The organism is Rothia sp. HMSC076D04 (assembly GCF_001814645.1).
Lineage (GTDB): Bacteria > Actinomycetota > Actinomycetes > Actinomycetales > Micrococcaceae > Rothia > Rothia mucilaginosa.
The window spans coordinates 264,731-306,882 of the sequence record NZ_KV817369.1; the positions used below are offsets into that span (position 1 = coordinate 264,731).

Genomic DNA, 42,152 nt, shown 5'->3' on the forward strand with positions numbered 1-42,152 from the left:
GAGGTACCGAAATTACGGTACCTCCCCGCCTCGCGTTATTCACCATCGGTGCTTAGAAGGATCCGCGTCTCCGCGCAGGCTGAGCGTTGCGCAACAAGCGACGACGAATCGCGGATGCATCGCCTACTCGGCGGCTTCCTCCACCACGAGCACCACATCGCGAACCTCCAGCTCGCCCTCAGCTGCCACCAGGGAGAGCTCGCGTGCGTTACCGGCGGCCTTCAGGTCGCCCAGGCCGGCCTCGATGCGGTCCAGCTGTGCCTGCGGAGCCGCGATGGTAGCGGACTCAACCTCGGTGCGCTGCTTGACCTTCGCGTCGCTCTTAGCCTTGCGCAGGCCGCCCAGGGCCTCGGCAACATCCGGCAGGATCTGCTTGAGCGAGTCAATCTGAGCCGGGTTGGCATCAGCCAGGACCCACTGGGCCGAAATGCCGGCGGTCGGGTTCTGAGCGGAGTACTCAGCCAGCAGGGTGCCCTCCAGGACGGGCAGCGCCTGCGGCCACTCGGCGCGGTGCACGCTACCCGCACGCCACCAGGACCAAATCTCTTCGGTCACGAAGGGCAGGAAGGGCGCGAACAGGCGTAGCAGAGCGTCCAGGGTGGTGGCCAGAGCGGCCAGAACCGAAGCCTGCTCCTCCTCGCCGCGAGCACCGTAGGCACGGTCCTTAATCAGCTCGACGAAGTCGTCGGTGAAGGACCAGAAGAAGCTCTCGCAAATCTGCAGGGCACGAGCGTACTCGTACTTCTCGAAGGCGGCGGTTGCCTCTTCAATCAGGTACGCCAGGCGAGCCAGCAGGGAGCGATCCAGGGCGTTGATGAGCACGCGACCCTGAGCCTGCGAGGTGATGACGGACTTCTCGGTTGCACCCAGGTTCAGCACGAACTTGGAGGCGTTGAGCAGCTTGATGGCCAGGCGGCGGCCAATCTTCATCTGACCCTCGTCGTAGGCGGTGTCGGCACCCAGGCGAGCGGAAGCCGCCCAGTAGCGCACAGCATCCGAACCGTACTTCTCCAGAACCTCGTTCGGAACCACGACGTTGCCCTTGGACTTAGACATCTTCTTGCGGTCCGGGTCGAGAATCCAACCGGAAAGCGCGGTGTTGTACCACGGTACGGAGGAGGCCAGAGTCTCGGAACGCACGGCGGTGGAGAACAGCCAGGTGCGGATGATGTCGTGACCCTGCGGGCGCAGATCCATGGGGAAGGTCTTTGCGTGCAGGTCCGGGTTCACGCCCCAACCGGTTGCAATCTGCGGGGTCAGGGAGGAGGTGGCCCAGGTGTCCAGAACATCCGGGTCGGCCACGAAGCCGCCGGCCACGCCGCGCTGATCCTCGGTGTAACCGGGAGCGGTCTGCGAGGCGGGGTCCACCGGGAGCATATCCTCGGTGGGCAGAATCGGGTTCTCGTAGTCGGGCTCGCCCTCGGCGTCCAGCGGGTACCAGACGGGGAAGGGAACACCGAAGAAGCGCTGGCGAGAAATCAGCCAGTCGCCGTTCAGACCCTCAACCCAGTTCTCGTAGCGGCTACGCATGAAGGAGGGGTGCCAGTTGATCTCGCGGCCGCGCTCGATGAGCTTCTCGCGGCGGTCGGCGTCGCGGCCACCGTTGCGGATGTACCACTGGCGCGATGCGACGATCTCGAGGGGTTTGTCGCCCTTTTCGTAGAACTTCACCGGGTGGGTAATCGGCTTGGGATCGCCGTCCATTTCGCCGGCCTCAACCAGCATCTCCACGACGGTCTTCTGCGCGGTGAAGACGGTGGTACCTGCCATGCGCTCGTAGCGCTCGCGGCCCTCGGCGGAGGTAATCCACTCGGGAACCTCGCGGGAGAAGCGGCCGTCGCGGCCGATGAGCGCGCGGGTATCCAGCTGCAGCTCGCGCCACCAGGTGACGTCGGTGGTGTCACCGAAGGTACAAATCATGGCGATACCGGCGCCCTTGTCGGGCTGTGCCAGCGGGTGAGCCTTGATTTCGACCTCAACGCCGAACAGCGGGGAGGTGACGGTGGTGCCGAAGAGCGACTGGTAGCGCTCGTCGTCGGGGTGCGCCACGAGGGCCACGCAGGAGGGCAGCAGCTCGGGGCGGGTGGTCTCGATCCAGACCTTCTCGCCGTTGGGGCGGTGGAAGCTGATGCGGTGGTACGCGCCGGGGCGTTCCTTATCTTCTAGCTCGGCCTGGGCGACCGCGGTGCGGAAGGTGACGTCCCACATGGTGGGGGCCTCTGCCATGTAGGCGTTGCCTGCTTCCAGGTCCTTCAGGAAGGCGAGCTGGGAAACCTTGCGGGAGTGTGCGTCGATGGTGCGGTAGGTACGCGACCAGTCCACGGACAGACCCAGGGTGGTGAAGAGGTTCTCGAAGACCTTCTCATCCTCAACCGCGAGTTCTTCGCAGAGCTCGATGAAGTTGTTGCGGGAGATGCGCGGCCACTTTGCCTGGCTGCGGTCAGGCTTGGGGGTGCCGTCTGCCTTCCAGGTGATCAGGTCACGGAAGGAATCGTTGTCGGGCACGGAGGGGTCGCAGAGAACGCCGTAGTAGTTCTGAACGCGGCGTTCGGTGGGCAGACCGTTGTCGTCCCAGCCGAGGGGATAGAACACGTTCTTGCCGGTCATGCGCTGGTAGCGTGCAATGACGTCGGTCTGGGTGTAGGAGAACATGTGACCCACGTGCAGGGAGCCGGATGCGGTCGGCGGCGGGGTATCGATGGAGTAGACCTGCTCGCGAGTGGTGTTCTCGTCGAATGCGTAGGTCTTCTCATCGGCCCAGCGCTTCGAAAGCTTCTCTTCGAGGCCTTCGAGGGCGGGGCGGTCGGGAACGTTAATCTGTACGGGCGAGTCTGAGCCCAAAATGTTTTCAGCCATAAGGGCTATTTTCTCATATTCACGGCATTCTCTCAGCTCCAGGGGAATTCTGCGCTGTGCTTGCCTGTTCGTACTGCTTGATTGCGGCTTCTAGACGTGCCAGGAGGGGCTTGTATTGGCGCACAAATTGTGCCCTGCGTACTGCGGCGCGTACCCCTCTGGAGGCGGTGATTTCCTGCCAGCTGGCGGGGTCGAGGTAGCTCTGCCCGAGCAGCAGATGCACCTCAGAACTATAGGGGGTTCCGGTGGCGGCACGGATAGTGCGCGCCCGCTGCTGGAGTGCTTGGCGCTGCTCTTTAAGAGAGGTGATGCGCTGGTGCGGTATTGCTGTCATGTGGAGGTTCCCAATATGAGGAGTAATCGGCGATTCAGTGACAAACTCGGTGGAAACGGTAATGGGGGAGAGACCCCCTAATATTGCTGCCCCTGATTACCTGCAGTGTATGCGCGAAAATCTGCAGTATCAATGCCCACGAATCCTTCTCAGCAGAGCGGGCGCGGCGTAGACTGAAGATACACGACCTTTGAGGAGTTGCCAATGAGTTCTCTGAGTATTTTTGGTTTGGGCACGTCTGAAACCGTTCTGCTGATACTGCACCTGGTGCTGGTTGCGTTGTGCGTCTGGCATTTGACGGTGCGTAGCGGTTACGGTGAGGCGCGTATGCGTTTCGTACTGCCTCTGATTGCGTTCATGCCCGGTGCCGCGATTCTTTATCTGATGTCGGCGCGTGAAGGCACGGTCCCTCCGGACACCATCAAGACCGGTAGTAGCTCGCCCGTGTATTTTGAGCACCGCCTCGGGTTCCGTGACGGCGGCAGGAGTCGTTGGGGTTTGCCTCGTCGCCGCAAGTAGTAGGTGTGACAGCGTCTGTACCGTTCGTCCTGAATGGTGGCATTGTCGGCATCTATCTCGCTATCGAAAATTTCAAAATACATGCCCGCGGGTCTGCTCGAACAGAGCACCCGCGGGCATCACTCTACTAGGATTAAAGTATGACTGAGAACACCCACATTCCTGCATCTCCTTTCCTGCCCCATACCGGCGACGGCAAAGTTGCCGTGGTGACCGGCGCCTCCAGCGGTATTGGCCGAGCCACCGTGCAGCAGCTAGTAGCAAGCGGCTGGACCGTCTATGCTCTGGCTCGTCGCACCGACCGCCTCTACACTCTCTACGCGGAAACCGGCGCTCACCCGGTGACCTGCGACGTGACCGACGAGCATTCCGTCCGCTTTGTTGCCGAGCAGATCCTGGAGGAGCAAGGCACCATTGACGCCCTGGTCAATATTGCCGGTGGTGCTATTGGCGTGGATAAGGTTGCCGACGGCAAGCCTACCGATTATTTGAAGATGTACCAGATGAATGTTCTCGGTATTCTGCACATGGTGCGTGCCTTCGCGGAGGCGTTGCGCCTGAACGGTCACGGCACGATCCTGAACCTGACCTCCACTGCAGCCGAGCACGGTTACGAGGGCGGTGCCGGATACAATGCGGCGAAGTTCGGCGCTCGCGGCCTGACGGAGGCGCTCCGCCTGGAAGAAGCGGAATATAACGTTCGCGTGATTGAGATTTGCCCGGGCATGGTGCACACCGAGGAGTTCTCCCTAAATCGTCTGGGTTCCAAGGAAGCCGCCGAGCGCGTCTATGCGGGTGTTGAGAAGCCGCTGACCGCCGAGGATGTGGCGCAGACCGTGACCTTTGCGCTGAACGTTCCGCACCACGTGAACCTTGACCGCATTACGATTCGCCCGGTGGCGCAGCCCAGCCAGTTCAAGGTGATTCGCAAGGAGAGCTAAGCTTTGTGCTCTTGCGTCCGCTGATGCGGGGTTTTGTGTTTGCCTCGCCTGCATTCCTGATTCTTGGGATGCGGGCGAGGCTTTTTTTGTTGGTGCGCCCGGTAGGTCTGTGGCTTGTGTGGAGCTTTGGTCCGGGTGCCATGCGGGGTGGGAATAGGTGGGGGAGAGGTATCAAGGAGTACTTGATGGAACTATAAAGTGGTACGTGAGACTTTAAGGTTTACTATGGTGAAATAGTTGGGGTGAAATTATCCATGGAAAGTATCATATTTTCTTCAAATGCAATCAAAATGTAGGGTTGCCGGCGTTCATATGTCAGTACATGACCACAAAACACCATAATTGGTCTGTATTAACTCTCAACTTTAGGGGTGGTTTTATAACGATTTCATTACAGTTACTTAAAGCGGGCATTAAGAAGGCAGAAGACTCAGAGTTGGGTGTTAGCCTTTTAGCAGTCACACCCATGTGTGAATCTGCGCGCCCCTCAAAGACGGAGGCACACCGCGTAGGTTCACCACCGATAATTCAGAGATCGAGGAAAAATGTCGAAGACTACCCGTCGCGTTTACAAGATCGCAGCAGCGGCAGCCTTTACTGCTGGTTCCGTGGCAGCAATCCCGGCAACTTTCGCGGCAGAAGCACCCGCTGATCAGCAGCAGCAGGTTGTCGACCAGAAGGCAACTGCTCAGACTTCTTCCCTGCCCGGCGGCAACGCAACCGAGACCCCCAAGGCTGAAGCTCCTAAGACTGAAGCACCTAAGGCTGAGGCAACCGAGGCTCCCAAGGCAGAGACTCCTAAGACTGAGGCTACCGAGGCTCCCAAGGCAGAGACTCCTAAGGCAGAGACTCCCAAGGCTGAAGCAACCGAGGCTCCTAAGGCTGAAGCTCCTAAGGCTGAAGCTCCTAAGGCTGAGGCAACCGAAGCACCTAAGGCTGAGACTCCTAAGGCTGAGACTCCTAAGGCTGAAACCCCCAAGGCTGAGACTCCTAAGGCTGAGACCCCTGCTCCCGCAACCCCCGAGCCCACCACTCCCTCCACCCCGGCTCCCGAGGCGAAGCAGGCTAACCCCTTCGTCTCCATCGAGAACGCACGCTTCTCCGGTGATGCGCAGTTTAACACCGTGAGCGTTGTTGGTACCGGCTTCTACGGCGAGAAGGTCGGCCCCGGCGTTCAGGTCAGCATCTACGCGCTGGATGAGAACCAGCAGATTACCGGTGACGCCATCACCACCGTGTCCGTGTCTGCGGACCAGATTCAGGATGGCTCCTTCAAGACTTCCTTCACTGTCGAGGCAAGCAAGCTGCCCGCCGGCGCTTCCTACGCTCTGGTTGCTGTGAGCAACCCTCAGGCTGCTCAGGCTGACCAGAAGCTCGTGGCTCTCTCCTCCTTCAAGGTCACCGAGTCCACCTCTCCCGAGGCACCCAAGAACAAAGAGACCCCCGCTCCCGTGACCCCGGCACCGGAGACCCCCAAGGCTGACGAGACTCCCGCTCCCGTGACCCCGGCACCGGAGACCCCGAAGGCTGACGAGACCCCGGCACCCGAGGCTCCCAAGACTGAAGCACCCAAGGAAGAAACTCCTGCTCCGGAAGCACCTAAGACTGAGACCCCCAAGGCTGACGAGACCCCCGCTCCGGAGGCTCCCGCAGCACCCGAGAACGCAACCCTCACCACCGAGGACGCTTCCCTGAACCCGAACGATCAGTACAACGTCCTGACCTTCAACGGCTCCGGCTTCACCCACGAGTCCGTCGCTAACGGTGTGCAGATCGCTATCTTCCGCCTGGATGCAAACGGCAACATCACCGGCGACGCTCTGGCAACCCACGACGTACCCGCTTCTGAAATCGTGAACGGCACCTTCCGCGTCAAGGTCAGCGTTCTTGCTGAACTGCTGCAGCCCGGTTACGCCTACGCAATGGTGGCAACCAGCGACCCCAACGGCCCGGTACACCAGGTTGCAGTCACCACCGCCACCGTGAGCGATGCGAACAACCCCGCACCGACCCTGCCGGCAGCTACCGAGGACGAGAGCACCACCGTTCGCGATAACGGCGACGGCACCACCAGCGTCTTCACCGCTGAAATGCGCGAAGACGGTTCGGTTGTCGTAACCGAGACCCGCATGCCCTCTTCTCAGGCACCCAAGGCTAAGGTTGGTAACGCATCCGCTGCTACCTCCTCTAGCTCCAAGGGCCACACTGTAGGCGTCTCCGGCACCAAGGGCTCGGCTCAGGCTTCCTCCTCCTCGAAGCAGCAGCTGGCACACACCGGTGCTGAGGGTGTTGCAGGTATCGCAGGCGTTGGCGCCGCAGCTCTGATTGCTGGTGCCGCACTGATGCTCCTGCGCCGCCGCAGCCTCTAATAGCTCAGCCTCTATAGGCTAGGCTCTGAATATCTGATACTCGCCGCAAGGTGAGTGATTCAAGTGCCGCCAATACTCTGAAAGGGTATTGGCGGCACTTTTGCATGCCAGCAGTTTTTTGCGTGCCAGCAGTTTTTGTTGAGCTGTTCTTTGGATCTGGGGGGGGCTGGCAAGGTGTGTGCGGCAAGCGGGGTGAGAGGAGTGGCTCTTCCGTATTGGGGGTGCAGACTGGCGTAACGGAATGATTTTGTCGACTTATTTTGTGCGTGGTTATTGGTATGCACGCTTGTAATCAATGCGCATGTAAAAGTGGTGTGACCTGCGATTTTTTCACTTAGAAGAAATAAATTAAATGCATGAATGTGCAGAATATTTTTATCTCAAATCCATTAAAACTGCATATGCATGCAATAAAACCTTGAGTTTCAAGGGAGAGTTGAAAAATTTTGCCTAGTCCATGCAATTTGAGTGCTCTTGGTGATGTTATAGAGAGTAAAAAATATGCTGTGTGGGTTATTGCACAGGAAAATAGTTGGGACGTAAAGCGTCTTTACAGCAATAACAAGAAAAGTATTGTTAGTGTGGAATTACCGATAAATAGAGCGATTCCCTTCGCGGTAACTTCCACCATTACATGAACGTTATGACTAGTCCGTACGTTATAGCGGTCAATCCCGAAGAGACACCCGTCCAGCTTCGATCCGTGGCACCCTCCGGAGGGTATCGTTCACACTCACAGAAAAGGTGTGTTCCATGCCCGAACCCGCTCACTCAAAAACCCGTGCAACAGCCGCTATTGCTGCATCCGTCCTGTCCGTTACCGGTGTTGGTGCTGCGCACGCAGATGTGCAGGTGCAAAATAATGGCGGAATTGCTTCATCGACTGCGGTAGAACCCGACAATCCCCCCTCCGCAACAAACGCAACCCCCATCGAAAACGTTGCCACCCAAACCTCCCCGCAGGTGTACGTCGAGCAGGGTGTCGTCATTAACCCGGCACGTTCCCAGAGCATCACCGTCACCGGTGAAGGCTTCACCGGCGGTGCCGTTGAACGTTACGGTGTGGCGGTGTACGTGAGCGAATACCGCCAGTACCCCCTCTACGCACTGGGTCGCGGCTCCGCAGTGACGATGACCCTCGTGCCCGAACTCGATGTGGACGGTGGCCGCTTCAGTACCCAGGTGACCCTGCCCGCAGGTACCCTCGACCCCAACCAGCAGTACGTCGTCGCAACTGCCGTGGTCGACCCCGGTAAGGGTTATGCAACCGAGGACCCCTCCTACAACTCCTCCGCACCGCTGGAGCTGCTGCCCGCAAATACTCAGGATGAGCCGCTCAATGCTCAGATTCTTTCGGGGCAGCTGGAAATCCCGCAGGATAAGAACCTTGTCGTCTACAAGGTCACCGGTCTGGGTGAGGCGCAGGCTTTTGAAGTCATGACCTACACCTACGCCCTGGATAGCCAGGGTAACCGCATCCTGCTCGCTGCCTCTCCCGCGCGTGCCGACGTTATGAACGGCACCCTCCTGGACGGCATTGAAGTGCCCGGATCCAGGCTGGAAGAAGTGCAGGCTGTTCACGAAGACCTGCGCTACGTGCTGAGCATTGAGGTTGCGCCCTCTGCCGCTAATGGTTACACCGCCCAGGAAGTTGAGGTTCCCTTCATGAATGGTTGGAATGCACAGAATGGCTCCGCTCCGGTTGCTACCGCTGAGCGTGCAATGGCGGAGCAGGCACAGTTCGAGAAGAAGCAGCCTGCAGAGGAAGCGCAGCCCGCGCAGAACGCCCAGGCTGATTCTGAGCAGGTAGTTGCCGTGAGCCTCGCCGAGAAGTTCGACCACGTATTGCCCGAGGATGACCTGCGCCGCCACTACAGCCTGCCGCGCAATACCGTCTTTGACCGCGTCCACGACACCACTAAAGAACAGAACAACACCTCTAACCCCGTGATGACCGCCCGCCTGCACGTAGAAGAAACCGTAGTTCCTGAAAACGACTCAGCTAAGACCCTGACCCTGCGTGGCGAGGGCTTCACCGGTGTCGGCTCGGTACACCTGATGGTTAGTGCTGTCGACGAATACGGTGTGGCAATCGGCGGCGTGATTGCTTCGGCTGATGTCTCTGAGATTGATGCCTCCGGTGCTTTCACTGCCCAGGTGCAGATTCCTGGCTCGGCACTCAAGCCCGGCACTACCTACCGTGTGAGCGCTGTGGCGGAGGATGAGCAGGGTACTGTGCGCATGGTCAATGGCGGCTTTACTGTCGAACGCGATGGCGTGGATAGCCAGCCCCCAGCCCCCCTGCCCACTACCCCTGAGCAGGATGCGCCCACTGTCGAGGCTCCCGCAGCCGACACTCCCGCGGTCGATGCTTCGGTGCCTACTGAGCCTGCGGCTGATCAGGCTTCTGCTACCGAGCAGAAGGCGGGGGAGAGCGGTGCTGAGCAGAAGAAGGACGCTCCGGCTGGTGTTCAGGGTGCTCCCGCGCAGAATGTTTCTGCACAGAACGCCTCTGCACAGAAGGCTGAGGCGCAGAAGGGCAACGCGCAGAAGGTCGAAGCACAGGCATCTGGCTCCCAGAAGGTTGCCTCCGATGCCCAGCAGAAGCGCGAGCAGCTGGCGGCTACCGGCGCCTCCAATATGTTGGTCATTAGTGCCGCTGGATCGCTATCGCTGCTTGCCGGTATGCGTTTGAGCCGCCGTCGCCGTAGTGAGATGCAGCTCAGTTCTCGCCGCTAAAACGGGGTAATTATTGCCCCACTAGGCAAAACATGCACATAGATGTAGGGACGTCCGAAATGCAAGATTCGGGCGTCCCTACATCTTTAACTTTTTCTAAGGTTATACCTATAATTTAGAGTGCTGTCATAGACGGTACTATCACTCTTTACCACCTCGTTCACCCGAGGTGAGGAGTCGCTGTGAAGCGCCTCCGGTCACCGATATCAGAGAACCGTTATTCTGCGCCTACTTCCGACCTTTGGGCGCAGGAGTCACACGACGATTCATCACACTCACTCACGAAAATAGGTGACCATGTTTTCCACGCAGCGAACTGCTCGCGGCGCGGCGCTAGTAGCGTCTGCCGCCCTCGGTTTGGGTGGCTCCGTCGCGCCTGCAACTCTGGCCCCCGCCACCTTTGCCTCTGCCGCTCACGCGCAGACTCAGCAGACCCCGAAGCCTGAACTTCCCATCGCCGTTGCCGCCGATATGGTTAGCCACGACATTACCCTGGACCTGGTTGCTCAGAGCAATGACTACACCCTGCTGTCGTTGACCGGTGTAACCTCTTTGGAGAATCTGAGGGTTCGCCTGTCCGCCATCTCCGTTGAAGATGGCGTTGTGGCGACCATGACCGTACCCGCAGCCCAGATGACTGCCTCAAAGAATGAAGAAGGCAATATTGAGCTGAGCATCCACCAGCGCCTCAACGTTGAGCAGCCGTACATGGTGGAAATTGAGAATCTGAGCAACGGCGAGACTGTCTCCGTTGAGTTTATGCCCGAGTACGGTGTAACAGTCGACGAGATTATGGCTAGCAGCCAGAACATTTTCTTCCCGGACACCCCCGGTGTTCCCCGTGCTAACCGCGTGGAGGCGAATCCTGCCCCCGAGGTGTCCCTGAGCCCCAGCGCATCCCCGAGTGCCGCGAAGGATAGCCCGCGCCCGACGGTCGCCCCGGTACCTTCTGAAGCGCCGTCTGCATCGCAGAAAGTTTCGGCTCGTCCTTCTGCGAGTGCATCTGCTAGCGCCTCGGTGAGTGCGTCTGCCAGTGCTTCTGCTTCGGTGAGTTCTTCTACCAATGATGCGGCACCCGCTGAGGTGACCGAGGATCGTCTGTTGGTGCACTCCCGCTCCGATCGGGCTCCTGCGGAGACCCGTGAGGCGACCCTGGAAATTTCTACCGCAGAGCTGCGCGGATCGGATGAGCTGCAGCCGATTAGCGTGCGCGCTAGGAACGTTGCGGAGAGCGGCCTGGGCTATGACGTGATGGTCTTTGAAATGCCTGCTGACGGCGGTGCCGTGGGTTCACCGCTGGCGACCACGCATGTGAGCCCTCAGCAGGTGACTGATGCTTCTTTCTCTGCTGATTTGAAGGTTCCCGGTACCTCTTTGAATGCGGGTAAGCGCTACCGTGTGGTTGTGGTGGGTGGTAACTCCACTGAGGAGCTGCAGCTCATGGCGACCAGTGCTTTTGGTGTGAGCGTGATTCAGCGTGCGGTTCCTGTTGATCCGGCTCCGAAGCCTACGAATACTGTTGTTCACCCGCAGGTCCCGATGATTTCTGATGCGAATCAGCGTGTGAGCCCTTCGGCCCCTTCGGGTCGCGTGAGCACTGTGGATTCTTCAGGGGCCTCTGCGGATGCTCAAGATTTGGTGACTGATTCTGTTGCTAAGATTCCCTCGGTGGATAGCGCTCTGGGCTATATTGTGCAGGCGCAGCAGTCGGCGCGTGCGATTACCGCGCAGGCTCGTAGTTCTGTGGCTGAGACTGCGGTGGTTCCTTCGACGATGGTGATGTCTGGTTATGCGGTGATGTTGCCGGGGCGTACCGTGGTGAACCTGTTGGGTTACCAGTCTGCTGAGGGGGAGACGGTGACTGTTGCTTCGCCTCAGGAGAATGTGGGTGCTGCAGGTTCGGGTAGTTTCTATACGCGTAGCTCGAAGTCGCGCGGTGATTCTGCCGGTTCGAAGCTGGAGGCGAGCGCTCAGGATAATGGCCCGCTACCGGAGGGTACTTTGCCGCTGAGTATTGCCCTGCTGGGTTCGGTTGCCTTTGTGGGTACTGCTGTTGCGGTTAATGTGTATCGTCGCCGCCTTGAGGGCACTGAGGAGCTGGGTGCTGAGTAGTTCAGCTATTTGTTGCTTAGCGCTGTGAGGCATGGCTCTCTGTAGGGGAGTTTGTTGAGTGGGAGGCGCTCTGTCGGGTGCGTGCTGAGTGGGTGCGTGTTTGGTGTGGCGCCTTCTGTGTGCCCGGATGTTTGACTCTATTGCGCGGTGGTCTGGTGCGCTTTGGGGTGGTGTAAAAATCTCTTTTTGGTGCACTCTGGGGAATATTTTATGGCATTCGAATTTTGCGTTATTTATATCTCAGTAAAGTATTTAATTCCCTTTTATTTCGGTAATTATTGCGACATAAAGTTTTAGCACATGAATGCAATACAACATTTAGTGCAATATCCGTGTTAGGCTAGGGTGTAACCGACGTACTGGTGCGCAAATACTTGGATAGAAACACCGGGCTTGTGGTGAGCCGTCCCTAGTCCACGCTTTGCGCATACATCGATCGAAATGGCACACATGACTATCACTCGACTTCCGAAACGCATTCATGCTTTTTCGCTTGTTGCCGCTCTAGGCGCAAGCGCTTTTGTGCTTCCTGGCGCCTCCGCAGTAGAGGCTGAAGCAATTAACGTGAATGATTGCCTGACGGCTCTGGTTAATAGCGAATTTGATTCAAACTGCCCCTACGAAGACCTCGAACTTGAAATCGACACCATCGAGATTCGCGTGCAGTCCATTAAGGACGGTCAGGCAACCATTAAGCTCGCGCCCCTCTATGAGGGTGGCTACGTGGGCGACGCCTCCAAGGTGTACCTGGTAGTGCAGTACTACGGCACCACCGGCACGGTGCTCGGATCTGACACCTACGAGCCGTCCGCACTGCAGGTTGAGCGTGCTGACGACGGCTCGATGCTGGTCACCTTTGAGATGCCCCAGATGCCCCAGGAAGGCTACTACTCCATGAGCGCCATGGACCTGGTGACCTCCGATGCTGGCTACGGCGAATTCATGATCTCTGAGGGCTCCCTCGTGCCGCACACTATCCCGGTAGAGGACGACTCTGACGAGGTAATGGTGGATAAGAAGGAAGCTGCCCACCAGGTGCCCACCATTGACGAGCTGAAGACGCTGGATAAGCTCCGCGAAGAGGAGCAGAAGAACCAGCAGTCTGCAGATCAGAAGGGCAGCAAGGACAAGGTTAAGACCGAGGTTCCCTCTGAGTCCACTGAAAACCCGAACCTCGACATCCACACCCAGAAGCTGGAGCAGGTCCCCGGCGGCTCCACCTCTTCGCGTGATACCCAGACTCTGAGTGCTACGGAACTGAAGGTTGCGTATGCTGAGGTTCGCTCCGATAAGGAAACCAAGCCGGTCACTATCAGCGCTGCGCGCGTGCCCGCGAACGCGGCTGGCTACGACCTGATCGTGGTTGAAACCGATATGAGCGGCAACCACAAGGGTGATGCGCTGTCCATTACCCACATCAGTTCTGACCGCATCGTGAATGGTTCCTTCAAGGAAGAGATCGGCATGCCCGGCTCTCTGCTGAAGACCGGCTCCGTGTACACCGCCTACCTGGTGCGTGCCGACGATACTGAGTATGCAGAAGAAGTTGTTTCGGTGCGTTTCAAGGTCAGTGGCGAGGCGACCGGCGAAGCAACCTCCTCGAAGAAGGATGAGCTGTCCCGCCAGGATGCAAGCGCATCGCTCACGCCCAGCACTACCGCGGCTGAGTCAACCGGCGGCACTCAGGGTGGCCCCTCCGCCGCTACTAGCGTCGTCTCCAGTAGCGCCGTCTCGACTCGTTCTGACGCAACCCAGTCGGGCTCGGGTCAGTCTGCCGCGAGCGCGCCCCGCTCCACCCTGGATGCGGTGAGCGCCATGTCCAAGGCTAAGGAAGCGAAGGCTGAGCGTCAGCGTCAGGCTCTGCAGACTTTGGCTCAGGCGCGCACGATGAGCCCGCGTTCGGCTTTTGAACCGACCCGCACTAACCAGGTTTCGGCGTATAGCTCGGGTTCTGACCCGGCGTCTATTGCTGTTGCGGCGAACCTGGACGCTCTGACCGATGAAGAAAAGGTGGCTTCGTCGAAATCCGGTAATGGTAATAAGGGTTTTACTCCCGTCATTCACTCGGAGCCTAACACTCGTTCCGCTGCGGTGCACTCGAACACCACCCAGGTGTACTCGAACGCTGACCGTCAGGACGGCGTGAAGGCCGCGGTTTCCACTGCGGCTCCTGCGAGTGAAGAGGTTGCTCAGCACGGTGTTGCCTTCTGGGCTCTTGGTGGCGTTGGTTTGACGCTCGTGGTTGGTGCCGCCTGGATGGCGCACCGCCGCGGTTTCTTGGGCGGCTAATGCGCTAGTCAGGCGTTTTCTGCCGGCCGTGTACAGTATGTTTTTCGTTTCATGAGGAATGCTCGCCCCCGCTATCTGTAGGTGCAGATAGCGGGGGCGAGTCGCGTGTTCAGGGTGCTTGTTCAGGGTGTTCAAAAAAACTCTACCCTCGCGTGAATAAACCTTAAGGTTCGTGATAGGGTTGAAATAACCGATAAATAGATGCGAGCTATTGTCAGGTCTTCACCACCTGAAATACGAAGCGGAGCATGGTACGACAAATCCGGGTGCATGACGCGCCCGAAGGGCTCCGCGCGGCACGTGAAGAACGAGCAATAGTACGCATATTTCCACCACGAAAAGACGCATTGCATGAGTATTTATTCAGCGAAGCACCGTATTGTCACCGCAACCATTTTGGTTGCGGGGCTTCAGTGCGGGCTTGTTGTACCCTCCGTCGCGGCGGAGGCACCCGTCACGACACACTCTGCTGTGCAAAAAACCGCCACCCTGACCGCAACCCCGAACCAGGCTGAAGACAACCAGCAGGTGCAGGGTGCAGCCTCCACAATCACCATGAAGGCGCAGCTCAAGGACGGCGGCTACCTCCTGCGCTGGACAGGCTTCCCTGAGGGCCTGGAGGCTTCCAGCGTGCTGGTTGACGTGAACTTCTACACCCCTTCCGGTGAGTACGGTGGCTCCGTCCTGGAGAGCCCGACTCTAACTGAGGGAACCAAGGAGGGGGAGTTCCGCCTCCTGATGAGCCCGGCGACGGACTCGAACGTCGTGTACGTGATCGTTCTGGAGGACACCGCGCACGGTGTCTCCTACGAATTCTTTGTGACCGAGCAGGGCAACCGCCTGGTCCAGACCGCTGATCCACGCAACGGCAAGGCAAAGCCCACCGAACCGCCGGTCGACATTGAGCGTGAAGAAGCAGAAACCGGCGAGGTGACCACTCAGCCGACCCCCGTAGCGGTGAACCTGCCGTCGCCCACCGCTACGTCATCCACCGATACGAGTGATGGCACGGTTCGCCGTACCGTAGATAACCCGCAGAACCATGATTCTGGGCAGTACGTTATCTCCGAAGACAACAGCGTGTACGATCCGATGAACCAGAGGGATGGCAAAGCACACCTGTCCATTCAGGACTCGCAGGGCGACTCTCAGGATGACACGAAGCCCGTCACGGTCCGTGCCACGAACTTCCCCCAGAACGATAAGGGCTACGACCTGATCGTCATGGAAATCGACTCCAACGGCAACACTGTGGGTGACGCGCTCGCCATTGTGCACGTTGGCCCGGAATCCATTTCTGCGGGCGCTTTCGAGGCTGTGATTGGCGTGCCCGGTGCGTCCCTGCAGATTGGTAGGACCTACTTGGTAGCGGCTTTTGACGCTTCCGGTGACGGTAACCTTCAGCTCAATACGGTGCGTTTTACGGTGACCCAGGCGTCTGTCGAGAATGGTGGCTCAGCGTCCGGTTCGTCGGCTTCGAATGGGGAGAAGCCGGTTGCGGCGCCTTCCGCGTCTTCTTCGGCTCCCGCTGAGGCGGCGGACGCATCCGGCGCGAAGGCACCCGCCGCGGGTTCCAAGTCTAAGACCCGCGGAATTCAGGCCGACAGTGCTATGGCTCCGGGCACGAACGATGCCACGATTTCTATTCCGCGCCCCTCGGGTGGTTCTGCTACCGAGTCTTCCTCGGCTCTGGGGTACCGCACTGAGGAGGCGCAGCCTGTTCAGGTCGCGACTCCCGACTCTAACCTACCTTCGGGTACCGATTCGGCGGCGCAGTCTCGCCGTGCCGCGATTCTGAATGGCTCCTCCTCGCAGGTGCGTACCGATCCCGGATCGCCGAATGGTGTGAAGGCCTCGGAGGCGCAGATTACCCGCAATATGGATAAGAGCTCGCCCCTTCTGCCGATTTTGGTGACCCTGGGTGGCGGGTTGATTCTTGGTGCCCTGGGCATGTCACGTATGCACACCTCGAAGAAGGATTAGCGGCGGTAGGGCCGGGGGAGTAGCGGCCTTCCGTTGACTGCTGAGGTGTGCTGGCGTGGGGTGGGTGTATTGCCCTGTCAGTGTGCTGTGGGGTGCTTTGTCATAAAACGGTTCACTTGGTGTGTATCTTGAGAAATACTCACTCTATCGATATAGTAAGCCTGTCCTAACAATGTCGATAGTATGGATGCACACCAATGAAGTTTTTCACATCTGGCACCCGCCTCTCCAAGGGAGCCTGCGCCCTCGCTGTTGCTGGCGCTGTCGCCCTGCCCCTGGCACCCGTTCTCGCCGAGAACATTAATATCGCCGCCCAGAACGTTGCCGCACAGAACGTCGCTGCAGGCGACCAGGTAAGCGCCGGCGCATCCTTCGGTTGGGGCGTGCGCGCCTCCTTCCTGTCCTACAACGGTATGCCCCGCGAAATGACCGACGGCGCAGCTTGGGACGCAACCGCAAAGCAGTTCACCTTCACCCCGACCTCCACCACCGTCTCTGAAGACGGCAAGCAGGTCACCCTGCAGGCTGCCGGCCGCCTCTGGTTCACCGGCCACTGCGCCGAAGGTCAGGACCCCGAAACTGGTTGCGCCCTGAACCTCACCTTCTCCAACCCCCGCGTGGAACTGAACCTCGCTGACGGCACCGGCTCTCTCTACATGACCGTGCGCACCAAGAACTACGCCTCCGGCAAGTTCGAGGGCCCCATGGAAGTCAAGATGGCGACCCTGAGCACCGGCACCGCCAAGCAGAGCGAGAAGGACGGCGTGGTCAGCATCAGCGGCATCTCCGCGAACCTGACCGCCGACGGTAACCACGCCTTCTCCGACTTCTACAACGAAGGCGCCAGCCTCGACCCGCTGAGCATCTCCTACAACGGTAGCGCAGCCAACACCCCCAAGAGCGCCTACAGCGTCGCCGAGTCCTACAACACCGGCGCGGGTGTGAGCCTGCCCCAGAACACCGCACGTCTGGGCCAGAACCACATCGTGCACGTGGCACCCCCGAGCTTCGGTGGCGACACCACCTACACCGTGCTGACCAGCTCCAACCTGAAGATGACCGATACCGGCGTCCTGAAGGCAATCAAGGGCGTTTTCGCGGTGGACGCTGACGGCAACCGCATGCTCGTCATCGGCAGCGAGACCAACAAGCCCGAGCTGTACACCGTGACGGCTGAGGGTAAGCTCGTCTCCTCCGGTACCTACTCCGATGCAGAGCTCGGCGCCAACACCGTCAAGGCAATCGGCTACAACCCCGCCAACAACACCTGGGGCATCGTCAGCGTTGACGGCCAGGGTGGCGGCAAGCTGACCATCATTGACGCATCCGGCAAGGCAACCTCGCAGGCTCTGCCGAAGCCCGACTCTATCGACCCGCAGGTTGTGAACGCATACTCGCTCGACGAGTACTACGGCGACTCGTTCTCCAACAACACCGTGACCCTCGCACCGCTGCCCGACGGCAGCTTCGTGTACGCGCCGTCGACTTCCATCTACGATGCGGCCGGCGAAAAGGTGGTTCAGAAGGGTCACCTGCTGCACATGAGCAGCAACGGCGTGTCCCTGGTGCCGAACTCTTCACCCGCAGGCTACGACACCGCCCTGCCCTCGACCCTGGTCAGCCCCAAGGGCTACATTTACCGTTGGAACAACTGGTACGGCGGTAAGGTGCAGATCCTCAAGTACGAGAACGGCACTTTCAGCGTGGTCCGCGAGTCCGCAACTCTTGAGGGCTTCGAGAAGACCGAGGTTGCCACCATGTTCCTGACCCGTGCGGGCAACGTGGTTGTGGTGGATGCCTCCGGCTCCCGCCTGGTGTTCATGGATGACACCCTGAACAAGGTGAACGAGATTGTGCTCTCCTCGATGCGCAAGACCGACAAGAGCGGCGGCTACAACGCCCTCGAGCTGCCCAACGGCGATATTATCTACCCGACCAGCTTCGAGAACCCGAATACCTACGAGGATCAGCTGTGGCTGAACCGCCTGGCAGCAAACTCGGCACCGGAACAGACCCCGGCACCCGAGCCCACTAAGTCTGCTGAGCCGACTGTTGCTCCCACCGTGGCACCGACTGCTGAGCCGACTAAGGCACCCGAGCCGACCGTTGCTCCTACCGCTGAGCCGACTAAGCCTGCTGAGCCGACTGTCGCGCCCACCGAGGCACCCTCTGCTGAGCCTACCGTCGCGCCGACTGTTGCTCCCACCGCTGAGCCGACTGTTGCACCGACCGTCACGCCTTCTGCTGAGCCCTCGGCAACCGCAGAACCCACTAAGACTGCAGAACCCACTGTGGAGCCTTCGGTAACGGCTGAGCCCACTGCAACCGCAGAACCGACTGCTGAGCCCACCAAGACTGCAGAACCCACCGCAGTTCCTTCGGAGGAGCCCACCTCGCCGTCTCTGCCGACCGCGTCCGTGGCGCCTTCTGTTGCCCCGAGTGCTTCTGCAACTCCGAGCGCATCGGTGAGCGCTTCCCCGACCGCGGTTCCGAGCGTTCCCGCCGTGACCCCCTCGGTGAGCGCCTCTGCATCGGCGTCCGCTAGCGCGTCTGCTTCTTCGAGCGCTTCTGCGAGCGCATCGAGCTCCGCAAGTAGCTCCAGCAGCGCATCGGTGACCGCATCGGCTAGCGAGTCTGCATCTGCGAGTGCATCCGCGTCCGCGAGCGCTTCCGCAAGTGAGTCTGCATCCGCGAGCGCTTCCGCTTCTGAGAGCAGCACCGCTGACCAGAACGCAGCCGGCCACAAGGGTGGCTCCAACGGCGGTTCTGATGCTGGTTCCGGTGCCTCCGACAACTTGGGTGTGAGCGGCTCCAATGGCGGTTCCTCTAACGGTGGTTCTTCCGCAGGTGGTTCCTCGACCTCCGGTAGCTCCTCCTCCAAGCTGGCACAGACCGGCGCATCCGGCGCTATGTTCGCCGCAGCAGCTGGTGCTATCACCCTGGCTGCGGGTACCGCACTGGTCGTGGCTCGCCGCCGCAAGAGCTAAAATTTAGCCTTCGTGCAACACCCCGCTTCGCCACTCGTGTTCATGAGTGGGGGAGCGGGGTGTTCCTTTCATACAATGGAAATATGACTATTCTGAATGTAATCGCAACTTCGCACGGCACTGACTCGGTCGCCGGTCGCGAGGCTATTACGCTGATTCGTGAGCAGATCAAGTTCCTGCTCGCGCAGCGTAACGACGGCGTGGAGTACCGTATCCACGCCGCATATGTGGATGTGGAATCTCCCAGCGTTGATGATGCCGCAGCCTCTCTGCCCAATGATGAGCCCTGCGTGATCGTGCCGATTCTGCTGTCGACCGGTTTCCACACTCAGGTGGATTTGCGCCGTGCCGCACGCAATAGCGGTATTGAGCGTATTAGTATTGGCGAGTCTCTGGGCCCGGATGCGCGCCTTGCCGCACTGACCCGCGCCCGCTTGGAAGAGGCTGGTTGGACTCCCGGCGACGGCCCTGTTGTGCAGGGTGCTGCGGGTTCTTCTCGTGCTGATGGTCGCGCGGACATGAGCCGTGCCGCTGAGCTGCTGGCTGAGGAACTGAACACCCCGGTGCATCACGGCTTCGTTGCCGCTATCGATCCGAAGTTCCACGAGGTGGTTGCTGAGCATCAGCCTAAGTTTGCTGCAACCTACCTTCTAGCGGAGGGTTTCTTCGCCGGTAAGATGCGCCGTGATGCTGAGTCGACCGGTGTGCCGGTGAAGGTTGCCTCGCCGCTGGTGAACGCGCAGGGTGGTGCTTCTGCTGCCGTGGTGGCGGAGTGCTTTATTGACCGCATGGATGCCGCTATTGCCCAGCTGGATGCCGCCTAGATGACTTAAAATCAGGCTAGTGCGCTCGCTGTTCACTCACCTGATTCGGGGCTTCTGAAAATCCATACAAAAAACCTCGGGACGTTATGTTCCCGAGGTTTTTTGTGTTGCTGTGTTTGAGTTGTGAAGTGTGAGTGTTTAGGCGGTCTTGAGGTAGACGTCGCCGTCGCGGACCTCTACGGGGTAGACCTTGATGGAGTAGGAGGGGTCGGAGAGGCACTCGCCGGTGGTCAGATCGTAGACCTCCTTGTAGAGGGGGGAGGTGATGGTGGGGTTGCCGTTCTTCTCGCCGACGATGCCGCGTGCGAGGACCAGCGCCTGGCTGTGCGGGTCGAGGTGGTCGCTGGCGAAGATGCCGTGCTTGGTCTTGTAGATGGCGTACTGGTAGCCGTCGACCAGGGCGACTTCACCCCAGTTTTCTTCGAGGTCAGATTCGGCGCAGATGCGTACCCAATTCTCAGCCATGAGGGTTTCCTTTCGAAGTGGTGGTCTGCGCCGCGCGGGGTGCAGGACACAATAGCGGTTCGTGTGTTCTTTGTTTGGAGTTTACCTTATGAAACCCACATTTGGAAATGGGGCACGCGGAGGGTGCTAAAGGTTATTTTTACCCTAAAAAGACGACCTTGAATTTTGTAGATTAGCCTTACCTAATTTAATTTCAGGTAAGGTAAGAATACCCTATTTCAGCCCGATATTCCGCGGATTTTTTAGAAAATTTTCCCAAAAAATGCGGATTTTCGATGCCTCGACCCCGCGCTAGAGTGTACGATAAAAGTCGTAGTTTAAAACGCCTTTTGACTGCCTGAAGAAAACAACATAATCCCACACAAAAATGTTTCGTAATTTTCAGATGCATTCTAAAGAAGCGGGTGCTTCAACTACTCGGTACGCATCAGGTACGAGCCCAACGGTACGGAAACTAGGAGTTCCAATGCTGGGCACGATCCAGTCGCACACTGAGGGTAGATAAGTGCCATGAACTACCTGCATTACAACTAGGAAGGAAAATCCATGTCGCACACTCCCCGCAACATTCTCGTTGTCGGCGCAGGCCCCGCTGCGTGGCGTTTTGTACGCGCGTACCACGAAGGCGCTGAAGCTGCCGGTCGCGCAGCGGACACCATCACCGTCCTCAACGACGAGCCCTACATCCCCTACGACCGCGTTGCTATCGAGAAGATTTTCAAGGACACCGAGAAGGACCTGACCCTCGGTGATCCCGAACTGTGGAATGCAGAGAACATCAACCTGGTCAACAACTGCCACGCAGAGAAGCTTGACCGCACCCGCCGCGTTGTTACCGACACCGAGGGCAACGAGTACCCCTATGACGTGCTGGTCTTCGCAACCGGTTCCCGCGCGGTTCGTATCCCCATTCTTAACTCGGACGCCGCACACGTCTTCCGCACCATTGACGACGTGAAGAACATGGTCTCCGAGGTCAAGCGCCTGCAGTCCACCCTCGGCCGCGCACCCCGCGGTGTCGTCGTCGGTGGCGGTCTGCTCGGCCTCGAAGCAGCTGAGGGTCTGAAGGACCTGGGCGCAGAGCCCACCATCCTGGACGTGGCACCCTGGCTGCTCTCCGTTGAGGTTGACCAGGGCGGCGGTTACGCCGTGAACGCCCAGATTAAGGCAACCGGCATTGACATTGAGACCGGCGTGTACATCTCCGGTATCAACAAGGACGCTGACGGCAACGTCGTCTCCGTCTCCATCGCAGATTCTCCTTCTGAGGATGCAGAAATCCGCACCCTGCCCGCCGACATGGTGGTCTTCGGTGCTGGTATTCGCCCCAACGACGAGCTGGCACGCGACGCTGACCTGGCACTGGGTGAGCGCGGCGGTATTCTCGTCAACGACGCATGCCACTCCTCCGACGAGCACATTTGGGCTATCGGTGAGGTTGCCTGCGTGCTGGGCCGCACCTGGGGCCTGGTCGCACCGGCTAACGCTATGGCTGACGCTGTGGCAGCTAACCTGCTCAACGACAACGAAGAAGCTCAGGTTGAAGAGTTCGACATCGCAACCAAGCTGAAGTTCTCCGGCGTTCAGGTTGCCGGCTTCGGTGATCGCCGAGGTACCACCGAGGGTTGCCTCGAGGTTCTGTTCGCAGACCCCGCACGCGGCATGTACCAGAAGATCGTGACCAGCGGCGACGCAAAGACCCTGCTCGGTGGCGTGTTCGTCGGTGACACCGCTCCCTTCGACTCCCTGAAGCCCCTGCTCGGTCGCGAACTGCCCGCTGAGCCGAACGTCTACCTGACCGCAGCTGGCGGCGGCGACGGCATCCCCGACACCGAACTGCCCGACGACGCAATCCTGTGTTCCTGCAACAACATCAGCTTCGGCGCTGTCCGCGAGGCTATCGTTGACGGCAACCACGATGTTGCATCGCTGAAGTCCTGCACCACCGCGGGTACCCAGTGTGGTTCCTGTGTCCCGATGCTGCAGAAGACTCTGGAACAGCAGATGAAGAAGATGGGTCTGACCGTCTCCAAGGCACTGTGTGAGCACTTCGACTTCTCCCGTGCAGAGCTGGCTGAGGCTGTGCGCCTGACCAGCCTGGACGACTTCGACTCCGTGCTGGCACGCTTCGGCCGCGGTGGCGACGGCTGTGCTATCTGTAAGCCGACCGTTGCATCGATTCTCTCCTCCTTCCGCAACTCCTACGTCCTGGACGCAGGCCGCGGTGGTATTCAGGAGACCAACGACCGCGCACTGGCGAACATGCAGAAGAACGGTACCTACTCCGTCGTTCCGCGTATTCCTGCAGGTGAGATTCCCGCTAAGAAGCTGGGTGTTATTGCAGAGGTCGCTGACGAGTTCGGCCTGTACGTGAAGATCACCGGTGCACAGCGTATCGGTATGTTCGGTGCTCGCCTGGAGCAGCTGCCCTACATTTGGGAGCGCCTGGTGGATGCCGGCTTCGAGTCCGGTCAGGCATACGGTAAGTCCCTGCGTAACGTGAAGTCCTGCATGGGTTCGACCTGGTGCCGCTTCGGTGTTCAGGACTCTACCGGCATGGCAGTCCAGCTCGAGAACCGTTACCGCGGCCTGCGTTCCCCGCACAAGTTCAAGTTCGGTGTTTCCGGCTGTAACCGTGAATGTGCTGAGGCACAGGGCAAGGACGTTGGTCTGATTGCAACCACCAACGGCTGGAACCTGTACCTGGGCGGTAACGGTGGTGCAAACCCCGCTCACGGTCGCCTCTTCGTCAAGGACGCTTCCAGCGAGGACATCATCCGCTACATCGACCGTTACCTGATGTACTACATCCGTACCGCAGACAAGCTGCAGCGTACCGCTCGCTGGCTTGAGGACCTGGATGAGGAGCACGGCGACGGTCTGGCACACCTGCAGTCCGTCCTCATTGAGGACTCCCTGGGCGTGTGCGAGGACCTGGAGCGCGACATGCAGCGTCACGTCGACTCCTACGAGGACGAGTGGGCAGCAACCCTGCGCGACGAGCGTCGCCTGCGCCGCTTCCGCGCCTTCATCAACGAGCCCAACGGCAGCGACGAAGGTTCGCACCTGTACGTGCTGGAGCGCGAGCAGATTCGCCCCGCAACCCCCGAGGAGATTGCGGCGGCAGAAGCTGGCGAGTCCGACACCGTCCTGCTGACCGGTGCCAAGATTCCCGTGGGTAAGCCCAGTGACCTCAACCCGGTCCCGGCAGCGTAGTATGTGCCCGAAGATTCCTCCGTTCCCGCCCCGCGAGTTCGCCACTATTGACGAGGTGCTCGCGGGCGGGGCGCCCGGGCGCAGCCTGGACGATAGCGTGACGGAACGCGGCATTCTTCTGCCCGGCGAGCCTGCTGAGAACCCCGGCAAGGTCTACATTGTGGGTGGCGGCCCCGGTGCCGCTGACCTGCTGACCCTGCGTGCGGCGCGTGCCCTGAGCGAGGCGGACGTGGTCCTTCTGGATCACCTCGCCCCGCAGGAGTACGGCGAGTACGCGCCGAACGCCCTCATCGTTGATGTGGGCAAGGTTCCCGGTAAGCACGCTGTTCCGCAGTCCCGCATTCAGCAGCTCATGATTGATTACGCGCTTTCGGGTAAGACCGTGGTGCGTTTGAAGGGTGGCGACCCGTACGTGTACGGTCGCGGCGCTGAAGAGCTGGATGCGTGCATCGCCGCAGGCCTGGAGGCTGAGGTTATCCCCGGCATTACCAGCGCCATTGCGGTTCCTGCGCGTGCGGCGATTCCGGTGACCCTGCGTAAGGTGTCCTCGATTTTCACCGTCATTTCTGGTCACTCCGGCCTGTCGGAGACCGAAGTTTCGGCGGTTGAGGCGACCCTGCGTGCACAGGGCACTGTGGTGCTGCTGATGGGCGTTCGCACTCTGCCCGATACGGTGGCGTCTCTGCTCTCTCGTGGGATTGAGGCTGACACGCCGCTGGCAACCATCGAGAACGGTTTCTCGGAGAAGGAGCGTGTGACTGTCACGACCCTTGAGAACGCTCAGGTGGATTGCGCATCGGTTAAGGCACCGGCTATTACCGTCATCGGTGAGGTCGTGCATTATGCTCGCGATAATCAGAACCGCTTTGTGAGCGAGGTTCACGAGCGTCTGCGTGAGCGTTCCACCTCCTAGAAGGCGGCGCGCCAGGTAGCTATGCGCTAGATAGTCCAGCTACGCGCCAGATAGTATTGCACAGCCCCGCATCCTTGGTTTTCCTAGTTGCCAAGGAGCGGGGCTGTTGCTGTGCCTGCTGGTATTGCTGTGCTGTAGTTGCCACCTGCCGGGCGCTGAGGCGCTCGCTGGCGCAGTAGCGGGGGAGCGCTGCGGTACAGAAGCACAGGAACATACGAAAGCGGGGCGGGTATCAGTTGATACCCGCCCCGCTTTCATCAGGGGCGCTGCGCTCAAATCCTAATCTTGGAGCTTAGAATCTCAGAGCCTAGACCTTGAAATCGCTGCTGCTACCGGAGCTAGAGCCACCGGAGCTGCCGGAGCCGCCACCGCTAGACTTGCTTGCAGAAGCAGAGGGACCCTCAAAGACCTTGCGGAATTGGTCGCTGTACTCCGACACGAAGTACTCGCGGCTGGTCACGCGCCACTTGCCCTCGGCGTACACCACGTAGATCACGACATCCAGGGTGCTTGCCTTCTGAACCTCACCCGTGCCCTTCTGGTAGATGGTGTATTCCTTGACGACATCCCGGCAGGGGAACGCCACAACAGCCAAATCGGAAGAGGCAAGAGCCTTCGCATCGAGATCGTCACGGATGCTCAGCTTACTCTCGTAGTCCTTAGTCCAACCACCCGCAGCGTAGAGCTTAGCAATAGCCTTCAGATTGTTGACCAGACCGCTGTCAGCGCCGTGGACCAGACCCTTGAGGTACTGCAGGTCGCCGTTGTACATCGCAGCAATGTACGCGCTCTGGTAAGCAGCCAGGGTCTTGTAGGCGCCCTCGAGACTGACGGTACGCTGAGCCACCGTATCAATGACCGGGATCGGGACGTTCTTCGCGGGGGAGGTGTCGGTCGGCTCAACATAGTGCGCAATGGCGGGCTTGTACTCGTACTTGACGTCGCCAATGTACTTCTTATAGTCCTTCAAGAACTCGTCGGACGGAATAATCTTCGCGCTACTACGGCTTGACGAGGACGAAGACGAAGCGGAGGCCGAAGCCGAGGCAGACTCAGAAGGCGAAGCCGACACAGACGCCGAGGGGGAGGCGGAGGCGCTCGGGGAGCCGGAGAAAGTGTCGCCGCTACCGGTGGGGCGAATATCCTTGTTGAAGGCGCATCCTGCTAGAGCCAAAGCACCGGCGGTCAGACCGCCAAAAAGAACGGTGCGGCGGGTCAATCCGTTTCGGTCGTTAGCAGAGAAGCTGGTGTGTGCACTCGGCCGGAAGGACATGGTATCTCCTGAAAGTGGTTGATCGAGGTAGCTCGCTTCACAACGCTGTGATGCGTACGAAAGGATCCGCCTCATCGTTTTTGTATTGTGTGCGGTACAGGGGGGGGTACCGGGATACGGGTGTGCCGGAGCGTGAACTGCGGCGGTATGAAGTATCCACTTCTTACTATAGAAGACTGGTTTTAAAACTTCGTCAAAAAACCCTGAACATTGTCTTTAAGACGCAATAACCCAAAGTCGGTGAGGTGCAGGGGAGTGCGCCTCCTCGACTTTGGGCTAGTGCATATGGAATTGATGAGACGGGCTGCTCTCGACTAGGGTATTAGACCCCTGCGGATTTAGACCTTAGTGGAGCCGCGACCCGAGGACGAAGAACCGCTAGAACCTGCGGAACTGGAACCAGCGGAACCAGCGGAACTAGAAGAGTCGGAAGAGCCCTTGCCGCCATTCAGACGCTCGTTCAGATAATCGTTGCCGATTCGCCACCACTTACCCTCGGTGTAGAGCATCACGTGCGGAATGGCTACCTGAGTAATCGCCGGTATCTTGCGCTCGGTGCCGTCCGGCTGATGGATGGCGGTGGCAGAATACTTGGCGTCCATCATGATTTCTACGTAGCCGTCACCGTTCTTCAGGGCGGTTCGAGGCTCCGTATTCCGCATGGAAATGCTGCACGTGAAGTCCATGTACCAGCCGTTCTGCTCATACAGTTCCTTGATTGCTTTAACCTCGTCGATAGCACTCTTGTCTGCCGGGTAGGTCAGCTCAATCGCCTGATCTGCGTAGCGACCATCCTTGAGCGCGGTGATCTGTGCGCTGTAGTACGCGCGCAGAGTCTCGTAGGCGCCCTGGAACGTCGGTTCTTCACGGTGCGGAACGGTCTTGAGGGGCTTAGGTACGTTCTTCGCAGGGGAAGAATCCGTTGCGGGCTGGTACTCGCCCATGTATTCGCCGGTCAGCTTCAGGGGGCCGGGGTACTTTTCCCAACCCTCAACGAGTGCATCCTTAGATACGGGTACGCGTGCCGCGCTGGACGAGCTGCTCTTAGCACTTGCTGATGCGGTCGCCGAAGCAGACGGTGAACTAGACGCAGAAGCGGAAGCGCTCGCGGAAGGGGTGGGGGAGCCGACCTTAGCTTTTGCCTCTTCGCTCAGCGGGCGAATATCGGAGGCGCAACCGGCCATGAGGGAAACCGCGCCACCGAGCAGCAGGGTACGGCGGCTCATAAGGCGGGAAACGGCGGAACGGGTGTTTGAAGAGCGGTCGGGCGAGAGCATCGGTGAACTCCTTGAATTATGCCGAGGCGGGCTCGGGGCACCCGGCGGCGGGCGCGTGGTTGTATGGCGTGTTGGGTGAGGCTGCATAGAGGGGTGAAACCTTGCGTTGTCTGCCGTGGTTTCAGGCCCTATCAGGTTTATTTCCTGTCCGGAAGGAGCCTCGGGTGCGTACATGCTGCTGGTGGAGCGAACGGATACGCGGTGAACTCATCTTTGAGACTGCTGTGTTCACGCCCCGGTGAGAGGGCAGATGCTATCGAATCATTATTGATGTGTTGCACGATTCATTTTAGACTATTTTGAGTTCAAAATGCACGAAAATACACCTTAGTAATCCCTGAGAGTCTATGGAGCACTCAAAATATCAATCACTGTAAAGTATTGCGGCTACACCCTGTTAGTGGGGAGCTATTTGATGGAGGCAACTGTTCCGTGAGAGGGTTGCGTGCATGTTGAGCTAAGTGATTTCAATCATATTTATGACTTGAAAAATAAAAGAGCTGCGCCTCAGCGTTTCCAAAGGGTAGGGGAGAGGAGAGCGGTTGGCTCAACCTTCTGGTCGTAAGAAAGTCTTCAAAAGCCCAGAAGAAATACCCGATTCAACAAGGGAAACCCGCTCGATAGTCCCCAAATATGCACTCTATTCACCCGCTATGCATTGCTGGATCATTCAGAAAAACCGGTTCCCACACGGAATATTGAGGGGGTGAAAACGTGCAGGGGTGAATATCTAGTGGAATTACATCGGTGTTCACCCCATATCTTGTGGTTGCACTGTCTGTAGTCCCAAGGGGTCCCTCGAAAAAATTGAAACCCACTTAAAGCAACACTGGGGGAATGTAAAAACATACATCCTTAAACACGCCCGAGTGCGGGGTGAGGTAAGACCCCTTAAACCCCCTACTCGCTCTAAATATCGCCGAACGAAGAACCATTCTGTTTTGTACCCCCAGCGTCGGCGCATCTGAAAAGTACTGTTCAAACCCACACCCCGCGGGGTTGCATACAGACACAAAAGCCACATAAACTATTAGTGTTTGCAACGACCCGGCCATCACCGGCGAGCAATTCGGAAGAACGGACCGCACCTGCGGACACCCGCCAATCGCTGCGGCGAGGGTGTCTTAGCGGAAGAGATGTAGTCCCAGTAGAACCGGACGGTTAAGCCCGATATAGCTGTAATAAGCGACTGATACCCGCCCAACGCGCCGCTCTTCCGGTGGCTAGGTATCGCGGACACGCGACGCCACGTAGCCCCGGGAGGGTTCGGTGCGTTGAGCTGTTAAATCAGTAAGCAAGGTGGTACCGCGCCGCATCCCGACCCCCGGCACATCCCGGGCAAGTCAGCGATGCCCAGGCGTCCTTGCACCCGTCATGTCAATCCTCACCCGCTGAAACGGTGGGACGACGAGTGCTACGTACCCTGTCGCCCCAACCTCTCAGCGTTGAGAACAACAGATAAGGGCGCACAAACACATGTCCCATGTTTACCCCAAGGCGAGCGCCTTCGAAGCCGCAGGAAGCGGCGTCACCGCATCGCCCAAGTTCCCCGCACTCGAAGAGGCAGTCCTCGACTACTGGAAGAAGGACAACACCTTCTCCGCATCCGTTGAGAACCGCCCCGCAGGCGAAAACGGCGAAAACGAATTCGTCTTCTACGACGGCCCTCCCTTCGCTAACGGCCTGCCCCACTACGGCCACCTGCTCACCGGCTACGCCAAGGACCTCGTCGCACGCTACCAGACCCAGCGCGGCCACAAGGTAGAACGCCGCTTCGGCTGGGACACCCACGGCCTGCCCGCAGAACTCGAGGCAATGAAGCAGCTCGGCATGACCGACAAGCGCGAAATCCTCGAAATGGGCATCGACAACTTCAACGACGCTGCCCGCGCATCCGTGCTCAAGTACACCAACGAGTGGGAAAAGTACGTCACCCGCCAGGCACGCTGGGTCGACTTCGAAAACGACTACAAGACCCTGAACGTCGAGTACATGGAGTCCGTCATCTGGGCGTTCAAGCGCCTCTACGACAAGGGCCTGACCTACCAGGGCTTCCGCGTGCTGCCCTACTGCTGGAAGGACGAGACCCCCCTCTCCAACCACGAGCTGCGCATGGACGACGACGTGTACAAGGACCGCCAGGACCAGACCGTCACCGTCGCATTCCGCCTCACCGCAGACACCGCCCTCGGCGCTGACGAGAAGGTCGCCGCAGAACTCGACGGCGTCGAAGCACTCGCATGGACCACCACCCCCTGGACCCTGCCCACCAACCAGGCGCTCGCCGTTGGACCCGAGATTGAATACTCCGTCGTACCCGGCGCAGGCAAGTTCGAGGGCCGCTCCTTCCTGATCGCCTCCGAGCTGCTCGGCTCCTACGCCAAGGACCTCGGCTACGAAGGCGACCAGCCCGAAAAGGACGCAGACGCAGCCGTCACCGCACGCTACACCGGCTCCCAGCTCGAGCACGTGCGCTACACCCCGCTCTGGGACTACTTCGCAGACGCCGAAAAATGGGGCACCGAAACCTCCTGGCAGATCCTCGTCGCCGACTACGTCACCACCGGTGACGGTACCGGCATCGTCCACCAGGCACCCGCCTACGGTGAAGACGACCAGAAGGTCTGTGAAGGCTACGGCATCCCCGTGATTCTCTCCCTCGACGAAGGCGCAAAGTTCCTGAACCTCTTCGCCGAGCCCACCGCCTCCGGCTCCACCGCCCTGGCTGAGATTGCAGGCGTGCAGGCATTCGACGCGAACCGCACCATCATCAACGCCCTCAAGGCAGACGATGTGCTGATCCGCGAGAAGTCCTACGTGCACTCCTACCCGCACTGCTGGCGCTGCCGCACCCCGCTCATCTACCGTGCAATCACCTCCTGGTACGTGAAGGTCACCGACTTCAAGGACCGCATGTACGAGCTGAACAAGCAGATCAACTGGATCCCGGAAAACGTGAAGTACGGCCAGTTCGGCAAGTGGGTTGAGAACGCACGCGACTGGTCCATCTCCCGTAACCGCTTCTGGGGCTCCCCGATCCCCGTGTGGGTTTCGGACGACCCGAACTACCCGCGCATGGACGTGTACGGCTCCCTCGAAGAGCTCAAGGCAGACTTCGGCCGCCTGCCCCTGAACAAGGACGGCGAACCCGACCTGCACCGCCCGTACATTGACGAGCTGACCCGCCCGAACCCGGACGACCCGACCGGCAAGTCCACCATGCGCCGCGTGGAAGACGTGCTCGACGTCTGGTTCGACTCCGGCTCCATGCCCTACGCACAGGTGCACTACCCCTTCGAGAACCAGGAATGGTTCGAGAACCACTACCCGGCAGACTTCATCGTCGAGTACATCGGTCAGACCCGCGGCTGGTTCTACGTGCTGCACGTACTGGCGACCGCGCTCTTCGACCGCCCCGCGTTCAAGAACGTCATCAGCCACGGTATTGTGCTCGGCTCGGACGGTCAGAAGATGTCCAAGTCCCTGCGTAACTACCCGGATGTCTCCGAGGTTCTCGACCGCGACGGCTCCGACGCGATGCGTTGGTTCCTGATGTCGTCCCCGATTCTGCGCGGCGGCAACCTGATCGTGACCGAACAGGGCATCCGTGAGGGTGTTCGCCAGGTCATGCTGCCGCTGTGGAACGTCTACCACTTCTTCGCCCTGTACGCTAACGCCGCTAACAACGGCGAAGGCTACAGCGCAAAGCTCAAGTACGACTCACAGCACGTGATGGACCGCTTCATCCTCGGCAAGACCCGCGAACTCATCGAGCAGGTCACCGCAGCGATGGACTCCTACGACATCTGGAACGCCTGCGAATCCCTGCGCCAGTACGCTGACGCACTGACCAACTGGTACGTGCGCCGCTCCCGCGAGCGCTTCTTCAACGAAGACACCGACGCATTCGACACCCTCTACACCGCACTGGTGACCGTGTCGAAGGTCGCCGCATCCCTGCTGCCGCTCAGCAGCGAGGAAATCTACCGCGGCCTCACCGGTGAACGCTCCGTGCACCTGGCTGACTGGCCCGAGGCATCCGCTTTCGCTGATGAGTCTGACCTGCTGGCTCTCATGCAGACCGTGCGTGAGGTCTGCTCCGCCGGTTCGGCACTGCGCAAGGAAAAGAAGATTCGCGTGCGCCAGCCGCTGCAGAAGATGACCGTGGCGATTGCACCCGAGCAGTTCGCAGCCCTGGGTACCGCTTTCGGTGAGAAGGGTGCGGAGTATTTCGCGAACATCGTCGAGGACGAGCTGAACCTGCGCCAGGTGGAACTGGTCAGCGCCGACACCGTCGACCCCGCCGACTACGGCATCTCCCAGCAGCTGAAGGTCAACGCACGTGCGGCAGGTCCGCGCCTGGGCAAGCAGGTGCAGGTTGCCATTAAGGCATCCAAGTCCGGTGACTGGACCGTGACCGAGGACGGTACCGTCCTGGTCGGCGTGGCAGCTCTGGACGGCGGCCTGGCTCTGGAAGAAGGCGAATACGAGCTGGCAACCGTGGTTGCCGCTGACGCTGAGGGTGCTGAGCACACTGCGGCTGCGGTTCTGCCCGGCGGCTTCCTGGTCCTCAACATTGAGCTGACCGACGAGCTGGTTGCCGAGGGTATCGCCCGCGACACCATCCGCGCTATTCAGCAGGCACGTAAGGACGCCGACCTGAACGTTGCGGACCGCATCAACCTGAGCATCGCGGCACCGGAGGAAACTCTGGCAGCTCTGCGCACCAACGAAGCACTGGTGACCGGCGAAACCCTCGCCGTGTCCCTGCAGCTGAGCGAAGCAGCCGAGCTGAGCATTAGCGTAGCCAAGGCATAAAACGCCTGAACCGTACGGCCGTCCCGCCCCTCTGTTGGGCGGGGCGGCCCGTCGTCTATCCCGCCGCACGGTTATCCCGCCGCACGGTGGGCCCCTGCCGGCACCGGCCGGCTATCCCAGTGAGGAGAACAATGAGCGAGAAGAATTACCCCGCAATTCCCGACCCCGAGGGCGTGGAGCGGGTCTACGGTGAACTGCTGGCGCGAGCACCCGAAAACAAGATGGCGCCGCGCCTGGACGCTGTGGCGCGCGCCGTCGAAATCCTTGGCGACGTGCACCGTGCCGCGCCGGTCATCCACATCACCGGCACGAACGGCAAGACCAGCACCGCCCGCATGATTGAGGCGCTGCTGCTCGGCCACGACCTGCGCGTGGGCCGCTTTACCAGCCCGCACCTCGAAAGCGTTACCGAGCGTATCTGCATTAACGGCGCACCCGTACCGGATGCCACCTTCGTGCGCATTTGGGAGGAAATCGCCCCCTACCTGCAGATTGTGGACGCGGAGATGACCTCCCGCGGCGAGCCCGCCCTGACCTTCTTCGAGTCCGTTACCGTGCTCGCCTTCGCGATTTTCGCGGACGAGCCGGTGGACGTGGTGGTGCTCGAGGTCGGTATCGGCGGCACCTGGGATTCCACGAACGTTGCCGACGGCGTGGTTTCCGTGGTCACCCCGATTGGTCTGGACCACACCGACATGCTGGGCGAAACCCTCGCTGAGATCGCGACCGAAAAGTCCGGCATCATCAAGCCCGGCGGATTCCTGATTTCTGCGGCGCAGGACCCGGAAGCGGCGGACGTGCTGCTCGCCTCCGCCCGCGAGAAGGAAGCATCCTTCGCCTTTGAGGGCGTGGAGTTCGGCGTTGTCTCCCGTGAGCTTGCGGTCGGCGGTCAGCTGCTGACCCTGCGCGGCCTGGCGGGCGAGTACCCGGATGTGCCGCTGTCCCTGCACGGTGCGCATCAGGCGCAGAACGCCGTGGTGGCTCTCGCCGCCGTGGAGGCGTTCTTCGGCGGTCAGCGTCAGCTGCCCGAGGACGTGGTGCGTACCGCGTTTGAGACGGTGCGCTCGCCGGGCCGTCTGGAGGTTGTGCGCACCGAGCCGCTGACCATCCTGGATGCGGGCCACAACCCGCACGGCGTGCGTGCGTCCGCGGCTGCGCTGACTGAGGCGTTCAAGCTGTCGCACCTGCACGCGGTGGTCGGCATCCTGGGCGAGAAGGATGCCCTGGGCATGTTCGAGACCATGCGCGAAGAGTATGTTGACGCTTCCGACGGCACCTTCCGCCTGTACCTTGCGGCGTCGGATTCGCCGCGTGCGATTGCCCCGGAGCGCCTGCACGAGCTCGCCCTGGATGCTGGCATTGATGAAGACTCAATCGAGGTGTTCGAGCACCTGGATGAGGCGATTGCCACCGCCATGGAGAACGCTCTCTTCGAGCAGGAGTCGGCGGGCGTGCTGATTACCGGTTCGATTACGGTCATCGGTGAGGCGCGTACCCTGCTCGCTGCGCATGAGCAGGCGAAGACCCCCGGCGCTGAGGCTGAGGAGCTGCCGGATGAGCTGCCCGCCGAGGCTGGCCTGTACGCCGGTTCTGCGGGCGCGGCGTCGGCTTCGACTCTGGCTGCCGCGGCCGCTGAGGCTGCTGCCGCCGAGCCGGATGAGCTGCTGAACGACATCATGGCCGAGTTGGGTGGCGAGTCTGCGCCGGGTTCTTCGCTGGAGGACTCGCTGGGCCTGCCGCTGGGTGATTCGTACACCGATGATTTCTTCGGTGACGATGACTCCGAAGACGAATAAAGCCCACTGAGGTTATTGATGAGAAAGCGGGGCGCCGCTCTCCGGTTGGTTTTACTGGGCTAGTATTACCGGCTGGGGGAGCGGTGCCCCGCTTTTTCGCACCCAGCCTTTTTGTGCCTCCGCCTTTCTGTCTTTTGCCTCTGCCCTCGCGCTCCCACTCGAACCCCACTTGAACCCACGTTCCCTCACGCGTTCCCAGGGGCTCTCACGCAACCCCAATCGCCCGATTTTTTTTCGGCATACCCCACCCCCACCCACCCAAAAATCGAAAATAACGAAAATTTTTGGGCACCGAGCACACAAAACCGGGCGCGCCTCCACGACACGGTGCTATATTCACTGAGGCGCCGGCCCCAACGCCTGAGGCCGCACCAACATACCCGCACACATACGCATACCAGCGACGGTATGCCACATAGTGAAAGGCACCCATCATGCCCGCACCCTTCACCGATTTGATTGGCACCGATTCGTTCACCGAGTCCCTACGCCAGGAGAACCTCGCCACCTGGCTTGCCGCCACGAATCACCGCTTTGTTGCTGAGCTTTTTGACGGCTCGATTGCCCCGCAGGTCATGGCGGGGTACCTGGTGCAGGACTACCGCTTCCTCGATACCTTCCTCGCCCTGATTGGTGGCGCGATTGCTAACGCCGATACTCTCGCGGGTCGTCTGCGCCTCTCCGAGTTCGCGGGCGAGATTGCGGGGGACGAGAACACCTACTTCCTGCGCAGCTTTGAGACTCTGGGCGTGACCGAACATCAGCGTGACTCCATGCCCGATATGGAGGCGACCACCGGCTTCAAGCGTCTCTTCCTCGACGCGGCGGCTAGCGGCAGCTACGCGGCGATCCTGTCGGTGCTGGTGGTTTGCGAGGGCCTGTACCTGGATTGGGCGTCGAAGGCTCCCGCCAAGCGTCCCGAATCGTTTGTGCACCACGAGTGGATTACCCTGCACGACTACCCGGAGTTCCGTGAGCTGGTTGATTTCCTGCGCCGCGAACTGGACCGTGTGGGCCCGTCGGATGCGCAACGTGCCCGCGAGTTCTTTAGCCGCGCGGTGGAGCTGGAACAGCTGTTCTTTGATGAGTCGTACACCCACCCGCTGCCCTAGGTAATACCGCCCTAAGTGATGCCCCGGATAAAGCCCTAGAAAATATCCCGTTGAAACCCTCGGAAGGTTCCGCCCGCCGCTGAATTGCGGGCGCCTCCCGGGGGTTTCGCGTGCTCAAGACGCCCCGAAAGTGCCCGGAATGAGCCCCTGAAAATGCCCCGAAAGTGCACAGAAAACGCGCCCACCTGTGTAAAATAGCACGTCATAAAACGGAACATATAGGCTGATGGCGTGCCATTTGGCGGTGTGAGAGGCTAGGATAAATGGGGTACCGCTTCCGGGGTGCTGGCTATGCCGCGCCGGTATGTACCCGCTACTGCACGAGGTGAGGCGCACCCTTGAGGAACCTAACCGGCACCTCCTCAGCCGTCCCCGGCGTCTGCCGCGTTGACGGTTGCATGCGCCCCTCAACACTACAGAGCTTAAGACGGTGCTGCTGGGACAGTACCACCGTAAAACACTATCTAAAGGAGTCGTATGAGTACCGCCGCATCGAGTACTACCGAGCCCACCCACGCTGCAAAAGAAGCGCAGCACGGGCACGCGGGAACCCCGGGCGGCTACTCAGACCGACAGCTTGGATTCTGGCTGGTTGGCGCCGGCCTGATCGCACTCATTTCTTCGGCGATTCTGGTGTACGAGCGCCTGCAGATTTACATTGATGCTGGCCACTCCACGGTCTGCGATATCAACGCCCTGCTCAGCTGCGGCACGGTGATGCGTACCCCGCAGGCGGAAGCTTTCGGCTTCCCAAACCCGTTCATTGGTCTGGTGGGCTTCTCGATTGTGGTGACTATCGGTGCTGCGATCATGGCGGGCGCACGCTTCAAGAAGTGGTTCTGGGTGTGCATGAACATTGGTTTGGCGGCGGCGACCGCATTCATTATGTGGCTGTGGTACCAGACGACGTTCCAGATTAACGCTCTGTGCCTGTTCTGCATGATCGTGTGGGTTATGACCATCACCCTGTTTGTGAAGACCACGGTCCGCAATATTTCGGCGGGTGTTATTCCGGCGTCGCAGTCGATGCGTGAGAGCGCTCGTGGCTGGTCGTGGTTTGCGATTAGCCTGTGGCTGATCCTGATTTTCGGCATTATTGTGATCCGCTTCTTTGAGGTCATTGTGAATATGATGCGCTAAGCAGTTGAGGGCTGATGCCCCGAACGTGCAACGCCCCGGTGCCTGTTGGTGCCGGGGCGTTGCTGTACCCGCAAACGGAATGTGCTGAGCGGATTGTGCCGGTAGATTGCAGCGGGTAGATTGCAGCGGGTAGCGGGGGAGGCGCCGGTAACTTTGCCGGTGGCAGTCAGCGGGGAGGCGGCGCGGGTGCGTATAATGGTCAGGTATATTCTTGAGCGGCGTCAGCTGGAGCCGTCCGCGGGTTTTGCCTGCGGCGTTGACTGCCTGCCGTTCTGCTGGACACTAGATTCTTGATACCCCTTCGAGGAGACCCGTGAAGACTGCCGGAATTGCCGCAATGGGCGCTGCTGCCGTTATTTTTCTGACTGCCCTGCTGTTGCTGACCGCCGGTCACTTCTCGCTGCTGTGGGTGATTCTGCTGGTGGTTTCTCCGTTTGTTTTCATTCTGGGCGTTCCGTTTGCGACCGGTTCCGGTCCGGAGTACCTGCCGACCGACCCGAAGCTTGCTCAGCAGGCTCGTGAGGCGCGCGATGCGGAGCTGGGTCTGGACTAGCCCCTCCTCTGTGAAAGTTTTTGAAGCCGGGTGGTGCGTAGTGGCACGCCCGGCTTTGCTGTACCCGCTATGGTGCTCGCCGCAGTGCCCGCGCATCCTGGTGGGAAGTGATGCCTGGATTGGGGGTCCTGGGTGGCTTAGAGGCACCCGCTACCGGGTATAATGAAAGACGGTGTCTTGTGCGCCCCGCACGCGCATGAAGATCCCCACCAACGCATCGAGGGAGAGTACCCGATGAGCGCCGGCTATAAGCCGCGGAGCATAACTGTCGCACCGCGCGTGCCGCCCGCCTCGGCGAAGAAACCCGAAGACCGGCAGGGCACCCAGGAAGGGTGTGAGCGTGCCGTGCTCGAGAGCGAGGTGGCTGTGACCGTCGCGGCGCGCTCTGCGTTCCGCCCGCTCGCCCCCTACGGCAGAAGCACTGAATGAGATAGTGCCCGCGAAGAACGCGCACCGTAGGGTGAGGCTTGAGCCGCGGTGGCAGCAACTAGGCTTTGCGCTGTATGCGCGCTGTTAAAATCCTTGCGGTGCGGAGCAGGGTGTAACGAAAGAAGATTAATGTCTGACGAGAAGAACGTCGAACTTGGGGTTTTTGAGGCGCTGAACGCCCTCGCGGAGGAGAAGAACGCCTCTGCAGAGACCCGTGAAACTCTGCGTAAGAATGTTCGTGAGAGCTCTGAGGCTCAGCAGGGTGCTGAGCGCCGCCGTCCGGGTCGCCCGAAGAAGGAGAAGGCTCCTGAGGTTCCCCTGGATGAGGCGATTGCTGCTGGCCTGACCAACCTGCGTAATGCTAAGGCTAAGCACGCGCCGGCACCGAAGGTTGCCGCTCCCGTTGCGTCTGAGACCGAGGTTGCTTCTACCCTCGATAGCCTGTTTGCGGCTGCTGAGAAGAAGGCGGCTGAGCCTGCTGTTGAGGAGAAGACCGCAAAGGTCGAGACCGTCGAGAAGACCGCGAAGGTTGAAGAGGTCGCCAAGGTTGAGAAGGTTGCTAAGACCGAGACCGTGGAGAAGACCGCGAAGGTGGAGGAAGTTGTTGCCCCCGCCGCTGAGTCTGCCGAGCCTGCCGTTGAGGTGAAGGAAGAGACCGCCAAGGTTGAGGTCGTAACCCCCGCACCGGCTGAGAAGGCTGAAGATCCCGCTGAAGAGGCTGCCGCAGAGCAGCCCGCCGAGGCTGCTGCGGTTGCTGAAGAATCCGCAACCGAAGAAGCTGCACCTGAGGCACCTGCCGCAGAAGAGTCTGCTGAGGAGCCCGCGGCTGAGGAGCCCGCAGAAGCTCCCGAGCCGGTAAAGACCATTAGCGACCTGCAGCGCGAGAAGCTGCAGGAACTGCGCTCGCGTACCCCCATGGGTGCGATGCCGCTGTTCATGGCGCCCGAGCCGGAGGAGCTGAGCGAGCTCGCTGTTGCCGCCAAGCTGGAGCGTGAAGCACGCCGCGCCGCTGCCGAGGAGCAGAAGCGTAAGGAGCGCATGGAGCGCCGCCGCGAGGAGGCTGCCGCTGAGGCTGAGGTGACGAGCCACCGTCGCCGTCGCCGTCGCCGCGGTACCGAGGATATTGAGATTGAGGGCGGCGTTGATGATGACGTTGAGACCGTCACCAAGGTGCGTGCGCCGCGCCTGGCTGACTCTCACGCATCCAACACCGTGACCGGTGTGCGCGGTTCTACCCGCCTGGAGGCGAAGCGTGTGCGCCGCCGCGAGTCCCGCTCCCTGGGCCGCCGCCGCCACATCGTGACTGAGGCTGAGTTCTTGGCTCGCCGCGAGTCCGTGGACCGTCAGATGCTGGTTCGTCAGAAGGACGGCCGCATCCAGATTGGCGTGCTTGAGGACGGCGTGCTGGCTGAGCACTTCGTGTCCAAGACCCAGCAGGATTCCCTGATTGGCAACGTGTACCTGGGTAAGGTTCAGAACGTTCTGCCCTCCATGGAAGCTGCGTTCGTTGACATTGGACGCGGCCGCAACGCTGTGCTGTACGCGGGCGAGGTCAACTGGGATGTTACCGGTCTGGACGGTGCGCCCCGCAAGATTGAGAACGCCCTGAAGCCCGGCGATTCGGTTCTGGTGCAGGTCACCAAGGACCCGATTGGTCACAAGGGTGCCCGCCTGACCAGCCAGGTTTCCCTGCCCGGTCGCTTCCTGGTGTACGTGCCGGGCGGTTCGATGACCGGTATTTCCCGCAAGCTGCCCGACACCGAGCGTGCTCGCCTGAAGAAGATTCTGAAGGACAAGCTGCCCGAGGGTGCTGGCGTGATTGTTCGTACCGCGGCGGAGGGTGCTTCTGAGGAGGAGCTGACCCACGATATTAACCGTCTGCGTGCGCAGTGGGAAGAGATTCAGGAGAAGGCTAACTCCCGTAAGGTACTGGCTCCGGAGATGCTCTACCAGGAGCCCGACCTGATGATTAAGACCGTGCGTGACGTCTTCAACGAGGACTTCACCGCGATGATTGTTCAGGGAGAGAACGCCTGGGATTCCATCGAGGCGTACGTGACCTACGTGGCGCCGGACCTGGTTTCCCGCCTGCAGCAGTGGGATGGCGAGGATGACCTCTTCGACCACTACCGCATCAACGAGCAGCTGGCGAAGGCTCTGGATCGTAAGGTGTACCTGCCTTCGGGTGGTTCGCTGGTGATTGACCGCACCGAAGCCATGACTGTGGTGGACGTGAACACCGGTAAGTTCACCGGTAGCGGCGGCAACCTGGAGGAGACCGTCACCAAGAACAACCTGGAAGCTGCTGAGGAGATTGTCCGTCAGCTGCGTCTGCGCGATATTGGCGGCATTATCGTCATTGACTTCATTGACATGGTGCTTGAGTCGAACCGTGACCTGGTTCTGCGTCGCCTGATTGAGTGCCTGGGCCGTGACCGTACCAAGCATCAGGTGGCTGAGGTGACTTCGCTGGGTCTGGTTCAGATGACCCGTAAGCGCCTGGGTACCGGTCTGCTTGAGGTCTTCTCGGAGCCCTGCGAGCAGTGTGCCGGCCGTGGCCTGGTGGTTCACGATCAGCCGCTGAGCGGTCGTAGCGGTGGCGCGTCGGATTACATCCACCGCCATGAGCGTAATGACCGTAAGCGTAGCCGTGCCGCTGCCCGCGAGGATTCTCGTGACCAGCAGAAGCAGGATGCTCTGGAGTCGAAGAAGGCTGAGCGCCGTAACGCTATGGCTGCGGTGGCTGCCGCATCCGCCCAGGCTGATGAGGCTTCGGAGGAGACCACTTCGACCCGCAAGAAGCGTAAGCGCCGCAAGCGTTCGCGCCGCGCGGAGACCGCTGAGCTTTCGCTTGAGCAGGAGATTCAGGGTATTGCTGAGGCTGCCAGCGAGCAGGCTCACGCGGAGGTTGCTCAGCGTGAGGACAAGGTCGCTGAGGTCACCGAGGGCAACTGGATCGGCGAGCAGGGCGGCTTCTCCCTGGAGCAGCTGGCGAGCGCGTTTGACCGCGTGGAAGAGTCCGCTGAGGATTCCTCGAAGGACTCTGAACAGGAGCGTTCGGAGGATCGTTCTGAGGAGCGTCGTTCGTCCAAGCGTGGCGAGAAGAAGTCTTCTCGTAACCGTAAGCGCCGCGAGCTGACCGATGCGGATATCGCCGCTGTGGAGGATTCCGGCGCGGGTGCGCTGGAGGACGAGCACCACGTTGACCCGGAGCTCGACCCGCGCTTTAGCCGCTCTTCGGATCGTTTCGAGGCGATTCGCGCCGGTGAGGCGAAGGCTCGTGCTTCTCAGAAGGCTGGCCGTCTTGCCCGCACTGAGGGTGAGTCGTTCCGTTCGGGCCGTGAGGATCGTTCGGAGGAGCGTCGTTCGTCCAAGCGCCAGGACCGTGAGCAGCAGAACGCTGAGGCAACCTCCGCTGAGGTAAACTCGGGTGTGCAGAAGGCTCAGGAGTCCAAGCGTGTTGAGCGTGAGGACCTGCGCATCGAGGATGTTCGTGAGACTCCGCGTGCCTCCCGCCGCCGTGCTCGTCGTGCCGCTGATGAGAAGCGTGCCGAGAAGGCAGCTGAGCAGAGCGTGGCATCCGAGCAGGCGCCCGCAAAGGATGATAAGGTTGAGAAGTCTGAGTCTCGTACGGTCGTGACCGGCGTGATTGCTGCTCCGGCTGTGACCGGTGTGGTGGGCGCAGCCCCCGCAGTGGTTGAGGCTCCGGTTGAGGAAGCCCAGAAGCCTGCGGCTCAGGTGCCCGGTTCGACTCCGCGTAAGCGTCGCACTCGCCGTGCGGCTTCGAGTGCCGGTGCCGGTGCTCAGGTCGTGACCGTGGACGCTTCCGAGCGTGCTGAGGGTTCCGTGGTTGCTTCCGCTTCTGTTGCGGATGTGGCTCCGGTGGCTGATGACGCTTCGGCCCCTGTCTTGTTCGGCATTGGCGTTGCTGCTGCCGACATTAAGCGTGAAGGTAAGGACGATTAGTCTTTAGCTTCCGATCATCGGAATTCCGATGGTGTGTGTATATGAGATAGCCTCGGTAGGGCGAGCCGGAACTTCCCTACCGAGGCTATTTTTTTCTGTGCGTGTGCTGCGTCATTTTAAAGGCGCTACTAAGAGTGCGGTGCAGTATTAGAGGAGCATCACGTGGTGTCTGCGGATAATCCGTGAAACTATCTATTGCGCGGCGCGTAGATCATGCCGTATCCTTAAGGACTGGTGTTTATCTCAGTGAAGCCCTATCGACGCAGGGCCAGCGGGAGACACCGCTCCCACCCGCATCGTCTTCGGCGTGGTCGAATAATCGGCTGAGTCGAAACGTGCGGGAGAGAGACACCACCGGTGAGCCTCGCGTGTTGGCTTCGGCGGGCAATCCCGTCGGAACTCACGGGCCGTTCCTCCTTGCTCGCGGTCATTCGACTGGCGGGGGAGGGCGCACAGCAATGAAAGCGCAGGCTGCTCATTCGTGTGAGATCCAAGAAGCAAGTTGTCGAGAAAAGTGAGTCCCATAGTGGCATACGCGATTGTACGCGCTGGCGGCCGCCAGGAGAAGGTTTCCGTAGGCGACCTCGTTACCCTTGACCGTGTTGCAGGCGAGCCCGGCAGCACCATCGAGCTGCCCGTGCTGCTGCTCGTCGACGGTGACAAGGTCACCGCTGATGCAAAGTCCCTGGCTTCCGCCAAGGTTGTTGCTGAGAAGGTTGAGGACCTGCGCGGTCCGAAGATCGTTATTCAGAAGTACAAGAACAAGACCGGTTACAAGAAGCGTCAGGGCTTCCGCGCCGAGCTGACCACCGTCAAGATTACCGCTATCAACGCGTAATTAAGACGACCGGAATTCAACCCTAAGGTAGGAATACAGAATGGCACACAAGAAGGGCGCAAGCTCCACCCGTAACGGCCGTGACTCGAACCCCCAGTACCTCGGTGTTAAGCGCTACGGCGGCCAGTCCGTCAACGCAGGCGAGATTCTCGTTCGCCAGCGCGGCACCCACTTCCACCCCGGCCTGAACGTTGGCCGCGGTGGCGACGACACCCTGTTCGCTCTGGCAGCAGGCACCGTCGAATTCGGTACCCGCAAGGGCCGCAAGGTCGTTAACATCCTGGCAGCAGCTGAGTAATACTCACCGCTAGGGCAGAGGGGGTAGGCGTTAGTCTACCCCCTCTCGCTATGACCTCGAATGCCGTGGATGCCCGTGCTGGGTTCCACGATGAGGCGCACCCCA

24 protein-coding genes are annotated in these 42,152 nt (G+C 60.2%); 19 read left to right on the forward strand and 5 right to left on the reverse strand.

The features are described 5' to 3' along the window. Window positions 1-123: 123 nt before the first annotated feature. Window positions 124-2,856 carry a valine--tRNA ligase gene (valS, locus tag HMPREF2980_RS05545; protein WP_070690639.1) on the reverse strand — a complete coding sequence of 911 codons (2,733 nt, stop codon included), beginning with the start codon at window positions 2,854-2,856 and terminating at the stop codon, window positions 124-126. A gap of 19 nt (window positions 2,857-2,875) precedes the next feature. Then, a complete protein-coding gene (locus tag HMPREF2980_RS05550; RefSeq protein ID WP_070690642.1) occupies window positions 2,876-3,190 on the reverse strand; it encodes a hypothetical protein in 315 nt (104 codons plus the stop codon). 204 nt (window positions 3,191-3,394) lie between these two features. Here HMPREF2980_RS05550 and HMPREF2980_RS05555 point away from each other — a divergent pair, with 204 nt between their 5' ends. The 9 genes from HMPREF2980_RS05555 (at window position 3,395) to HMPREF2980_RS05600 (ending at window position 19,953) form a co-directional block, all read left to right on the forward strand. After that, entirely contained in the window at window positions 3,395-3,709 is a 315-nt protein-coding gene (locus HMPREF2980_RS05555) for a hypothetical protein (RefSeq protein ID WP_044150362.1), read from the forward strand. Window positions 3,710-3,849: 140 nt separating this feature from the next. Next, window positions 3,850-4,650 carry an SDR family oxidoreductase gene (locus HMPREF2980_RS05560; protein WP_049363086.1) on the forward strand — a complete coding sequence of 267 codons (801 nt, stop codon included), beginning with the start codon at window positions 3,850-3,852 and terminating at the stop codon, window positions 4,648-4,650. A 545-nt stretch (window positions 4,651-5,195) separates the two neighbouring features. Continuing rightward, on the forward strand, window positions 5,196-7,019 hold the full coding sequence (locus HMPREF2980_RS05570) for an LPXTG cell wall anchor domain-containing protein (RefSeq protein WP_070690646.1): 1,824 nt from the start codon (window positions 5,196-5,198) through the stop codon (window positions 7,017-7,019). Between the two features lie 753 nt (window positions 7,020-7,772). Next, the gene (locus HMPREF2980_RS05575) at window positions 7,773-9,758 is read left to right on the forward strand and encodes an adhesin (RefSeq protein ID WP_070690649.1); all 1,986 of its coding nucleotides are present in this window, start codon (window positions 7,773-7,775) and stop codon (window positions 9,756-9,758) included. A gap of 297 nt (window positions 9,759-10,055) precedes the next feature. After that, window positions 10,056-11,870 (forward strand): propanediol dehydratase, encoded by a 1,815-nt coding sequence (locus HMPREF2980_RS05580; RefSeq protein ID WP_070690652.1) that lies wholly within the window; start codon window positions 10,056-10,058, stop codon window positions 11,868-11,870. Window positions 11,871-12,320: 450 nt separating this feature from the next. Then, complete coding sequence (locus HMPREF2980_RS05585) at window positions 12,321-14,159, forward strand: hypothetical protein (RefSeq protein ID WP_246823684.1); 1,839 nt, start codon at window positions 12,321-12,323, stop codon at window positions 14,157-14,159. Between the two features lie 351 nt (window positions 14,160-14,510). Then, window positions 14,511-16,142 (forward strand): enoyl-CoA hydratase, encoded by a 1,632-nt coding sequence (locus HMPREF2980_RS05590; RefSeq protein ID WP_070690658.1) that lies wholly within the window; start codon window positions 14,511-14,513, stop codon window positions 16,140-16,142. Window positions 16,143-16,339: 197 nt separating this feature from the next. Next, window positions 16,340-19,129 carry an HtaA domain-containing protein gene (locus tag HMPREF2980_RS05595; protein WP_070690661.1) on the forward strand — a complete coding sequence of 930 codons (2,790 nt, stop codon included), beginning with the start codon at window positions 16,340-16,342 and terminating at the stop codon, window positions 19,127-19,129. An 83-nt stretch (window positions 19,130-19,212) separates the two neighbouring features. Further along, the gene (locus HMPREF2980_RS05600) at window positions 19,213-19,953 is read left to right on the forward strand and encodes a sirohydrochlorin chelatase (RefSeq protein WP_065423850.1); all 741 of its coding nucleotides are present in this window, start codon (window positions 19,213-19,215) and stop codon (window positions 19,951-19,953) included. 138 nt (window positions 19,954-20,091) lie between these two features. On the opposite strand, the gene nirD is transcribed toward HMPREF2980_RS05600, so the two are convergent. Further along, window positions 20,092-20,418, reverse strand: a complete 327-nt coding sequence (nirD, locus tag HMPREF2980_RS05605) for a nitrite reductase small subunit NirD (RefSeq protein ID WP_060824684.1) — start codon at window positions 20,416-20,418, stop codon at window positions 20,092-20,094. Between the two features lie 546 nt (window positions 20,419-20,964). On the opposite strand from nirD, the gene nirB reads away from it, so the two are divergent. Then, window positions 20,965-23,634 (forward strand): nitrite reductase large subunit NirB, encoded by a 2,670-nt coding sequence (gene nirB / locus HMPREF2980_RS05610; RefSeq protein WP_070690665.1) that lies wholly within the window; start codon window positions 20,965-20,967, stop codon window positions 23,632-23,634. A gap of 1 nt (window position 23,635) precedes the next feature. Continuing rightward, window positions 23,636-24,547 carry a uroporphyrinogen-III C-methyltransferase gene (gene cobA / locus HMPREF2980_RS05615; RefSeq protein WP_070690667.1) on the forward strand — a complete coding sequence of 304 codons (912 nt, stop codon included), beginning with the start codon at window positions 23,636-23,638 and terminating at the stop codon, window positions 24,545-24,547. Between the two features lie 307 nt (window positions 24,548-24,854). Here cobA and HMPREF2980_RS05620 read toward each other — a convergent pair whose 3' ends face one another. Further along, window positions 24,855-25,820, reverse strand: a complete 966-nt coding sequence (locus HMPREF2980_RS05620; protein WP_070642513.1) for a DUF6318 family protein — start codon at window positions 25,818-25,820, stop codon at window positions 24,855-24,857. A 338-nt stretch (window positions 25,821-26,158) separates the two neighbouring features. After that, complete coding sequence (locus HMPREF2980_RS05625) at window positions 26,159-27,097, reverse strand: DUF6318 family protein (RefSeq protein WP_070690670.1); 939 nt, start codon at window positions 27,095-27,097, stop codon at window positions 26,159-26,161. Between the two features lie 1,476 nt (window positions 27,098-28,573). Here HMPREF2980_RS05625 and ileS point away from each other — a divergent pair. From ileS to rpmA, 8 genes are all read left to right on the forward strand, one after another. Further along, window positions 28,574-31,915: an isoleucine--tRNA ligase gene (gene ileS, locus HMPREF2980_RS05630; protein ID WP_070690674.1), complete on the forward strand. Its 3,342-nt coding sequence runs from the start codon at window positions 28,574-28,576 to the stop codon at window positions 31,913-31,915. 131 nt (window positions 31,916-32,046) lie between these two features. Continuing rightward, complete coding sequence (locus HMPREF2980_RS05635) at window positions 32,047-33,711, forward strand: bifunctional folylpolyglutamate synthase/dihydrofolate synthase (RefSeq protein ID WP_070690677.1); 1,665 nt, start codon at window positions 32,047-32,049, stop codon at window positions 33,709-33,711. Between the two features lie 434 nt (window positions 33,712-34,145). Then, the gene (locus HMPREF2980_RS05640) at window positions 34,146-34,823 is read left to right on the forward strand and encodes a TenA family protein (protein ID WP_070690680.1); all 678 of its coding nucleotides are present in this window, start codon (window positions 34,146-34,148) and stop codon (window positions 34,821-34,823) included. 477 nt (window positions 34,824-35,300) lie between these two features. Beyond that, window positions 35,301-35,963 carry a vitamin K epoxide reductase family protein gene (locus HMPREF2980_RS05645; RefSeq protein WP_005505760.1) on the forward strand — a complete coding sequence of 221 codons (663 nt, stop codon included), beginning with the start codon at window positions 35,301-35,303 and terminating at the stop codon, window positions 35,961-35,963. Between the two features lie 313 nt (window positions 35,964-36,276). Next, window positions 36,277-36,516 (forward strand): hypothetical protein, encoded by a 240-nt coding sequence (locus HMPREF2980_RS05650; protein ID WP_005505761.1) that lies wholly within the window; start codon window positions 36,277-36,279, stop codon window positions 36,514-36,516. Window positions 36,517-37,074: 558 nt separating this feature from the next. Then, entirely contained in the window at window positions 37,075-40,911 is a 3,837-nt protein-coding gene (locus HMPREF2980_RS05660; RefSeq protein WP_070690686.1) for an Rne/Rng family ribonuclease, read from the forward strand. A 526-nt stretch (window positions 40,912-41,437) separates the two neighbouring features. Further along, the gene (gene rplU / locus HMPREF2980_RS05665; protein ID WP_005505764.1) at window positions 41,438-41,749 is read left to right on the forward strand and encodes a 50S ribosomal protein L21; all 312 of its coding nucleotides are present in this window, start codon (window positions 41,438-41,440) and stop codon (window positions 41,747-41,749) included. A gap of 40 nt (window positions 41,750-41,789) precedes the next feature. Further along, on the forward strand, window positions 41,790-42,047 hold the full coding sequence (rpmA, locus tag HMPREF2980_RS05670; RefSeq protein ID WP_005505766.1) for a 50S ribosomal protein L27: 258 nt from the start codon (window positions 41,790-41,792) through the stop codon (window positions 42,045-42,047). The last annotated feature ends 105 nt before the right edge of the window (window positions 42,048-42,152 follow it).

Bases quoted from the DNA above. Each gene is read 5' to 3' on its own strand.
- valS (WP_070690639.1), bottom strand. From the start codon at position 2,856: ATGGCTGAAAACATTTTGGGCTCAGACTCGCCCGTACAGATTAACGTT.
- HMPREF2980_RS05550 (WP_070690642.1), bottom strand. From the start codon at position 3,190: ATGACAGCAATACCGCACCAGCGCATCACCTCTCTTAAAGAGCAGCGC.
- HMPREF2980_RS05555 (WP_044150362.1), top strand. From the start codon at position 3,395: ATGAGTTCTCTGAGTATTTTTGGTTTGGGCACGTCTGAAACCGTTCTG.
- HMPREF2980_RS05560 (WP_049363086.1), top strand. From the start codon at position 3,850: ATGACTGAGAACACCCACATTCCTGCATCTCCTTTCCTGCCCCATACC.
- HMPREF2980_RS05570 (WP_070690646.1), top strand. From the start codon at position 5,196: ATGTCGAAGACTACCCGTCGCGTTTACAAGATCGCAGCAGCGGCAGCC.
- HMPREF2980_RS05575 (WP_070690649.1), top strand. From the start codon at position 7,773: ATGCCCGAACCCGCTCACTCAAAAACCCGTGCAACAGCCGCTATTGCT.
- HMPREF2980_RS05580 (WP_070690652.1), top strand. From the start codon at position 10,056: ATGTTTTCCACGCAGCGAACTGCTCGCGGCGCGGCGCTAGTAGCGTCT.
- HMPREF2980_RS05585 (WP_246823684.1), top strand. From the start codon at position 12,321: ATGACTATCACTCGACTTCCGAAACGCATTCATGCTTTTTCGCTTGTT.
- HMPREF2980_RS05590 (WP_070690658.1), top strand. From the start codon at position 14,511: ATGAGTATTTATTCAGCGAAGCACCGTATTGTCACCGCAACCATTTTG.
- HMPREF2980_RS05595 (WP_070690661.1), top strand. From the start codon at position 16,340: ATGAAGTTTTTCACATCTGGCACCCGCCTCTCCAAGGGAGCCTGCGCC.
- HMPREF2980_RS05600 (WP_065423850.1), top strand. From the start codon at position 19,213: ATGACTATTCTGAATGTAATCGCAACTTCGCACGGCACTGACTCGGTC.
- nirD (WP_060824684.1), bottom strand. From the start codon at position 20,418: ATGGCTGAGAATTGGGTACGCATCTGCGCCGAATCTGACCTCGAAGAA.
- nirB (WP_070690665.1), top strand. From the start codon at position 20,965: ATGTCGCACACTCCCCGCAACATTCTCGTTGTCGGCGCAGGCCCCGCT.
- cobA (WP_070690667.1), top strand. From the start codon at position 23,636: ATGTGCCCGAAGATTCCTCCGTTCCCGCCCCGCGAGTTCGCCACTATT.
- HMPREF2980_RS05620 (WP_070642513.1), bottom strand. From the start codon at position 25,820: ATGTCCTTCCGGCCGAGTGCACACACCAGCTTCTCTGCTAACGACCGA.
- HMPREF2980_RS05625 (WP_070690670.1), bottom strand. From the start codon at position 27,097: ATGCTCTCGCCCGACCGCTCTTCAAACACCCGTTCCGCCGTTTCCCGC.
- ileS (WP_070690674.1), top strand. From the start codon at position 28,574: ATGTCCCATGTTTACCCCAAGGCGAGCGCCTTCGAAGCCGCAGGAAGC.
- HMPREF2980_RS05635 (WP_070690677.1), top strand. From the start codon at position 32,047: ATGAGCGAGAAGAATTACCCCGCAATTCCCGACCCCGAGGGCGTGGAG.
- HMPREF2980_RS05640 (WP_070690680.1), top strand. From the start codon at position 34,146: ATGCCCGCACCCTTCACCGATTTGATTGGCACCGATTCGTTCACCGAG.
- HMPREF2980_RS05645 (WP_005505760.1), top strand. From the start codon at position 35,301: ATGAGTACCGCCGCATCGAGTACTACCGAGCCCACCCACGCTGCAAAA.
- HMPREF2980_RS05660 (WP_070690686.1), top strand. From the start codon at position 37,075: ATGTCTGACGAGAAGAACGTCGAACTTGGGGTTTTTGAGGCGCTGAAC.
- rpmA (WP_005505766.1), top strand. From the start codon at position 41,790: ATGGCACACAAGAAGGGCGCAAGCTCCACCCGTAACGGCCGTGACTCG.